This is a genomic window from Actinophytocola xanthii (assembly GCF_001921205.1).
GTDB classification, from domain to species: Bacteria; Actinomycetota; Actinomycetes; order Mycobacteriales; family Pseudonocardiaceae; genus Actinophytocola; species Actinophytocola xanthii.
Genome location: NZ_MSIE01000069.1, coordinates 1 through 40,638, shown reverse-complemented (window position 1 = coordinate 40,638; position 40,638 = coordinate 1). Strand labels below are relative to the sequence as shown.

Sequence of the window (40,638 nt, the reverse complement as noted above, 5' to 3'; positions counted from 1 at the left end):
CCTAGGGCGCGTCCGCACAGTCCCGGTCGATGGGCTTCGTGATCCAGGTCGTCGCTGGCAAGGCGGAGGGCAGGCCTCGTACCGGGTCGTACTCGGCCTGTCCGACAACGCCGCCAGCGGCGGGCTGGGCGCGAAGACCGCGACCGAGGGCTGTGCGGACGTGCCCTACCTAGTCCTCGGCGGGGGCGGGGAGGGGTGGCAGGCGGGCGGTCGCCGCTTCCAGTTCGGCGTAGGTGCGGGCGTCGAGGACAGTGTCGAGGAAAGTCTCGTACTCCCAGAGGGACACCGTGCCCTCGGCCATCGCGCGGTTCAGGCGGGTGACCACCAGCTGGCGGTCGACCGGTGCGATGAGGTCGTCGGCGCGATGGTCGGGTTTGGGGTCGCGGAGCGGCTCCTCGTCGGGGACGGGGAGGTCGACGACCAGCGCGGCCAGCTCCGCCGTCGTGCGCGCGGCGAGGACGGCCAGCATGCGGGTCGCGTAGTCGCCGGGGTCGAGGCGCTCGTCGAACAACGCGCGCTCGAGGTGTTTGGCTATCCGCGCCCGGTCGACATCGGCCGGCACGGGGTCGGCCACCTTCTCCGTCGGGCCGGCGGCCTTCTCGAGCAGCTTCATGACCGTGTCCACGGCGACGTCGCCGGCCTTCTTGCCGACCGTCGCCTCGAGCGTGTCGACGAGCTTCACGAGACCCTTCACGACGGCCCTGCTGAACTTGTCGCCCACGTCCCTGGGCTGCTCGGGGCCGCGCGGCAGACCGGCGTCATGCTCCTCGATCGCGCCGCCGGCGGCGGCCACGTAGAGGAGCGAGTCGAACGTCCCTCGGGTGATCAACCCCAGGGCGCGGGAGCGGTGCACCGACGCCACGAAAGCCACGCGAGCGAGCGGCTCGGCCAGCGCCGGGTGGCTTCGGTCCCGGCCGCGCAGGTGCGGCTCGACGTCGAGGAACAGCACGAGGAGGTCGACGGCGGTCCGGGCGTGGGTCGCGAACTGCGTACGCCAGGCCCGTCCCGCCCCGCTCACCCAGCCGAAGCCCTCGGCGGTCGTCAGGAGCGCGACGGCGAGCGCCCGGTCCGGCTCGCTCACCGGCTCCTCCGGCGGCGTCGTCTCCCAGCGAGGCCCCGGCAGCTCACCGACGAGGGACGGGAGCTCCTGCACCGGCACCGTGTACGCCGCGGTCCGGAACCGCTCGTACCGCGACCGGTCGAGGTGCCCCAGCGCCAACGCGTACTCCACGACCGCGAGTGCGCGCTCCCGCCTCGGTTTCTGCCGCGCCTGGGGGTTCCATGAGACTCCGCGCGGTGCTTCCACGACCGACATCATGCCGGCGGCCGGCGCCGGGTGTCCCCCCAGGGTGAGAGGTCCCGGCACCGGCCTGGTCGAGGGGTCAGGCGGCCTGCTTGCGGATGAGGTCCGCCGCCTTCTCCGCGATCGCGATCGTGGGGGCGTTGGTGTTGCCCCGCACCACGGTGGGCATGACCGAGGCGTCGGCGACGCGCAGGCCCTCCACGCCCCGCACCCGCAGCTCGGCGTCCACGACGCCGCCGATGGCGCACGTCCCCGCGGGGTGGAACACCGAGTGGGTGTACCGGCGGATGTAGTCCACGAGGTCCGCGTCGGAGTCCGATGCCGGCGGGCGGAACGGGGTGCCGGTGTAGCGGGCCAGCGCCGGCTGCCGCGAGATCTCCAGCCCCGTGCGCAGGGCCACCACCGCGTCGGCCAGGTCCTCCGGCTCGGCGAAGTAGTTGTGGATGATCCTCGGCTTCGTCGTGGGGTCGTCGGAGGCGAGCGTGACGCTCCCCCGGCTGCGCGGCGTGATCATCGACGGGCCGTAGGACAGGGCGTGGCCGGTCGGGATGCCCAGCCCGGAGTCCACGAACATCACCGGCGCGGACAGGTACTCCACGTCGGGGGCGGGGAGGTCCGGGCGGGTGCGGGCGAACCCGCCGACCTCGGGGCCGTTGCAGGTCAGAGGGCCCGTCCCGGACGACATGAACTGCTCGAGGTTCTCCGGCGCGGCGGCGGCCAGCATGCTGGTCGGCTCGTCGTGGGTGAAGATCAGCGGGATCAGGACGTGGTCCTGCAGGTTCTGCCCCACCTGCGGCAGGTCCACGACCACGGGCACCCCGAGCGGCGCCAGCATCGCGGCCGGGCCGACGCCGGAGTACATCAGCAGCTGCGGCGAGTTGTACGCCCCGCCCGCCAGGATGACCTCCCGCTCGGCGCGGATCGTAATCTCCTCGTCCAGGCGGTGGCCGACGACGCCGGTCGCCCAACCCTTGTCGATCAGCACCCGGTGCACCTGGAGGTTGGTCTCCACGGTCAGGTTCGGCCGCCCCATCGCCGGGTGCAGGAACGCGGTCGAGGAGCTCACCCGACGGCCGTCCTTCTGGGTCAGCTGGAAGTAGCCGAACCCGTCCTGCTCGGCACCGTTGAAGTCCTCGTTGGCGGGGTGGCCCGCCTCGAGCGCGGCCTCGACGAAGGCGGTGGACATGGGGTTGCGCGACCGGTTGTCCGACACCCGCATCGGGCCGCCGGCGCCGTGGTACTCCGACTCCCCGTGCTCGTTGTCCTCCGAGCGCTTGAACAGCGGCAGCAGCTCCTCGTAGCTCCAGCCGGGCTGGTCCCACGCGTCGTAGTCGAGCCGGTTGCCCCGGATGTAGATCTGCGTGTTGATCGAGCTGGTCCCGCCCAGCACCCGCCCCCGCGGCAGGTACACCCGCCGGCGGTCGAGGAACGCCTCGTCGTGGCTGTCGTAGTCCCAGTCCAGCGTCGTGCGGAACAGCTTGGCGAAGGCGGCGGGGACGTGGATGTTCTGCGAGGTGTCGGCCGGCCCGGCCTCGATGAGGCACACCGAGACGTCCGGGTCCTCGCTCAGCCGTGCGGCGAGCACACATCCCGCCGAGCCGGCGCCGACGATCACATAGTCGTACATCTGCTTCTCCTTGGGGGTTCGTGTCTCATCAGCTGCCGGTCCGGGCGGTCTCCGGCTCGGTCTCGACCTCGACGGCCTCGTCGGCGGGTGCGGTCCCACGGCCCCGGAGCAGCACGGCCGCGATGACCGCGAGCGCCACCCCGACGCCCGCGCTGGCGAGCCCCACCGCGTTGAGGCCGCTGGTGAACGCCTCCCGGGCGGCGGCGAGGACGGCCGGGCCGACGTCGCCGCCCAGGTCCCCGGCCACGGCCAGCGCACCGGCGAGGGTGTCCCCGACGGCGTCGGCCGTCGCCGCCGGCACGCCGTCGGGCATGGTCTCGGTGATCTCGCCGCGGTAGACGGCCGTCCCGACCGCGCCCAGGACGGCCACGCCCAGGGCGACGCCCAGCTCGCTGCACGCCTCCGACATGGACGCCGCCGAGCCCGCCTTCTCCGGCGGGGCAGCGCCGACCACCAGGTCGGTACCGAGCGAGGCCATCGGGCTGAAGCCCAGCCCGATCACCGTGACACCGCCGATCAGCAGCGGCAGCCCGTAGGTGGCGCCGACCAGGCTCAGCAGCAGGGCGCCGGCCACGAGGATCACCGCGCCGCCCAGCACCGTCCTACCCGGACCGATCTTCTGCGCCACCGCGGGTGCCAGCACGGCGCCGGTCACCGTGACCACTGTGGACGGCAGCAGCCACAGCGCGGCGCCGATCGGCGAGAGCCCCTCGACCAGCTGCAGGTACTGGTTGACGAACAGGCCGGTACCACCCATCACGACCGGAACGAGCAGCAGGATGCCCAGCGCCCCGGCGAACGAGGGGATGCGGAACAGGCGGACGTCGACCAGCGGGTCGGCCAGCGTGCGCTGCCGCAGCACGAACCCGACACCGACGGCCACGCCGACCGCGATCGACAGCAGGTGCGTCGCGTCCGCACCGTGGCGGGCGATCTCCTTGACACCCCAGATGACCGGCAGGATCGCGGCCATCGAGAGCGCCACGCTGAACAGGTCGATCCGCCCGGCATCGCGGTCGCGGTACTCCGGCAGCAGCAGCGGCGCGGTGACCAGCAGCAGTGCCATCACCGGCACGCCGAGCAGGAACACCGAGCCCCACCAGAACCACTGCAGCATCAGGCCGCCGATCACCGGGCCCAGCGCGGTGCCGGCCATGAAGCAGCTCATCCACACGCCGATGGCCATCCCGCGCTGCCGCTCGTCGGCGAACATGTTGCTGATCAGCGCGAGGGTCGACGGCGCGAGGGTGGCACCGGCGACGCCCAGCAGCGCGCGGGTCGCGATCAGCATCTCCGGGGAGGTGGAGAACGCGGCCAGCACGGAGGCGACGCCGAAGGCGGCACCGCCGATCATCAGCAGCCTGCGCCGGCCGATGCGGTCGCCGAGCGTGCCCATCGTGACCAGGAAGCCCGCGGTCATGAACGCGTAGATGTCCATGATCCACAAGGTCTGGGTACTGCTCGGCCCGAGGTCGGCACTCAGGTTCGGCAGCGCCAGGTAGAGCACCCCGAGGTCGATCGAGAGCAGCAACGTGGGCAGCGCCAACACCGCCAGCCCCAGCCACTCCCGGCGCCCGGCGAGCCGGGCTGTTCCGGCCGCGGGATTCGTACTCATCGAATGCTCCTCTCCTGGTGCACGTCAGGTCCTGGCCCGGTGTTCCGCGGTCAACCTCTCGAGCAGGGGGACCACCTCGTTGGGGCTGGGGACAGCGGCCTGCTCGACGCGCAGCCGCTCGGCGTTGCGCGCGAACGAGGGGTCGTCGAGCACCCGGACAAGCTGCTCGCGCAGCAACCCGGGGGTCAGGTGGTCGGAGTCGGTGACGTACACGCCGGCGCCGCGCGCCTCGAGACCGTTGCCCTGCGCGACCGGCCCCCACCACTTCTCGTGCCAGTAGGTGCCCGGCACGACCAGCTGCGGCACGCCGCTCGCCAACGCGGTGGCGAAGGTGCCGGTGCCGCCGTGGTGCACGACGGCCGAGCAGGTGGGCAGCAACGCCGACAGCGGGACGAACTCGACGGCGCGGACGTTGTCGGGGATGGCGCTCAGCGCGTCCAGCTGCTTGGGGCTGAACGTCGCGACGACCTCGGCGTCCAGGTCGGCGACGGCCTCGAGCAGGTCGTCGGCGGAGGCCTCGATGCCGTGCGACTCGCGGTGGGAGACGCCGAGGGTCAGACAGACCCGCCTGCGAGCGGGCGGCTCGCGGACCCAGTCGGGGACGGTCGCCGTGCCGTTGAACGGGATCTGGCGGACCGGGACGTAGTGCACGCCGGCGCCGGGGTGGTGGTGGACCCAGGCGGGAGCCGGGTCGATGGTCCACTGGCCGAGGACCATCTCCTCGTCGAAGTGCGCGCCGTGCCGCTCGAGGAAGGGACCGAGCCACGTCCGCATCGGGTCGTCCGGCGCGTTCGCGCCCTGCTCGGCGTGCGCCTGCCGCCACCCGGCACGGACCTGGGCCAGCGCGTCCACGCCCCAGGGCATCCGCGCGTGGGCGGCGCCGGTGACCCGCGCGGCCACCGGGCCGGCGAAGGCCAGGGTGTTCCAGATGACCAGGTCCGGCCGCCAGCGCCGGGCGTGCTCGACCAGGTCCTCGACGAACGAGTCCGAGGTGAGCAGCCGGAAGAACTCGGGCACGAGGTGGTCGAACACCCCGGCGGGGTCGCCCCACCCGTAGCCGCTCTGGACCGGCTTCTCCCAGCTCGCGGGGTCGCCGGCCGGGGCGACCGGGTCCTCGGCGGGCTCGGCCTCGGCGAGGTCGTCCTTGAGGCCGGGCATCGGTCGACCCACCGGGGCCGGCGTGAGCCCGACATCCGCGATGGCGTCGGCGAGGTCGGGCTGGGCGGCGAACTCCACCTGGTGCCCCGCGGTGCGCATGGCCCACGCCAGCGGGGCCATCAGGTAGACCTGCGATCTGTTGAGACACGTGACGAACAGGACGCGCATGAGTGTCCTTCCCGCGCGAACGGCGAATCTGTACCAGGCTATGAATCGCCAACCCGGGGAACATCTCCCAGAATGCGCTGGTTCATTTCCGGACACCGACGAACAGGCCGCGGCCGAGCGGACCGCCCTCGACGAACTCCACGGCAAAGCCGGCGTCCACGAATGCCTGTTCGTAGGTCTCCCGCGAGAACAGCGTGAGTCGGTAGTCCTCGCTGAAATGGTGCAGCCCGGCCTGGAGGTCGGCGACCGCGAAATGCACCCGCACGCGGGTGGCGCCGTTCTCCCGGACCGAGTGGGAGACGCGGGTGATCGTGCGGCCGTCCCGGTGCACCGCGTCGCCGGCCACCCACCGCTCGACCGCGTTCTCCGGAAACCACCACGGCTCGACCGCCACGACCCCGCCCGGCACCAGGTGCCGGGCGAAGCAGGCCAGCGTCGCGTTCAGCTCGGCCGGCGTCGCCACGTGCCCGATCGAGCTGAACATGCAGGTGACCGCGTCGAACCGGCGACCGAGGTCGAACCGGCGCATGTCCGCGTGGTGCAGCGGGACCCCGGGGAGGTTTCGCCGGGCGACGCGCAGCATCGCCTCGGACAGCTCGAGGCCCTCCACGTGGTCGAACAGCTCGCGCAGCCCTCGCAGGTGCTCGCCCGACCCGCAGGCCGAGTCGAGCAGCGACGACGCGTCCGGCTTCAGCTGCTCGACGAGCACGCGCAGCCTGGCCGCCTCGGTCGCGTAGCTCTTGCCGAGCCCCTCGTAGTAGGTGGCGTAGACCTCGGCGAGGTCGTCCTCGTACATCCGCCAGCTCCGCCTTTCCCGGGCCGCCTCGCCGGAAGGAAGAAGGCCGGCGTGGTGGACCGGCGCGAGGCTGGGCCAAGGATGGGACGGCACGACCGCCCGGGACATCTCCCGGGGTGCGGACTACCTAGGGCACGTCCTGGGGCGCGTCCTAGTCGTTCAGATAGCCGACCAGGAGGTCGGCCAGCTCCGTGGGACGGCTCAGCGTGACGCAGTGGCTGGAGCGGATCTCGTCGGGCTCGGTGATGCCCAGCCGCTCGGCGGCCACCCGGCGCATCATGGCCGGCGGGAGGAAGCGGTCCTCGGTGCACAGCACGAACCGGGTCGGCACGTCGGGCCACGCCGGCAGCGGCCAGGGCTGGTCGTCCGCGGCGCCGCCGGTGGGCCGTTCCCGGCGCATCGCCTCCTCGGCCAGCGGGCGGGGCACGTCGTGCAGGAACAGGACGTACGGGTCGTCGCTCCCGGTCACGCCGCCGTCCCGGGCCGCCTGTTCCTTGACCGCCTCGGCGTAGCCGGCGTTGGCGAACCACTCGTTGGGCGTCTCCCCCGGCCGCGGGACCAGGCTCTGGACCAGGACGAGCAGGTCCGCCGAGAGCCGCTCGGCGACCAGCGGCGCGACGAAGCCACCCGAGGAGTGGCTGACCACCACCACGTCCTGGTCACCGGGGCGGTCGCCGACCGCCCGCACCACGGCATCGGCGAACTCCGTCAGGCCCGCCGTCTCGTCCTCGGTCGGCAGGTCGGGCGCGACCGTGTCGTGGCCGCGGGACCGCAGCTGCTCCTCGACCAGGTGCCATGCCCAGCCACCGTCTCCCGAACCGTGGACCAACGCGAAAACAGCCATGCGCGACGATACCGCGGCGATGGGGGCCACCGGCGCGAAGAAATGCCGGCGCCAGGGGCAGCACTGTCGGAGATGACCGGCCGCGACACCGCGCCGACCATTGGTGACAATGCCGGAGAAAGGACACGGGATGTCAAAGGCGTCGTCGCTCGTCGCCCAGGCCAAGAAATGGGCAGGGCACTACGGTTCGTTCGCGAACGGAAAAGAAAGCGCCGTCCTCAGCGTGCCGCTGCGCATTCGCGGCACGTGGGAGCAGGGCGACGCCGACAGGTTCGCCGAGGTGTTCGTCGAGAACGGCAGCATGCTCGTCGGCGACGAGCAGCTGACCAGCCGCGAGGAGATCCGCGCGTACATGGCGTCGGCCTTCGAGGGGGCGTACCGGGGCAGCAGCCTCGTCGACGAGCCCCAGGAGATCCGCTTCCTCTCCGAGGACTCGGCGATCGTGATCACCGAGGGCGGCGTGCTCAAGGCCGGTGAGACAACGCTGCCCGCCGAGCGGAAGGTCCGCACGATGTGGATCACCGTGAAGCGCGACGGCGACTGGTACCTGCTGAACTACCAGTCCAGCCCGATCGCCGGCTAGGGCTCCTCGGCGGAGGACAACGCGACGCCCCCACCCGTTCCCGGGTGGGGGCGTCTTTCGCAGTGCGACGGGTCCGGGAATCTGGGAGCCTGAGCGCCATGCCCGAGGAAGAGTTCGACGCGTCCGGCGTGTTCGACGACGCGTACCTCTATTTCTTCGCCGACCGGCTGGAGGAGCACAGCGACGCCGACGTCGACCTGATCTGGGACCTGCTCGAGTTCGAGCCAGGAATGCGGGTTCTCGACCTGGCCTGCGGTCACGGCCGGATCGCCAACCGGCTCGCCCAGCGCGGCTGCCGCGTCACCGGGCTGGACACCACACCGGTGTTCCTGGAGCGGGCCCGCGCCGACGCCGACGCGCGCGGCGTCTCGGTCGAGTTCGTGCACGGCGACATGCGGGACCTGCCCTGGCCGGGCCGGTTCGACCGGATCGTCAACTGGCTATCCGCCTTCGGGTTCTTCGACGACTCCGACAACCGGAAGGTGCTGGTCCAGGCCGCGGCCGCGCTCGCACCCGGCGGCCGGTTCGTGATCGAGACGGTCAACTACCCGCGGCTGGTTCAGGACCGGGTCACCAGCGTCGTGACCGAGCGTGAGCGCGATCTGGTCGTCGACCGGCACCAGCTGGACCCGCTGACCGGGCGCAACCACATCAACCGGGTGGTGGTGCGTGACGGCCACACCCGGCGGGTGCGGTTCTTCAACCGCCTGGTCACGTTTCCCGAGCTGCGCGACTGGCTCGGAGCGGCCGGCTTCCCCGCGGTGGACGGCTACGGCGAGGACGGCCGGCCACTGACCGTCGAGCACCGCCGAATGATCGCCGTCGCCCATTAGGACCCGTCCGTTCGCCCGCATGCGCATGCGAAAACGAGAACGACCGGAACTCCGCGCGGAGTTCCGGTATCGTTCTGGATATGAGAGGCGGCGGTGCCACGGTAGAGGCGTGGCACCACCGCCTCCGCTAGCTCAGCGCTCAGCCGCCGGTGTTGCCACCGCACACGAGCGAGTTCGCGGGGCACACGCCGAAGTCGACGTCGCTGGCGCCGGAGGCGGACAGAGCCTCGTCGTTGGTGGCGGCCAGCAGCGTGGTGATGTCAACCATGACTACTCCTCTGGTCGAGCGGGAATGGAATTGGGTTCAGCAGCTGCGATTACCAGGATGGTGGTTTTCACACCGGGATACCCACCTCCAGAATGCGCTCCTCACCCGCACGGTAAAACGGCTCCTAACCCTTGATGGGGCTGCTCTGATGGGAGAACAGCCGCCACTCGCCGTCCTGGCGGGCGATGACCCAGGTGGCACGGATCTCGCGCTCCGGGGCGATCTCGGACTCCCCGTCGAGGATGATGCCGCCCTGGGTGATGACCATGGCGGCGTCCTCGGACAGGAAGTCCACCTGCAGAGGCCAGCCGGTGACGTGCGCGCCCCGGTACGGCCCCTGGAAGCCGGCGCCCATGTAGCTCCGGATCTCCTCCGCGCTGGTGAGCTGGTCGTCCTGCATGAGCAGGCTGCCGTTCTCGGCGAAGACCCCGGCGAAGGCGTCGGCGTCGTTGGCCAGCCAGGCCGCCTGGATGCGCTGCGGCACCGTCAGGACCGCCTTCTCCCGCTCGCTGGTGAACTCGCGGTAGAAGGAGTGGTCCTCCGGCACGCCGACGGCGGCGAGGATCTCCGACGCCGTGGGCGTCGACTGGGCGGGTGTGGACATGCTCGCGCTCCTCGGTAGGCGGCGGGTCACCAGCGCAGCGTGGCGCCGGCGCCTCGGGGACTGTTCTGGTAGCCGGCCAGGAACCACTCGCCGTCCCGCTTCACGGCCACCCACGTGGACCGGACCGCGAGCTCCGGGTCGATCTCGGTCTCGCCCTCGGCGAGGATGCCGCCGTGCGTGCGCAGCAGCGCCACCTCGTCGTTCACGAAGCGCACGTCGACGGGCTTGCCGGTCACACCCGAGCCCTTGAACGGCCCCGCGTAGGCGGCGGCCATGAACGCCCGGATCTCCTCGCGGCCCTTCTTGTACACGTCACCGGGCAGGATCAGCGTCCCGTCCTCGGTGAAGACGTCCGCCACGGCCTTGGCGTCGTTCTTCGCCCAGGCCGCGACCAGGCGCAGCGGTACGGACAGAACTTCCTTTTCCCGATCGCTCGTGAACGGCCCGTAGTAGTCGTCCAGTCGAGCCTTGGCATCATCAACAACGGACACGGTTTCTCCCTGCTTCGGTAGTACGGATCCACCCCATGCTCATCGACCGCGCACAGCGCGTCATCTCCGGAATTGCCGAATTGCCCGACCGCGCCGCGCCTTGTGCGCATTCGCGGAGATGCCGCGGGCGGAGCGGAATGGGATTGTCGGGTAGCCCGGAGGCGCCATTTCAAGGCGAACCACCGCGACGTCGAGGGAGTAACTGTGCAGACCACACCGACGAGTAGCGAGCTCGTACAGCGGGCGTCCGACATGGTGCCCCTGCTGCAGAAGTACGCGCCGTGGGCCGAGGAGAACCGGCGGCTGGCGGACGAGGCGCTCGAGGCGATGGCGGATGCCGGCTTGTTCAGGATGCGCGTACCGACGCGCTACGGCGGGTACGAGAGCGACGTCCGCACGGTGTCCGAGGTGGTCGCCGAGCTGGCCAGGGGCGACGGCTCCACGTCGTGGACGACGGCCGTGTGGATGATCAGCACCTGGATCGCCGGCATGTTCCCGGACGAGGTGCAGGACGAGATCTTCGCGACCCCCGACGTCCGGGTGTGCGGCATCCTCAGCCCCACCGCGACCGCCGTGCCGACCGACGGCGGCATCGTCGTCAACGGCAGATGGGCGTTCAACTCGGGCGTCCAGCAGAGCCACTGGAACACCAACGCCGTGATCCTGATCGACCCGGAGACCGGCCCCCAGCCGGTGATGACCGCGATCCCGATCGCCGACCTCGAGATCGTCGACGACTGGTACACCTCGGGCCTGCGCGGCTCCGGCAGCGTGAGCACCGTCGCCCGCGACGTGTTCGTCCCCCTGGCGCGGGTGCTGTCGATGGGACCGGTGCTGCGGGAGGAGTACTCCTCGGCACTCAACGCGGACTCGCCGGTCTACCGCGCGCCACTGCTGCCGACGGCGTGCTCGACGGTGAGCGGCACGGCGATGGGGCTCGCCCGGGCGGCCAAGGAGGCCTTCTTCGAGCGCCTGCCCGGCCGGAAGATCAGCTACACCGCCTACGAGAGCCAGCGCGACGCCCCACTGACCCACCTCCAGGTGGCCGAGGCCACGGTGAAGATCGACGAGGCCGAGTTCCACGCCCGCCGCGCCGCCGCCACCGTCGACGCCAAGGCCGAGGCCGGCGAGTCCTGGACGCTCGAGGAGCGGGCCCGGGTCCGGCTGGACATGGGCGCGACCTGCCAGCGCGCCAAGGAGGCCGTGGACATCCTCAACACCGCGAGCGGCGGGTCCTCGATCTACAGCCACGTGCCGATCCAGCGCATCGAGCGGGACGTGCAGACGCTCAACCTGCACGGCGTGATGCACCCCAACACGAACCTGGAGCTGTACGGCCGCGTCCTGTGTGGGCTGGAGCCCAACACCCACTACCTCTGAGGAAGACCACGACGAGATCGCGCCGCCCGGCCGGGCGGCGCGATCTCCTGTGTGTTCGGCCTGTGTGTTCGGCTGTGTGTTCGACTTCGTGGTCAGCGGGGTTCCACCTCGGCAGCTGCCGACGGCACCGGAACGCGACCCACGGCCGGGACCGCGGGCTCGTGGAGCAGCCGCTGGCCGAGGGCGACCACGAGGACGGCCGCGCCGGCGACAGCGACGGAGAACGCGAAGGCCCAGCGGTCGCCGTGGCTGTCCACCAGGCTGCCGGCCACCGCCGTCCCGGCGGACATGCCGAGCACCGCCGCGCTGGCGGTGTAGGCGAATCCCGTCGTCATCGAGCTGCGTGGGACCAGGGTGGCGATCAGCTGGCTGCTCGAGACCAGCACCGGGGAGATGCCGAGGCCGGCCACGACCGCGCACCCGATCATCACCGGCACCGACGCGGCCAGCAGCAGCGGGAGGAAGAGCACGAACAGGGCGGCGATCGCGAGCAGGACCAGCCGGGGCTGCGACAGGCGCCAGGACCGCGACCCGAACACGATGCCCGCGACCATGCTCGCCAGGCACATCAGCGCGAGCATCACCCCGGCCGCGCCGGGCGCGCCGAGCCGGTCGGCGAAGGCGATCATGGCCAGGTCGCTCGAGCCGAGCAGCGTGCCGATGCCGAAGTACAGCACGACGATCACCCGCATACCGGGGATGGCGAGGACCCGCCCGCCGGTCGCCGGGTCCGGCGGCCCGTGCGGCGGCTCGGTCCCGCGCAGGCCCGCCAGCACCAGCCCGCCGACCACCATCAGGACCAGCGCGCTCCACAGCCCGGCGCTGGGCAGCAGGTAGGTCGCCAGGAGCACGACCATCAGCGGGCCGATGATGTAGATGATCTCGTCGAGCACGGCCTCCAGGGCGTAGGCCCCGCGCAGCTGGGCCGCGTCGTCGAGCAGTGCGGCCCAGCGGGCGCGCACGAGCGAGCCGTAGGGCAGCGAGGTCACCCCGACCAGCGCCGCTCCGGTGAAGTAGGTCCAGACCGGGGCGCCCGCCGCGACCAGCGCGATCAACCCCAGCACGCCGACGACGTGCCCGAGCAGCGAGCCGCGGATCACCGGGCGCTGGCCGCCGCGGTCGGCGAGGCGGGCGAGCACCGGCTGGCCGACGGCGGTGGCGACGCCCAGCGTCGCCGACACCGCCCCGCCCAGCGCGTAGGAGTCGGTGGCCGCGGTGACCAGGAGCTGGCAGCCGAGCAGTCGCATGGACATGGGCATCCTGGCCAGGAAGCCCGACAAGACGAACGGCGTCGCCCCCGGGATCGTCAGCAGCGTCCGGTAGATCCCCATCGACATGGCCGTGTCTCCTTCACCCTCGTCCGACGCGTCATGCGCTGACCCGGCTCGCGGCGTAGTAGTCGCGGAGCATCTTGACCAGTGTGGGCTGTAGCCGTGCGGCGTCCAGCAGCTCGGGCGGCGGGGTGAACGTCGGGTCGATGTCGTCGGCCAGCTTGAGATAGGCCGGCCGCAGCTGCGCCTCGATGAGCGAGGGCCAGTTGATCGGCACCTTCCAGTCGCACTCGTAGCCGGTGGCCAGCTGGTGCACGACGGCGCCCTCCACGATCTCCTCGCGCGTCGCCGCCTGGATCGGGGCACGCACCGGGCGGAACGCGTCGAGCTCGAACTCGGGCTCCTCGCCGAGGATCCGCCTGGCCATCTCGCCGGCCAGCAGCGGGGACAGGTGCAGCCCGTCGCGGTAGGTCCCGGTCATCATCCACAGCCCGGACAGGCCCGCCTCGCCCAGCAGCGGGAACCCGTCCAGGGCGACCGGCCGGTTGCCGACCTGCACCCTGTGCAGCCCGCTGTTGTGCAGGTTGCGGCGCACCTGTGCCCCCGCGCAGTCGAGCAGGAAGTCCAGGTCGCGGATGACCGCGGTCTCCACCGGGTCGGTGGAGATGATGTTCGTGGCCCCGACGTAGACCTCGCCCTGGCCGCGCGGAACCACGTGCAGGCCGCAGGCGAACGCGCGGTTCGGGGTCCTGATCACGCTGCCGGGCGCCGTGCCGTCGCCGGTGCGGACCAGGGCTGACACGCCGTAGCCGCTGACCAGCGGGGGCACCGTCGCCGCCACGTCCGGCACGGTGGCGAGCAGGTCCTGCGAGCGCACGCCCGCCGCGAGCACCACGTGCTCGCCGCGGACCAGCGAGCCGGACTCGAGCACGACGCCGCGCGCCCGGCCGTGGGCGTAGTCCACCCGCGTCGCGAGCTCGGGCAGGACGGTTCCACCGGCGCGCACGAACGCGACGTGCAGCTGGTCGAGCAGGGCGGCGGCGTTCACCGCGTGCTCGTTGGGGATGTGGAACGCCTTGAGCGGCCGGGCGCCGGGATCGGGGTCGAGCCACTCGAGGTCGGCCGGGTCGACGTCGGAGAACGGCTCGTCGTGGCGGCGCAGCTCGGCCTGGATCGCGGCGTAGTTGACGTCGTCGATGCCGGGCACGCCGATCGTGTTGAGGATGACGACCGTGCCCTCGGCGGTGCGGACGTCCTCCCCACCGCTCTCCTCGGCCAGCTGGGCGGCCCAGGACGGCCACATCCGCGCGGCGTGCACGTCGAGGTTCAGCTTGAGCCGGCCGTACTCGCTGGCGACCAGGCTCTCGGTGATCTCGCCGAAGCAGCCCAGCATCGCCCCGGCCGCCGCGGAGGCCGCCCACGGCCGGTTCGGCCGCCCGACCATGGCGACCCGGTGTCCTCGCCGGGCGAGGGTCAGCGCGAGGGACTGGCCCAGGGCGCCGTTGCCGACGACGACCACGTCGTAGTTCTGGTCGCCCTGTCCGCTGCTGGTGATCGTCTCCACAGTTCGCTCCCTGGGTGGTGCCGTCGTGGTTGCTATGCCGCGCCCGCCGCCAGTGCCACGGCGGCGCGGGCGGCGACGAAGAACGGACGGGCCTGCTCGCGGAACTCGTCGAACGTGCGGAAGCCGCGGTCCAGTGCGTGGGTTCGGACCTCGTCGGTGCGCCACAGCGCGGCGAAGGCCGCGTCGACCAGGTGCACCGGCAGGTCGCCGTGGTGGAAGAACGGGTTCTTCGCCATCGCGTGGCGGTCCAGCTCGAGCAGCCGCGTGCACCCGGCGGCCAGCTCGGGCAGCTCGGCGGCCAGCTCCGGTGGCAGGTGCTCGTAGACCAGGCGGCCGGAGCGCAGCCGGAACGTGCGCACCAGGACCCGGGTGGCGAGCTCGGCGGCGTCGAGCCGCTCGGCCTCGCCCGGCGCCAGCACCCCGCGGCCCACCAGCTCCTCCACCGCGAGCCCGTCCAGCCAGGCCGGCGGCACGCCGGCGGCGAGCAGCTCCGGGTACTCCGGGGTGAGCCGGTCCAGGACGTAGCGGGTGTGCCGGCGCGGGAAGTCCGGCAGGAACAGCTGGGCGTAGGCGAGGACCTGGCGCTCGGTGGGCCCGGCCGGGTCGGCGGTGGCCGGGGTGTGCTGGAGGCGCCACTCGCGTGCGTAGGAGGTGTCCGGCACCGCGACCACGTCCGCGGGCGCGGCGGGCACCTGCCCGGCCAGCAGCGCGCGCACGGCGGCCTCGGCGTCGATCCGCTTGATGTCGCCGAGCCGGTCCGGGCGCAGCTCCTCGAGCACCAGCCGCATGGCGGCGGCCTGCCCGGCGTTCTCGGCGGCGGCGAGCAGCGCGGCGGCCGTGCGCAGGCCGAAGTGGACGCTCTCGGCGACCGCCAGGACCGCGGCCGAGTCCGGCTCGGCGAGCCGCCCGGCCGCCACCAGCCGGTCGGTGACGCTGACCAGGCTGACCAGGGCGTGGGTGAACGCCCGGTAGTCGACGTCGGCGTCGCCGTGCATGAGCGCGACGTCGGCCTCGGAGACCAGCCGGCCGTCGCGGTACCAGCCGAAGACGGTGCCCATCCCGGTCATGCCGTGGCCGACGAGGTCGGCGGCCCGCAAGGCGCCGATGCTCGCCGCGCCGACGAGGGTCGTCCCCGCGGCGTGGGCGGCGACGAGCTCCTTGTGCCGGATCGGCGCGGTGTGCTGGTACAGCCCGTCCACGACCAGCACGACGTCCTGGGGGCCCGGACGCAGCCGGTAGAGGTCGCCGTGGGCGATCGGCGGGTGGTGACACACGCCCGCCAGGCCCAGCACGGGCGAGCCGGACAGCGACGGCCCGGCGAAGACGTGGACGGTCATGACCGCTCCAGGTCGGCCGGCTCGGGCACGCGCGGCAGCTCCTCGTTGGCCTCGTGGTGCAGCTCCGGCAGGCCGGGGGCGACCACCTTGCAGACGGCGAATGGCTCGCCGGGCGGGGTGAGGTCGACCCGCAGCACGGGCCGGCGGGTCATCGCGCTCACCTGGTCGGTCAGCCAGTCCAGCAGGCGCTCGGTGGAGGCCGTGGTCCCGGCCACCGGCGTCGCCACGTCCGCCCAGGTGTGGGTGGGTTCGACGGCCGGTGGCGCGGCCGGCCGTCGAACCCCTCGGTACCCCACCGTGCCGAGGTCGTCGCGCAGGCCGCTGACCACCGACATGCGGCTCTGCACCGCTTCGGTCAGCGCCCGTTGCAGGGCGGGCTCGGGCAGCACGTGGCAGCCCGACCCGGCGTAGATGCTCGGCATGTCCGGCCGCCAGAGGAACACGGCGAAGGCCGACGTGCCCGGCACCGCGGAGCACTCGACGACCTCCACCCAGAACCCGTCGTCCTGGACGTGCTCGATCAGGTCGCGGCTCCAGCAGTCGGGCAGCGTGGTCAGGTCGATCACCCGGCGCTGCCGGATGGGTGTGCGGGCCATGCCGGCGCTGGAGTAGCGCTCGACGACCTCGAGCAGCGCGTGGACGGTCGCCTCGGCGAGGCTGTTGCCGGCGGCGAGCCCGTTGGAGGAGGCGAAGACCGTCCGCGGGCGCCAGGTGTCGTCGCAGATGCCGTCCAGGGCCACCGAGTGCAGCGGCACGGCCAGCCGCGCGCCGTCCCCCAGCGAGGTCGCCGGCACCCAGGGCATCGGGAAGCGGTCGGACACCACCGACTGCTCGGTGGGGGTCACCTCGGTGGTGCTGTAGGGCAGGTCCAGCTCGGCCGCGGTCGCGACGAAGGTGTCCGCGGGGTGGAACCGCTCGCAGAGGAAGATCTCGATGGCCTCCATCACCGCCGAGATCCGCGCGTTCAGCCGCGTCGTGCCCTTGCCCTGGCTGACGCACATCGTGTGGCCGAGCGGGCGGACGGCCATGTAGACCGGCATGCCGATGGTGTCCAGCCCGGTCAGCTCGGCCACCCGGGTGATGCCGTAGGCGGGCATACGCGGCGCCACCAGCTCCCAGGTGCGCTCGGGGGTGCGCTCGCGCAGTATGCCCGGCCCCGCCGCGGGTGCGGTCGGGGCGCTCACGACCGGCTCCGGCACAGGGTCAGCGCGGTCTCGCCGACCGCACTCGGGTCGGGCTCGGTGCAGTACTCCAGGACGAGGTCGCGGACCCACCGGGACTTCTCCGCCGGGGAGACGAGGTGGTGGCGCGCGGCCTGCTCGGTCGCCCCGATGCGCCGCTTCAACTCGCGCAGGGTGGCGCCGAGGACGTCCTGGACGGTCGGGGTCTGGACGACGACCGCGAGGTGCAGCGCGGTGCCGCCGACCGGGGCGACCCGGTAGGCCCAGCCGCGCGGGACGTAGAGCAGGTCGCCGGCCGCGGCCCGCAGCGGCGGCGCCGGGTCGGCCCCGTCCTCCTCCGCCGGCGGGACCGGCGTCCACTCGGCCTCGCCCTCGAGCTGGACGGCGAGCACGTGGCCCGCGGGCGCGGTGGCCGGGGCCGTGCTCGGCCCACCGGCCGGGGTGAGCAGGACCGAGGCGCTCACCCGCGCGTCGAAGGCGCCGCGCAGCCGGTCGACCAGCGGCCGCACCCGCGGGTGCCAGTCCTCGAGTTGGTCGAGCCGCAGGGTGGCGCCGGCGCGGAGCTGCTCCAGCAGCGCGCCGCGGTGCACGTACCCGCCCGGGGCGACGTTGAGCACCCGGCGGTTGGTGGTCAGCCCGGCGGCGGGCAGCGCGACGCCGTCGCGGAGCACGCTGAAGTAGGGCCAGCACAACAGTCCACAGTCGACTGTCTCGAGGATCTCCCGCTCGGTGAGGACGGGGGCCTGGTGGCCGGCGAGCACGGCGGGCTCACGGTTCCAGTTCTCCCGGGCGAGCGCGGCGAGGCGGTCGGCGAGCTGTCGCGGGGTGGTGCTCATGGGTTCACGACCCGTCCCTGGTGTTGATCGTGGTGAGGGCCCTGGCGAGCACTCCGTCGGTGTCCACCTCGTGCGCGAACTTCTCCAGCTCGGCGAGGACGGTCTCCACGGTCTCCGGCAGCGACAGCGTGCTGTGCTGGCGGAGCAGCGCGGACATCCGCTCGGTCCCGAGCCACTCGGCGACGAGGGCGCCCAGCAGCTCGTCGGGGCTCGGCTCGGCCATCAGGAAGGTGATGTGCAGCGAGGTCTCCCCGACCGCGCTGGCGGCGTGGCCGTAGGCGTAGGGCATGAACAGCACGTCCCCCGGCCGCAGGACGAACGAGTCGACCTCGCTGGCCGGGTCGACGTCGAGGGTCGGGTCGGGGGTGTCCCCGTCCTCGGACCAGTAGAGGTGCCACTCCTTGGCGCCCTCGAGCTGGACGACGATCGTGCGGGACCCGTCCCGGTGCGGCAGCAGCCCTCGCTTGCCCTCCGGGGTGAGGAACATGAGCGAGGTGACGTCGGTGGGGAAAGTCGTGGCGAGCTCCTCGACCTGCCGGCGGGTCGTCGGGTTCCAGTGCTGGACCTCGCTCATCCGCAGGGTCGCCCCGGCCGCGAGGTGCCTGCGCACGCCGTCGGGGTTGAGGAACCCGTCGACCTGCTGGCCGCGGATCCGCCGGCTGGTGGTCACCTCGGACAGCGGCGCCCGGACACCGTCCTGGAACAGCGTGAGGTACGGCCACCTGAGCAAGCTGGCGTCGATGAGGGCGTCGATCTCCGCGCTGGTGGGCAGTCCCTCGGTGGAGACCGCCTGGCGCAGCAGGACGGGCTCGCGCCCGTGGTAGGCGCGGCGCAGCTCACCCTGCTCGCTCAGCAGGGAGTGCAGTGGGGTCATCTCGTCTCACCCGCTCATGGGTCCGGAGTGGAGGAACGGGGGGTGATGCCGCAGTAGAGGTGCGGCATCACCACCCGGGTGGCGAACTCAGACGCCGGCGGGCGCACCCACGACGATCGAGTTCGCGACGGCCTCGCCGAGGTCGACGTCCATGGCGCCGGAGGCCGCCAGGGCCTCGTCCTCGGTCGCGGCAAGCAGCGTGGTGATCTCACCCATGGCCACTCCTCCAGTTCGGTTTCCGACATTGGTGTTTGCAGCTGCGACTACAGCGTTGTGCCTCCTCGGACCGGGCGGCCACTTCGAGGTTGCGCTGCGGGAGGCATCGGGAGAGATGCCCGGACCGGCTGTGCGGGAACAGAATCGGTCGTTGGCCCCCGGCGAGAGGAAGGGCCTGCCGATGCCCGCGCTGCCCACCTTCCGGCTCGAGGAGTACTTCTCGAGGTGGGAGTTCGTCGCCCCGTACCACCTGACCGCCTCCGACGCGGAGACGGTCTCGATGGCGGAGCTGCTGGCGATGGCCGGCGAGGAGGACCGCGCCCGGTGGGAGACCCTTCGGCTCGGCTACAGCGAGACCTTCGGCCTGCCCGCCCTGCGGGCGGCGATCGCCGAGACCTACGAGCGGGTGGACGCCGAGCAGGTGATCTGCTTCGCCGGCGCGGCCGAGGGCATCACCCTGGCGATGCAGGTCCTGCTCGACCGGGGCGACCACGCCGTGGTGGTCACGCCCAACTACCAGGCGGCCGAGACCGTGCCCCTGGCGATCTGCGAGGTCACCGGCGTCGCCCTGCGCGAGGACCAGGGCTGGGCACTCGACCTCGCGGAGGTCGAGCGTGCGCTGCGGCCGAACACCCGGCTGGTGTCGGTCAACTTCCCGAACAACCCCACCGGCACCGTGCCCGACCAGCGGACCTGGCGGCGGCTGGTGGAGCTGTGCGACGAGCGCGGGGTGCGCCTGTTCAGCGACGAGGTCTACCGCGGCGTCGAGCTGGACCCCCGCGACACCCTGCCCCAGGCGGCCGACCTCTCCTCCTCGGCCGTCTCGCTCAACGTGCTGTCGAAGGCCTACGGCCTGGGCGGGCTGCGGGTGGGCTGGATCGCCTGCCGCGACGGCGCGGTGCTCGAGCGGCTGGAGCGGGCCAAGCACTACTCGTCGATCTGCAACCCGGGCCCGAGCGAGGCGCTGGCCGTCATCGCGCTGCGGGCCCGGGAGCGGATCCTGGGCCGCAACCGACGGATCATCGCCGAGAACGTCCCCGTGGTGCGCGCGTTCCTCGACGCCCATCCCGACCTGTTCGCCTGGGAGCCGCCGCGGGGCGGCTGCGTGAGCTTCCCGCGCTACCTGGGTTCCGACGGCGTGGAGGCGATGTGCGCGGAGCTGGTGGAGCAGGCGGGCGTGCTGCTGCTGCCGGCGAGCATCTACCGCTCGGAGCTGACCGCGGTGCCCACCGACCGCTTCCGCATCGGTGTCGGCCGGGCGGACCCGGGCGAGGCGCTCGACCGCTGGGCGAGCTGGCTGGACGAGCGCCGATGAGGCCTCCTGCCGCGCCCACGACCACCAACAGCCACGATCCTGAGGAGGTGGACCAGTGAGCAAGCAGCTGCCGGTCGTCGGTCTGGCCGACATCACCGCCGTGGCGACGAGGAGCCTGGTGCTGGACGCGGTCCGGTGCGCCCTCGTCGCGCACGCCGAGGGCGCGACCGTGCTCCCGCCACCGGCGCACCTGGACTTCCCGGCCGGCGACTGCCACGTGAAGACGGGCTACGTGAAGGGCATGCCCCATTTCGCCGTCAAGGTGGCGACCGGCTTCCCCGGGCGCGGGCTCCCGGCCAACGACGGCCTCCTGCTCGTGATCGACGCGTCCACCGGGCGCCCGGTCGCCGCACTCGCCGACGAGGGGTGGCTCACCGCCTGGCGGACCGCAGCCGCCGGTGCGCTGGTCACCCACGCGCTCACCCCGGCCGGTGTGACCCAGGTGGGCGTCCTCGGCACCGGCCCCCAGGCCCGCCTCCAGGTCGAGTGGCTGCGCGAGCTGCGCCCAGTCACCCAGGTCGTGGTCTGGGGCCGCCGCCCCGCGGCCGCCGCGGAGGTCTGCGCCGACCTGCGCGCCGCCGGCGTGGCCGCCGAGCCGGGCGCCGCCGAGCGCGCCGCCTCCCAACCCTGCGTGATCGCCGCGACGCCGGCCACCGCGCCCCTCGCCCCGGCCTCCAGGTTCGCCCTGGCCAAGCACATCACGGCGATCGGCACCGACATGCCGGGGAAGAACGAGCTGCCCCCGGAGCTGTTCGCCCAAGCCACCCTCATCGCCACCGACGACCACGACCAGTGCCTCGACCACGGCGACTTCGGCAACGCGGTGCGCGCCGGTGAGGTCGCCGCCGACGCGGACGTCCCGGTCGGCACCGTGCTGGGCTGCACCCCGCGGAAACGGCTGGGCCGCGACGTCCTCTCCATCGCCGACCTCACCGGCATCGGCGCCGCGGACGCGGCGGTCGCCTCCGCCGTCACCACCGCCCTCTGGGCAGCGTGAGCAGGAACGCGACGCCGATGAGCGCCGCCGCGTAGAGCAGGCTGGTGCCGAAGAACGGCAGGATCGCCACGGTGCCCACGGTGACCAACAGGACACACAGGCGGATCCCCCGCCCGCTCAGCAGGCGCCGGGCGGCGAGGAACGTGGCCAGGAAGATCAGCAGGAACGCCGCCGAGGTCGCGGTGATCAACCTCGTCTCGGTGCTGCCGGTGAGCGCCAGCAGGCCGACCGGGACCGCGTAGCCCGGTACCAGGGCGAGCAGGGCGGCGTAGGGCACCGCGTCCCGCCCCGAGGTCCTGGCCAGCGCGGAGGGGAGCATCCCGTCCCTGGCCGCGGAGTAGACCACCCTCGAGGTGCCCATCACCCACGCGTTGCTGGCCAGCAGCAGCAGCACGATCGCGACCACGTTCCCGACCAGCGCGACCTCGCGGCCGCTGGCCACCTGCAGCAGGGTGGCGAACGCGGTGATCTGGCTGCCCTCGGTCGCGCCGGCCGGCAGCACCAGCACGACCGTGACCGACATCGCGAGGTAGAGCGCGCCCACCGCGAGCACCGCCCAGAGGATCGCCCTCGGGTAGGTCCGGCGCGGCTCGACGACCTCCTCGGCGACCGGCGCCGCGTTCTCCCAGCCGATGAACCCGAAGAAGCAGATGATCAGCGCCTGGCCGGCGGCGAGCCAGCCGTGCGGGGCGACCGGCTGGAGGTTGGCCGGGTCGGCGTGCGGCAGCGAGATGACCATCACGACCACCAGGAAGCCGACCAGGGCGCCGAGCACCAGGCCCTGGACCCGGCCGCTCACCTTCACTCCGAGCAGGTTGAACAGGATCGACCCGACCATCAGCAGGAAGCCGACCCCGGCGACCGCCAGGGTGTCCGGCTCGGGGTCCCAGCTGCCGAGCAGGTAGCGCGCCGCCGCGAGGCCGAGTACCGGGTTGGCCACGAGCAGGGTCAGCATCAGGAACGAGGAGGTCCACCTGGCCGCTCTGCCCCCGAACGCGTACTCGATGAACTCCGCGATGCCGCGGCTGGTCGGGTGGCGGATCGAGAGCCGGGCGAAGACCAGCCCCAACGGGTAGGAGTAGATGACCAGCACGACCCAGGCCACGAGCGACAGCGGCCCCGCCTCGGCGGCGGCGTGCCCGGGCAGGATGAGGATCCCGGTCCCGATCACCGAGGTGACGTAGTGCACGACGAGCCCGGGCACGCGGATCGACCGCCGCAGCTCGGTGGGCGCGGGCGTGCCCGCCGTCGGCGCCGAGGTCGGCTGGCTCATCGGAGCGCCTCGCCGATCTCGTGCAGGAGCAGCTCCACCATCGGCCCGCTGGCCGCCCGCCCGACGAGCCCGATGCGGAACGCCTCGTGCTCGGCGTAGGGGGTCAGTCCGCCGGCCACCATGATCCCGGCGTTGCGCCCGAGGTGCTCGCGGATCCGGTCGGCCCGTGGGTCCCTGGCCACCACGACCAGGCTCGCCGCGCACTCCTCCGGCGCGGACACGGCGAGCCCGAGCCGCCGCAGCCCTTCCCGGCACTCCGCGGCCAGCGCCGCGCGCCGGGCGAGGAAGGCCTGTGCCCCCACCGCGTGGATGCGGGCGACGCTGCTGGCCAGCACGTGCACCAGGTTGGTCGGCATGGTCACCGGCGTCGGCTCCCAGTCCGGGCTCTCCCGCGCGGCCCTGTCCCAGGTCAGCAAATCGAAGAACCAGGTGGGCGGCCGGCAGGAGCGGCTGTGGACCCGGTCGCGGCCGCGGTCGGTGAGCGCGACCACGCCCAGGCCCGGGGCGCCGCCGAGCCCCTTCTGCGACGCGGTCACCAGGGCGTCGAGGCCCATCCCGGTCATGTCGATGTGCTCGCCGCCCGCCGCCGCGACGGCGTCGACGAGGATCACCGCGCCCTGCGCGTGGGCCAGCTCGGCCAGCTGCCGCACCGGGTGGCGTACCGCGGTCGCGGTCTCCACGTGGGTGACCAGCACACCGTCGCTGCCCGGCAGCACCTCGGCCACCCGCCGCGGGTCGACCGGCAGCCCGGGCTCGCACGGGACGGTCGCCACGACCAGGCCGTGGGCGCGGGCCATGGCCGCGAGGCGGGCGCCGAAGTAGCCGGACTCGACGACGACCACCCGCTGCCCCGGCTCGAACAGGTTGGACATGGCCGCGTCGAGCGCCGCCGAGCCGGAGCCGGGGATCAGGTAGGTGTGCCGCGAGCCGAGCAGCGCGCTGAGGTCGGCGAGCGCCTGCCGCAGCCGCGGCACCCAGTGTGCGCCGTAGTGCGGCTGGATCGGCCGGCCCAGGATCTCCTCGTCGTCGGGGTCCAGCCGGCAGGGGCCGGGGATCATCAGGTGCTCGTGGGCGGCCCAGGCCGAGGTGACCGTGCTCATGGCGTTCCCTTCCCCTTGCCCGGCTCAGGCGGCCGGGCTGGCGGCCGGTGCCGGGGACAGCCGCGCCGCCACGGCGGTGAGCAGCTCCCAGAGCCGCTCGACGTCCTCGTGCGTGGTGTGGATGTTCCCGATCGACACCCGGATCACATAGCCCTCCTCGACCACGGCGTGCGACACGAACGCCGAGCCGGAGGCGTTGACCTCCTCGACGACCGCCGCGTTGAGCGCGTCGACCTCCGCGCGGCGCCCCCGCAGCGCGGCCGGCTCGAAGCGCAGGCAGACCAGCGGGTAGAGCGAGGTCACCGGGCAGTGCCAGTCGGGGTGGCGCTCGACGCTGGCCCGCAGCCACCGCGCCTGGCCGACGCTGTTCTCCAGCCGCCGGGCGAGCCCGGCGCGGCCGAACGACCGGATCACCCACCACAGCTTGAGCGCCCGGAAGCTTCGCCCCAGCTGCGGTGAGAGGTCCATGAAGTCCACCGTGTCCGCGTCCTGGTGGGAGGTCAGGTACTCGGGCACCAGCCGGAAGGTGCGGGCCAGCGCGCCGCGGCGCCGGCAGTGCAGCACGGTCGCCTCCATCGGCACGTACAGGCACTTGTGCGGGTTCACCACCAGCGAGTCCGCCGGCGAGAGGTCCTCAACCGCGTCGGTGAGCGAGGGCGCGAGGCGCCAGAAGCCGCCGAACGCGGCGTCGACGTGCAGCCAGACGCCGTGCCGGGCGCACACCTCGGCGACCGGCGCGACCGGGTCCGCTGCGCCGACGGAGGTGGTGCCGACGGTGGCGACGACCGCGACCGGCACCGCGCCCGCGGCGAGGTCCCGCCGGATCGCCTCCTCGAGTACCTCGGGGCGCAACCGGTAGTGCTCGTCGACGGGCAGGCGCACCACGTTGGCCTGGCCGATGCCCAGCGTGATCGCCGCCTTGTCCACCGAGCTGTGCGCCTGCTCGGAGGTGTAGACCCGCAGCGTCGCGCCGGCCGGGACGCCGTTGACCCGCACGTCGTCGCCGAGCGCGGCGTCCCGGGCGGCGGCCAGGGCGTAGAGGGTGGCCAGGGACGCGCCGTTGACCAGGACGCTGTCGGCGCCGGCCGGGTAGCCGACCAGCTCGGCGACCCAGTCCAGCACGACGCGTTCGAGCGCGGAGGCGGCCGGCCCGCTCTTCCACAGCATGGCGTTGACGTTCATCGCGGCGGTCAGCGTCTCGGCCAGGACACCCGGGAAGCTCGCGCTGTTGGCGAAGTAGGCGTGGAACGACGGGTGGTTCCAGTGCACGACGTGCGGCAGCACCCGGTCGCGGGTGTCGGCCAGGACGCGGGCGAAGTCCTCCCCCGCCTCGGGCAGCGGCGCCCGCAGCGCGTCCATCAGCTCGGCGCTGGTCCGCGGCACGGTCACCGGCACCTCCCGCACCGACTCGAAGTGCTCCCGGACCATCGCGAGGAGCTCGCGCCCGTGCCGCTCGAACTCCGCCGGCGCCCAGTCGCCGACCCGCTCAGACATTCGCCGCCTCGTCCTCGAACAGCTCGGTGACCTCGCCGTCGTGGGCCACCGTGCGGTCCTCCCAGTCCCAGCCGCCGGACACGGTGAGCGTCGTTCCCGAGACGTAGTCGGCGCGGTCGGAGACCAGGAACGCCACCGCCTCGGCGATGTCGCGACCGGTCCCGAGCCGGCCCGCCGGCACCCGCCTGGCCATCCAGGCGGCCTGCTCGGGCGGGAGGTGGCCGTTGTCGATCAGGCCGGGCGCCACGCAGTTCACGGTGATGCCGTGGCGGGCCTCCTCGGCCGCGAGCGACCGGGTGAGCACGGCGACGCCGGTCTTGGCCACCGCGTAGGCGGCGATGTTCGGCGCGCCACGCACGAGGACGGTCGGGCTGAGGCCGAGGTTGACCACGCGCCCGTACCGCCGCTCCCGCATGGTCGGAAGCACCGCCCTGGTCACGTAGAACGTGGAGTTCAGGTTGCTGTCCATGATGGAGTCCCAGCGACGCGCGGAGGTGGCGGCGACCGGGCTCAGCGTGAACTCCCCGACGTTGTTGACGAGCACGGTGGCACCGACGCCGAAGTGCTCGGCCGTGGCCCGCACCAGGTGCTGGGCCTGCTCGGGATCGCACACGTCGGCCCGCAGCGCGACGGCCTGCCCGCCGGCCGAGCACAATCGGTCCACAAGGGACTCTGCGCTCGCGGCGTCGGAGCGGTAGTTCACCGCCACGTGCATGCCGTCGGCCACCAGCCGCTCGCAGAGGGCGGCCCCGATGCCCCTGGCACCCCCGGTCACCAGTGCCACACGCATCGCCGGCTCACTCCTCGCCGTGGTTGTGGTCGTGCTCGTGGTCGTGGTCGTGCTCGTGCGGGACCTCGGTGAGGTAGACGATCTCGCGCGGGACCGAGCAGTAGCGGGCCTGGAAGTCGTCGATCAGCGGGCCCTCGCCGGCGGTGAGCGCCTCGGCCTCCTCGCGGCTGCGCCACGGGTACAGCACGTCCACCCGGGTCGGCTCGTCGTCGTGCTGCAGGAACGTGGCATGGCCGAGGAAGGCCGGGTGCTCGTGCGCGGGTGGGCCGACCAGGTCGTCCATTCGCTGCATGAGCTCGGGGATGCGGTCGGTGAACTCGGGCTTGATGCGCCAGGTCTCGAGGACGTGAATCATTGCTCTCCTGCCTCCGTTGTTTCTCCTGTGGACGACGACTCGGCGCCGGCCTGATCTCTGGCCTGGAAGTACTCGTTGAGCAGCGAGGTGCCCTCGGGGACGAACCGCGTACACACGAAGACATGGTCGCGCCGGTTGCGGGACTGGGCGGCCAGCAGCCGGCCGGCCGCCGCGTGCACGAGGTCGGGCAGGCCGCCGTGGCGGCGCAACTCCTTGGTCCGCCTGCGCAGCTCGCGCAGTCGGTCGATCATCTGCTCGTGCTCGCGGTTGAGGGTCCCGGAGAACCCGGGGCTGGTGAACGGCGGCGCCATCGAGGGCCGGATCACCTGCTCGTAGAGCGCCCGCGGGAAGTCCGCCGCGTAGTGCATCGTGGCCGTCGCCGCGTCGTAGAGCACCCGCAGCTCGTCGAACGTCTCGGCCAGCTCGCCCCACCGGGCGCCCCGGAGGGCGTTCGCCGCGGAGTCGAGCAGCGTGTTCATCGCCGCGAGATGCAGGTGGAACAGCTGGTGGCCGAGCTTCCACCGCAGGACCGCCTTGTCCAGGCCCGGTACCGCCAGCATGGCCCGGTCCAGTGCGGTCACGCCGCCGCCTCCGGTGCCTGCCCGGGGCGCTCGTACCGGCTGTGCCAGCGCTCCAGCGTGTGGAGCAGCACGACGACGCAGCCGGCGAGGATGTCGTAGCGGTCCTGCGCGGACAGGTCGGTCGACTCGAGGTCGGCCAGGACCCGGCGCTGGACGTCCAGACAGGACCGTGACCAGGACAGGAAATCCGACTGTTCCCGGACGAGCCGGAAGTACCCGTCGTACTCGGCTCGGCTCGACGCCCCGGACACCGCGTCCGGCATGCGGCCGTCTGCCGGCAGCGACACCGGCCGGACCAGGCCGAAGTCCGGTGACACCTCGTTGTTGTCTCCCATCGGCTTCTCCCCCGACATCACGTCGATCCCTCCAGGTGGCGGCGAACCACGTCGCTCGCGTTGCGGCCGGGCACTCCGAACACCCCACCTCCGGGGCGGGTCCCCGCCGCACAGAGGTACAGGCCCGGCACCGGCGTGTGGTAGTCGGCGTAGCCTGGGACCGGGCGACCGGCGAACAGGTCCAGCGGCGACATCGCACCGTGGTACAGGTTCCCGCCGGGCAGGCCGAGCTCGCGCTCGAGGTCCAGCGGGGTGTAGACCCGCCGTGCGGTCACGGCGTCTCCCAGGCCCGGCAGATAAGGCTCCACATAGGACATAACATCGTCCGCGAAGGACTCGCGCAGGTCGTCCCAGGTCGTGCCGACCAGGGTGTACGGCACGTACTGCACGTACATGCTCATCACGTGCTTGCCCGGTGGGGCGAGGTCGGGGTCGAGGATGCTCGGGATCGTGCACTCGACGTGCGGCCGTGCCGGCGGGCGCCCCTGCCTGGCCTCGGCGTGGACGAGATCGAGGTGGTCCATGCTCGGCAGGATCTGCAGGGTGCCCCGGTAGTGCGGCCCCCAGCCGGTGAAGCCGCGCACCCCGGGCAGGCGGTCCAGCGCGAGGTGGATCTTCGCGGCTACACCCTCGTAGTCCCGGCCGAGGACCGCGCCGCGGTAGGCCGCGGGGACCGCGCCGGGGTCGAGCAGGCGTAAGAAGGTCGTCTTCGGGTCCGCCGCGGAGACCACCACCCTGGCGCGCAGGGCTCGTCCGTCGGCGAGCTCGACGCCGTCCGCGCCCTCGGGGCCGACGCTGATCCGGCTCACCGGGACGCCGGTCAGCACGTCCGCGCCGTACTCGGCGCACACCGCCGCCAGCGCCTGGGTGATGCCGCCCATGCCGCCCTTGACCTGGCCCCAGGACGGACGGCCCGCCTCGGTCGAGCCCAGCTGGTGGTACAGCATGAGGTAGGCCGTACCCGGCATCGACGGTCCGGCGTCGAAGCCGACCGTGCCGTCGGTGCACAGCGTCACCTTGAGCTCGTCGGACTCGAACCACTCGTCGAGCAGGCCGCGGGCGCTGCCGAACAGGGCGGTGACGAGCCGGGCGAGATCGGCGTCGGGCAGGTCCACCGTGTCGCGCAGCGCGGCCTTCAGCGCGGGGATGTCGTCGAACAGCGGCGTGCGCGCCTCGCCGACGAAGTACCGCTCGACGATCCGCGCGATGCGGCGCATGGTGTCGCCGTAGTCGGTGTAGCTCGCGGCGTCGCGGGCGGAGAAGCGGGCGATCTCGGCGGCCGAGGCCGCCGGGTCGGCGCTGAGCGTCATCGTCCGGCCGTCCGGGAACAACGCGGTCACCGACGGGTCGCGCGGGATGATCTCCAGGCCGTGCTTGGCCAGGCTGAGGTCGTCGATGATCTCCTGCCGGAACAGGGTCGTCACCAGGCTGGCGGTGGAGAACCGGTAGCCGGGAAACAGCTCGTCGGTGACGCACGCGCCGCCGACCTTGTCCCGCCGCTCGACGACGGCGACCCGGTGGCCGGCCTGGGCGAGGTAGGCGGCACACACCAGGCCGTTGTGCCCCGCGCCGACGACGAGCGCGTCGTAGGTCTCTTCTCCCTGGGCTTCGTGCACGATCGAGGGTCTCCGTTCCAGAGGTTCCTCGGCTGCACCGCAGCCGCGCGGAGGAGGACGTCCGCGGACACATCGTCTTACCGGCGGGAACCGGCACGCATCTTCCCGGTTGCGCTCGCGTGGACCGCGTCGCTGCGCCCTACCGGGGCAGCAGCCGCGGCTCGGTGCTCTCCCGCTCGAGCCGCCCCGCGAGCCAGGCCCGGTACCCGCCGGCCGACGGGGAGGCCCGCGGGTAGTCCTCACCCAACTCGCTGACGTAGCGACGGAACGAGGCACCGTCCGGGTCGAACCCCAGCGCGTACCGCGCCCCGCCGCCGCTCGCGACCGGCTCGGTGAACAGCCACGGCGCGAGGTAGGTCGCCGGCCCGGCGCTCACCCGCGCCGCGGCGTCCCAACCGGCCACGACCAGCAGGGGCGCGTCTCCCGCACCCGCCGGCACGACGGCGAGGCCGTGCCGGTCCGCCGCGGAACGGACGGCCCGTGCGGCGGCGGTCCCCCGCGGGCTGGCGTCGGCGGCCACGGCGAGACGCCAATGTCCCTCGGCGGCGAGGGTGTCGACGGTGTGGCGCAGCGTCGCGAGGTCGCGGGGGTCCAACGCCTGGGAGGGACAGCGCGGTGAGGCCACCGGCCCGCCGGTGGCGAGCACGGCACCGAGCAGGGCGCTCGCACACTCCGGCCCGTCCGGTGGCTCGACCGGGCCGGTCTCGGTGCCGGTGCCGGTGTCGGTGGCGAGAGAGGCGACGCCGCCCCGGTACCGCACCCACAGCTCGGCCCGCCCCGCCGGCAGCTCCACCGCACGCCAGCCGCCGGTCGTGCCGGCGCGTTCCGTGGCCGGGCGCAGGTCGGTCCGCGCCGCGCCCACCTCGGCGTCCGGCGCGGCGACGTGCACGAGGTTCCAGCCGGGCAGGTTGGGCACCACGAGCACCTCGACCCGCCGGCCGCCCACCTCCACCGCCGCCGACCTCGCCACCCCCGGTACCGGTTCCTCCGGCCGCAGCACACTCGCCTGGGCGACCCCGGCCACCAGAGCCGTGGCGAGCACCGCCGCCCCCGTGCGCAGGCCCGCCCCCTGCCACCGGCCGCGCGGCCGGGCGACCACGAACCACCCGAGGGCGACCAGGCAGAGCAGCACCCCGGTGTGCAACAGGGTCAACGTCCGTTCAGGACCGGTGGCCCCGAACCAGGCGCCGAACAGGGGAACCGCCGCGAGCGCGGCCAGCGGCAGGAACACCCACGGGGCGAACCGCCGCACCCGGGCGACAGCGGGCGCGAACCGCGGTTCGCGGGACAGGGCCAGGTACAGCGGGGCGGCGAGCGCGGCGAGCAGCAGCGGCACCACCTGCTCGGGCAGGGCCAGCCCGCCGGCCAGCAACAGCTGAAGCGTCGCCGCCGCGCAACCGGCGCCGACCACGCCGGCGGTGGTGGAGCGGCTCGGTTCGGCGAGGAACCCGCGCAGCAGCACGAAGCCGGCCACCACCGGTACCGCGGCGAGCAGTGCCACCCGCAGGACGAGCGGCCCCATGCTCACCCCCAGCTCGAGGTGGCCGTGCTCCCCGCCGGCGGCCAGCAGGAGGGCCATGGCTCAGGCGGCCGCCGGACGCGGCGTGCACGAGCACCGCATCAGCGCGCGCTCCTCCGGTCGGGGCCGCAGGTGCAGGACCATCGCGACCACCATGGGTGCGAAGACGATCGCGTTGTAGAACAGGTGCAGCTCGACGCGCGGGAACACGAGCTGGGCGATGCTGGTCGGCGCGGCCTTGCCCATCAGGTTCGCGCCGGTGACCGCCTGCAGCAGCAACAGCAGATGCTCGAAGTGGTGCCACACCTGGATCCACATCGCGATGTTCCACCACGTCCTGGAGCGCCCGACGAAACCGTGCCGGAGCATCACGAACGCCACGAGCATCACCACGGCGAACCCGTAGTGCAGCCACTCCGAGGTGACCAGTGCGGGGAAGACGAGGCCGAGCGCACCGCCGGCCTGTGGCCGGGGCCAGCCGAGCACGTAGATCTGGTAGGCCTGGGCCAGGTGCTCCACCCAGTGGGCGACCACCACGAACAGGAACACCATCAGCGCCGCCTTGTGGTGGCGGGTGTTCAGCAGCCCGTCGGGTCCGGTCCAGCGCTTCGTCGTCGTTCCCACCGGCCGTACAGCGGTCATCACCACTCCTCGGTGTCGCGAGGGCACGTCCGCACGGCCCTCGATCGCGGTCTTCGCGTCCAGCTCGCCGGATGACGAAGCCCATCGACCGGGACTGTGCGGACGCGCCCTGGCCAGCGCAGGGCGTCCTGGTCGATGCTCTCAGCTGGCGGTGACCGGTCACAGCGCCGACCGGAGGATTCTCCCGGCGCGCACACTGCTCTCGGTAGTCCAAAGGACAGTCAGGTCCCGGGTAGCACCGGCACGGGCAGCCGGGGCAGCTGGAACATCGACACGAAGCGGTCGAGTGCGTCGGGCGCGCCGGCAACGGAGACCCGCCCGCTGGCAAGCGCCTCGGCGGCCGTCACGTCACCGGTCAGCAGCGACTTGAACAGCGGCCCCGCGTCGATCACCGCGTCGGCACCGGACAGCGGTCCCGGGGCGACAGCGACGCGTCCGTCGTCGACCCGGACATGCACGACCAGCGACCCGACGTGCAGCTCGTAGCCCGCGGACACGTCAACCGCCCGTTCGGGCAGGAACGTCGCGCGGAGCGCGACGACCAGCGAGTCCTCTGTGATGACGTCCTCGGGCCGGGGCGCGGCCAGCGCCATCGCCCCCCACCGGCCGAGCGCCAGCACCACGTCCTCGAGCGCGCGGCCGTACTCGGTCAGCTCGTAGCGTTCCTGCGCCTGCCCGGCACGCGGGCCGACCGTGCGCACGATACCGCTGTAGGTCATCTCCTTGAGCCGCATGGACAGCAGGGCCGTCGAGATGCGCGGCAGTCCCTGGTGCAGCTCGGCCCTCGTCTTGGCACTTACCAAAAGGTCGCGGACAATAAGCAGGCCCCAGCGTTCGCCCACCATTTCGATGGCCCGGGAAAGACCGCAATACTGCCCGTAGCTCGAGCGAGTGACCTTCAGCAGCTCGGAGATCACGGAATCAAGGCGGCCCGGATCGGACCCGTTCGTCGTGAGCCGAAACCGGTCACCCGAGATCGTCACACCGTCCTCGTCCATGACGACCTTCCACGTGGGCTCAGTCATTCCAGCGTCCATTCTGCTCGGCCAACTACGGCATCGGCGGGTACGTGCTACCGCACGTCACGCGGTGAGGATCGGCCTCATGGCTCCATGGTCTGCCGGTGGCCCACACCGCCGCATCTCCGGGGATGCTTCGCGCCCGACGACTCCACGACGGCCGGGCCGAACCGCCGGCTGCGCATCTTCTATCCTCCGTTCGCAGCATTCCCGCCGGAATGAGGTCGGGGTATGAGAGACTCGGCAACGCCGGAATAACCAAAGTGAACGTGAAGAGGTGCCGTCAGAGGTGTGGTCCGCGTCGGAAGGTCGGGAAGCTCCCGAACAGGCGATGAACGGCCCACGACGGGGGAGAGCAATTGGCCTTGCGACTACTCGGCCCACTGGAGTTGTCGGCCGACGGACGTGAGCGCGACCTGGGAGGTGCGCGCCAGCGAATCGTGCTCGCGATGCTCGCCCTCAACGCCAACCGGGTCACCCCGACGGACCACCTGATCGACGCGGTGTGGAACACCTCGCCGCCGACCACCGCGCGCGCCCAGATCCAGATCTGCATCTCCGCGCTGCGCCGGGTCATCGGGGACTCGGACGGCCCGCTCCGGATCCACACCCGCGCTCCCGGCTACCTGCTGGAGATCCCGGAGACCGAGCTCGACTCGGCGCAGTTCACCAGGCTCGTCGCCTCGGCCCGCCAGCTCGTCAACGCCGACCGGCTCTCCGAGGCCGTCGCGGCGCTGCGGGCGGCGCTCGGCCTGTGGCGCGGACCGGCCCTGGCCGGGCTGAACAGCGACCTGCTCCAGCGGGAGGCCGCCAAGCTCGAGGACGAGCGGGTGGCCGCCACCATGGAGCGGCTCCGGCTCGACCTGGCGCTGGGCCGGCACGAGGAGATCGTCGGCGAGCTCATCGCGCTGGTCGAGGAGCACCCCCTGCGCGAGCAGCTGTACGAGCTGCTGATGCTCGCGCTCTACCGCTCGGGCCGCCAGGCCGAGGCCCTCGAGGTCCACCGGCGGGCGCGCAGCACCCTGGTCGAGGAGCTGGGCATCGAGCCGGGGCCCAGCGTGCGTCAGCTGGAGGGCGCCATCCTCAACCGCGACCCGGAGCTCGACCTCGGCTCCTCGGCGCCCACCGCCCCGACCTCCCCCACGACGCCGACGACGACACCGAGCGTCGCCGACGCGGCGGCTCCGGCCGCCACCGGCGGCGGGACCCCCACCAACGAGCCGCAGTCGGCCGTGCCGCGCCGGCTGCCCGCGAGCATCGCCGACTTCACCGGCCGGCAGGCGCAGCTGGAGGAGATCAAGCGCGCGCTCGGCGAGTACGAGGAGGAGTCGAACCACTTCGGCACGCGCATCGTCGCGATCTCCGGCAAGGGTGGGGTCGGCAAGTCCACCCTCGCCCTGCGGGCGGCCCACGAGCTGCGTGAGGTCTACCCGGACGGGCACCTCTACGGTGATCTCGAGGCATCGGCCGGGGAGAACCGGGTACGCGGGATGCTCGGCCGGTTCCTGCGCGCGCTGGGGGTCGAGGGGTCGGCGCTCCCGCACGACGACGAGGAACGGGCCGACCTGTACCGCAGCCGGATGGCCAACAAGCGGGTGCTCGTCGTGCTGGACGGCGTGAGCGACGAGGACGAGGTCATCCCGCTGCTGCCCGCAGGGCAGGGCTGCGCGGTGATCGTGACCAGCCGGGCTCCGCTGAGCGGGCTGCCCGGCGCCTACGCCGTGTTCATCGACGTCCTGGACGTCGACGCCTCGCTGGAGATGCTCACCAAGATCATCGGCTCGCAGCGCCTCGAGCAGGAGCGTGAGGCCGCCGTCGAGCTGATCACGCTGTGCGGCGGCCTGCCACTGGCCATCCGAATCGCCGGCGCCCGCCTGGCCTCGCGGCCGCACTGGCGGCTGGACGTGCTGGTCGCGCGGCTGCGCGACTCGGTGCACCGGTTGGACGAGCTGTCCTATCGAGGGCTTGCCCTGCGTTCCAGCATCGACCTCAGCTACCACACGCTCTCCCCCCTCGAGTCGCGCCTGTTCCGTCGGTTCGCCCTGGTCAGCGCGCCCGACTTCCGGCCGTGGACCTCCGCCGCGCTGCTCGACATGGACGAGTTCGACGCCGCCGAGGTGATGGAGAGCCTGGTGGAGGCGCAGCTGCTGGACGCCGTGCAGTACCCCGACGAAAGCCTGCGCTACCGGTTCCACGACCTGATCCGGGTCTACGCGACCGAGCGGCTGCAGGCCGAGGAGCCGGCGGCCGACCAGACCGCCGCGGTCACCCGGCTGCTCGGCGCGTGGCTCGCCGGCGCGGAACGGGCGCACTACAAGGAGTACGGCGGGCACTACACGACACTGCACGGCTCCGCGCCGCGCTGGCGGGCCGCCGGCGAGCTCGACGAGATCGAGGACCCGATGGACTGGCTGGAGACCGAGCGCCGCTCGCTGGTCGCCGCCGTCCATCTGGCCGCCGACCACCGGATGACCGAGTTCTGCTGGGACCTCGCGCTCACCCTGGTCACCCTGTTCGAGGTCAAGGGCCACTTCGACGACTGGCGCGAGACCACCAGGCGGGCACTGGGCGCCTGCGAGCAGGCGGGCAACGAGCGCGGTCGTGCCGCGATGCTCTACTCGCTGGGCACGATGCACATGGCCCAGAAGCGCCTGGTGGAGGCCGGGGAGTACTTCGAGCGCGCCCTCGCGGCCTTCGAGGGGGTCGGCGACGTGCACGGCAGCGCCCTCGTGCTGCGCAACGCGGGCACCGTGGACCGGTTGCGCAACCGGGACGAGGAGATGCTGGCCAAGTACCGGGGCGCGCTGGACCGGATGCGTGCGGTGGGCGACCGGATCGGCGAGGCCCACGTCCTGCAGAACCTGGCCCAGGCGCGGATCGACGAGGGGAACGCCGAGCAGGCGCACGAGCTGCTGACCGCCGCGCTGGAGCGCTGCCGCGAGGCCACCTACCTGCGCGGCGAGGCGCAGGTGCTCAACCGCTTCGCCGAGCTCCACCTCTCGACCGACCGGGTGGAGGAGGCCCATCAGGCGCTCAACCGGGTCCTGCTGATCGTCCGCGACATCGGCGACCACATCGGCGAGGCGCACGCGCTCTACCGGCTGGGCGTGGTCCGCCAGCGCACGGGTCGGCTGGACAACGCCGAGATCACCCTGCAGCACGCCCTGTCGGTCGCGACGAGAGCGGGGCAGCGGATGGTGGAGGGCAGGGCGCACTACGCCCTGGGCGAGATCGCCCTTGCCCGGGGCAGGGCGACGGCCGGTGCCGACCACATCGACGCCGCGGTGGCGACGTTCGCCGAGCTCGGCTCGACGGTCTGGCACGCGAAGGCGCTCATCCTGCGTGCCGACATCGCCCAGGGCCGCGGCGACGCCGGCCGGGCCGGCCGGGACGTCGAGCAGGCCGTACGCCTGCTGGACAACGTCGGTTCGGCCGAGGCGGCCCGACTGCGGGCCGAGCTGGAGCGGGACCGCAGAACACCGCTGGCAAGCAACTCGGCCGGGAGCGACGATCGCGGTCCCGGCTGAGCGCGGTATTCGGAATTCACGGCCAATCCGTTCAGTCCATCGAGTTGGTCCCGGCCGAGCAGGCGGGCTGGTCCCAGCTGCAGTCGGCGACCGAGTTCGCGGCCGGAACGGTAACGACGACACCCACGATTCCGATGAACAGACCGGCGACGGAAACGGTGATCTTGCGAATAGCAGACATGGTTCGGGCCTCCGAGGTTTCGTTTGGTTTATTGCGGGTAATACCGGTTGAGAACGAGTCAACGACGGCCCGCCTTCGTTTGACCCTCGGCGGCCTTATCGGCCGCTATTGGCCGGCGATAGCGCGCCGATAGGCCCCCGGTAGCCGGTTGCGTGACAGTTGCCCCCATGGCCCGCGCAGGCGAGATGGGGGCAGGGATGACGGAGACGATCCTTCGGCTCCACACCGACGAGGTGTGGCGTGCACTGGACGCGATCGACGCCGTCTCCGTGCTGGCCGAGGACCTGATCGGGCGGACCGTCGCCCGCGTCGACCACCACTCCCGTCCGCTGGGCGCGCTCCTGCCGTGGACCGGTCCCCGACCGGCGGACGCGCAGGTCGTCGACCTCGTGGTGCTCGAGCACCCGCCCGGTACCGAGACCTGCCTGGTCCCCGCGGAGAGCCTGCGCCTGGCCGGCTCGGCGGCGCTCGCCGCGCTGGCGGCCCGCGCGCTGCTGGTCCCTGGTGGGATCACGGTGGCGGTCGTGGGGACGCCAGGCCCCTCGCAGCCGCAGCTGTCCGTCATCGCCCGGCACGTACCGGACATCAGCCACGTCGCGCTGTGCCTGACCGGCATCGCCCGGACCACCCAGCTCGAGCCCGAGCTGCTCGACCAGCTCCAGCTCAGCGGGATCGGGCTGTCGGTGGTCGACACCGCCAGCGACGCGGTCTTCGGCGCCAACCTCGTCCTCGTCGCCGGCGACACGCCCCGGGCCGACCTCGCCGAGCTGCGGCTCGGCCGGCTGGCCAGGGGTGCGGTGCTGATCAACGCGACCGGCCGCGACCTCCCGGCCACGCTGGTCGACCGCGCGGACCAGGTCGTCGTCGACGACCTGGCCCTGCTCTCGACCAACGGTCACCGCTACGTGGTCGCGGCGCACCGGGCGGCCCTCGCCGCCCACCACGCCCCTCGGATCGCCGCCGACCTGGGCCAGCTGCTGACCGGCCGGGACGCGGCGGACCGGCAGGCGGACGCGGTCGTGCTGGTGGAGCTGCTGGGGGTGTGGGAGCTCAACCCGCGGCTCGCCGTCCGCATCTACCAGGCAGCCCAGCGCAGTGGTCTGGGCAGCCCGATCCACACGAACGGGAAGTAAGCGACATGTCCGAGCTCGGAGCCCGCGACCGCGCCAACCCGCCGACCTGCGGCAGCCGGCGGCACGACGACGCCGAGGCACCGGTACCGGCGGTACCCGGCATGCGGCTCTGCGGCGGTTGCCGCGAGAGCCTGGAGGACACGCTCATCGAGCTGCCCGAACTGTACGAGAACTGCGCCTACGCGCTCGCCCCCCGCTCCGGCGGGCTGCGCGAGCGGGTCAGCGGGCACCGGCCGGACGGGATCGTCCTGCACGAGGCCGCGTTGACCGCCCGCGCGGACATCCTCGGGGTCCTCGCCTCCTGGTGCGCGCTGGTGACCGCGGAGCGCGGCGTCCCGGGGCCCGGCGAGCTGGCCGTGCGCCGGCTGACCGGTTTCCTGGCCGTCCACCTGCACTGGCTGACCAGGCACCCGGCCGCACCCGAGCTGGCCGACGAGCTGGACGAGCTGAGCGCGGCGGCCACCGAGGCACTGCGCCACTCCGGAACCGCGATTCGCAAGGTCGTCGGCGAGTGCTCCATCGCGGGGTGCGAGCTGGTCGTCTATGCCGAGACCGAGCGGGACAACGCGAGCCCGTTCGGCGTGAGCTGCGAGAACGGCCACGAGTGGGCACCGGAGAGCTGGCTGTCGCTGTGGCGGCCGGAGGCACCGGCACGGACGGAGGGCTCGGAATGAGGTCCGCGACCGGACCCCGCCGCACGGTCCCCACCCAGCTCGCGGCCCTCGCCGCCGGCGTCACCGAGGCGACCGTCCGCAAGTGGGCGAGCCGGGGCAAGCTGACCCGCTACGGGCGTCCCGGGCGCGCCGAGTACGACCTCGACGAGCTGCGGTCGCTGGTCGTCGACGGCCGCAGGAAAACGGTGGAATAAACACCGAGGAATACCCGTCCTCACGCCTGGCGCGGACCCCGTCCGCGCTTTCGGCATGTGCCGTCGATAATTCCTGGCATAATTCCTGACGCAGAGCTGGAGCAACCTCGACATGTTCTCGAAGAACGCTTGACATAGATACGAAGAACTGTCACGCTTTTCTTACCACTCGCCTGCCCGAATTCAGTTGCGAGGCAGCGGAGGAGAACCGAGGCCCACCCCACGTCGGGTGGGCCTCGTCGCATCCCCCACCTTCGAGGAACGGAATCCACCATGCGTATCGAGATCAAGGTTCTCGGACCCCTCGAGGTCTCCGTCGGCGGAGTCTCGGTCGTGCCGAGCGCCAGCAAGCCCAGCCAGATGCTGGCGATGCTCGCGTTGAACGCCGGTCAGGTCGTCACGATGGACGCGCTGACCGAGGAGGTCTGGGACTACCGGCCTCCGCGCAGCGGCGTGCCCACCCTCCATACCTACATCCTGAAGTTACGACGCAAGCTGCAGCACGCCCTCGCCAACCAGGGCGAGGTGGACTCGAAGGACATCCTGATCACCCGCCGCTGCGGGTACCTGCTCAACGTCGATCCCGACTGCGTGGACGCGGTCCGCTACGACCGCCTGTCGGCGACGGGGCGCCAGGCGGTCAACGAGGGCGACCACGAGACGGCCTCCAGGATGCTCGGCTCGGCGCTGAACCTGTGGCACGGCCCGGCCCTGACCGACGTGCAAACCGGGCCCCAGCTGGCCATCGAGGCCATGCGACTGGAGGAGAACCGCCTGGGCGACCTGCACCTGCGCATCGAGGCCGACCTCCGGCTCGGGCGCCACCACCAGCTGCTCGGCGAGCTGGCCATGCTGTGCGCGCGCCACCCGATGATGGAGAACTTCTGCGTCCAGCACATGATCGCCCTGTGCCGCGCCGGCCGGCACAGCCAGGCACTCGAGGTCTTCCTGCGGCTGCGGGCGACCATGGTCGAGCAGCTGGGCGTGGAGCCCTCCGCCCGTGTGCGTCATCTGCACCACGCGATCCTGTCCGGCCAGTCGGTCGTCGACGACCCGAACTTCGTCGTCAACAGCTGAACTGGACCCGCGCATGAGGGCTGGTGCGGGCGGCGGTCAACGCCGCCCAGGAGACGAGCTCGACGAGGTCGGCGTCCGCCGGGTGGCCGGCGCGGTAGGCCGCGACCAGGTCGGCGTCGACCTGGTAGGACGCCTTGGCGACGAGCAGCGCGAGCCGCGCGGCCGGGCGGTCGGGCGCGGGGACCACCTCCACGAGGTCCTCCACCCACGACCGGGAGAGCCCGGGTGGCGTGCCGTCCCAGTCGCGGACCTCGGCCACGACGAGCTCACGGACGGCGGGCGGCACCGCGTCGGTCGCGTCGACGGCGGCCACGGCCCGCGCGAACGCGTCGGCGATGCGCGGATCCGCCGCGGCCCAGCCGAGGTCGGCGGGCGGATCGGCGGGCGGCAGGAGCGCGAGCGCCTCGCCGGCACGCCCACCGCGTAGCGCCGGTCCGCGCATGACCCGCCCGACGAACGCGGCGGCGCGGCCCCGAGCCGCGCGCGGTACCCGGGGCGGCAGCGGCGACTCGCCGAGGAACACGTTCACCACGCGGTTCAGGTACTGGAACGCCACCGCGACGCCGATCAGCTGGGGGGCGTCGCTCTGGGCGAACGGGCGCGGCCCCGCGGCCGCACCGGCACGGGTGGTGCTCTCCCGGGCCCACCGGGACAGGGCGGCCAGGTCCCCCTGCTCGGCGGCGACCCCGCTCACCAACCCACCCAGGGTCGCGGTGTGCACCTCGACGCAGTACGGGCAGGTGTTGGCGGCCGACACGCCCGTCGCGACGGCCTCCTTGGCCGCCCGGCTCACCGTGGTGGTGACCACCAGCGACTCGCTCAACACCGTCCACGCCGCGGCGAGGGCGCCCGGCGCCGGCGAGTGCAGCGCGACCGGCGGGGCCAGCATGCCGAAGCGGCGTTCAAGCTGCCGGTACACCCGCGCGGTCAGCCCTTCGGCGGCGCGGGGGTGCACCGGGGTGACGTACCGAACCTGGTTGAGCGAGGACCGCAGCGCGGTGCGGATCACCCTGCCGGCCATGCGCACTCCCTGCCTCGTGGCGATGTCGTGCCCCAACCGTAGGGCGACGGCGAGAGGCGGTGTTCTCGCAGAGTGCGCGCGTCGAGCCGCTCGGCCACCCGACGAGGATCACTCCAGCAGCCGGGCGAGCCCCGCGTACCCGACCTGCTCCAGGCGGCGGCCGGACATCGCGTAGTAGTCGGCGCCGGCCCGGATGCCGTGGCCCTCGACCATCCGGTTCATGAAGTTGAACAGCGCGCACACCATCACGGCGTGGTGCAGCGCCAGCTCGTCCCACCCGGCGGCGAACACCGCGTCCGCGTCGGCCTGGGTGAGCCCCGCCGGGTCGCGGGTGAGCCTGGCGACGTAGCGCAGGACCGGCCGCATCCGCTCGTCGACCGGCGCGGCGTCGAGGTCCGCGACGGCCGCGGGCACGGCGCCCTCGGCGATCCCGCAGGCCTGCGCGGTGACCGTGTGCACCCCGTGGCAGTAGTCGCAGGCGTTCAGGCCGGAGACGTAGGCGGCGATCAGCTCGCGCTCGCCGGGGGTGAACGGCGACGGGCCGCGCATCACGACCTCGTGGTAGTCCAGCAGCGGACGGGAGGTCTCGGGGAACGCCCGGAACACGTCGGTCAGCACCGCGTCCTCGGGTAGGGAGCTCAGATACGACACGCCTCGTCCTCCGCCGCTCGATCGATCTCGTTGCGCCGCAACCAACACACGGTCAGGTACACCCGTTCCGCGTGACCTGCCGGGCCGGTTCGCCGCTCGGCGGCCGCCACCACCCGCTCCGCCGCCGACCACTGCTGGCGCAGCGCCGCCGACCGGGTTCCCCCGCCGGCGTCGGCCGCGGCCAGCGCGGGCCGG

The 40,638-nt window shown here is 72.7% G+C and carries 41 protein-coding genes; 10 read left to right on the top strand and 31 right to left on the bottom strand.

Annotation, left to right across the window (positions count from 1 at the left end):
* Positions 1–169: 169 nt before the first annotated feature.
* From BU204_RS30760 to BU204_RS30735, 6 genes are all read right to left on the bottom strand, one after another.
* Positions 170–1,231: a DUF1707 SHOCT-like domain-containing protein gene (locus BU204_RS30760; RefSeq protein ID WP_075129292.1), complete on the bottom strand. Its 1,062-nt coding sequence runs from the start codon at positions 1,229–1,231 to the stop codon at positions 170–172.
* 151 nt (positions 1,232–1,382) lie between these two features.
* Positions 1,383–2,930: a GMC family oxidoreductase gene (locus tag BU204_RS30755; protein ID WP_075129291.1), complete on the bottom strand. Its 1,548-nt coding sequence runs from the start codon at positions 2,928–2,930 to the stop codon at positions 1,383–1,385.
* 28 nt (positions 2,931–2,958) lie between these two features.
* Positions 2,959–4,545 (bottom strand): MFS transporter, encoded by a 1,587-nt coding sequence (locus BU204_RS30750; RefSeq protein ID WP_075129290.1) that lies wholly within the window; start codon positions 4,543–4,545, stop codon positions 2,959–2,961.
* 24 nt (positions 4,546–4,569) lie between these two features.
* A complete protein-coding gene (locus tag BU204_RS30745; RefSeq protein ID WP_075129289.1) occupies positions 4,570–5,871 on the bottom strand; it encodes an activator-dependent family glycosyltransferase in 1,302 nt (433 codons plus the stop codon).
* An 82-nt stretch (positions 5,872–5,953) separates the two neighbouring features.
* A complete protein-coding gene (locus BU204_RS30740; RefSeq protein WP_075129288.1) occupies positions 5,954–6,667 on the bottom strand; it encodes a class I SAM-dependent methyltransferase in 714 nt (237 codons plus the stop codon).
* 151 nt (positions 6,668–6,818) lie between these two features.
* Entirely contained in the window at positions 6,819–7,511 is a 693-nt protein-coding gene (locus BU204_RS30735; RefSeq protein ID WP_075129287.1) for an alpha/beta fold hydrolase, read from the bottom strand.
* Positions 7,512–7,641: 130 nt separating this feature from the next.
* Here BU204_RS30735 and BU204_RS30730 point away from each other — a divergent pair, with 130 nt between their 5' ends.
* Both BU204_RS30730 and BU204_RS30725 read left to right on the top strand, forming a co-directional pair.
* Entirely contained in the window at positions 7,642–8,094 is a 453-nt protein-coding gene (locus BU204_RS30730) for an SgcJ/EcaC family oxidoreductase (RefSeq protein ID WP_143229874.1), read from the top strand.
* 98 nt (positions 8,095–8,192) lie between these two features.
* On the top strand, positions 8,193–8,927 hold the full coding sequence (locus BU204_RS30725) for an SAM-dependent methyltransferase (protein WP_075129285.1): 735 nt from the start codon (positions 8,193–8,195) through the stop codon (positions 8,925–8,927).
* Positions 8,928–9,066: 139 nt separating this feature from the next.
* Here the strand turns inward: BU204_RS30725 and BU204_RS42050 are convergent, their stop codons facing one another.
* The 3 genes from BU204_RS42050 to BU204_RS30715 form a co-directional block, all read right to left on the bottom strand.
* Positions 9,067–9,195, bottom strand: coding sequence for a hypothetical protein (locus BU204_RS42050; protein ID WP_269844672.1), 129 nt, complete (start codon positions 9,193–9,195; stop codon positions 9,067–9,069).
* Between the two features lie 124 nt (positions 9,196–9,319).
* On the bottom strand, positions 9,320–9,799 hold the full coding sequence (locus BU204_RS30720; RefSeq protein WP_075129284.1) for an SgcJ/EcaC family oxidoreductase: 480 nt from the start codon (positions 9,797–9,799) through the stop codon (positions 9,320–9,322).
* A gap of 26 nt (positions 9,800–9,825) precedes the next feature.
* On the bottom strand, positions 9,826–10,290 hold the full coding sequence (locus BU204_RS30715; RefSeq protein WP_075129283.1) for an SgcJ/EcaC family oxidoreductase: 465 nt from the start codon (positions 10,288–10,290) through the stop codon (positions 9,826–9,828).
* A gap of 204 nt (positions 10,291–10,494) precedes the next feature.
* On the opposite strand from BU204_RS30715, the gene BU204_RS30710 reads away from it, so the two are divergent.
* A complete protein-coding gene (locus BU204_RS30710) occupies positions 10,495–11,670 on the top strand; it encodes an acyl-CoA dehydrogenase family protein (protein ID WP_332888600.1) in 1,176 nt (391 codons plus the stop codon).
* A gap of 92 nt (positions 11,671–11,762) precedes the next feature.
* Here BU204_RS30710 and BU204_RS30705 read toward each other — a convergent pair whose 3' ends face one another.
* From BU204_RS30705 to BU204_RS42045, 7 genes are all read right to left on the bottom strand, one after another.
* Positions 11,763–13,007: an MFS transporter gene (locus tag BU204_RS30705; protein ID WP_083661786.1), complete on the bottom strand. Its 1,245-nt coding sequence runs from the start codon at positions 13,005–13,007 to the stop codon at positions 11,763–11,765.
* Positions 13,008–13,038: 31 nt separating this feature from the next.
* On the bottom strand, positions 13,039–14,505 hold the full coding sequence (locus BU204_RS30700) for an NAD(P)/FAD-dependent oxidoreductase (protein WP_198943049.1): 1,467 nt from the start codon (positions 14,503–14,505) through the stop codon (positions 13,039–13,041).
* A 32-nt stretch (positions 14,506–14,537) separates the two neighbouring features.
* Positions 14,538–15,842 carry a TfuA-like protein gene (locus BU204_RS30695; protein ID WP_075129281.1) on the bottom strand — a complete coding sequence of 435 codons (1,305 nt, stop codon included), beginning with the start codon at positions 15,840–15,842 and terminating at the stop codon, positions 14,538–14,540.
* Positions 15,839–17,026 (bottom strand): YcaO-like family protein, encoded by a 1,188-nt coding sequence (locus BU204_RS30690; RefSeq protein WP_075129297.1) that lies wholly within the window; start codon positions 17,024–17,026, stop codon positions 15,839–15,841. Before BU204_RS30690 ends, BU204_RS30695 begins: the two co-directional genes overlap by 4 nt.
* Positions 17,023–17,859 carry a JmjC domain-containing protein gene (locus BU204_RS30685; RefSeq protein WP_075129280.1) on the bottom strand — a complete coding sequence of 279 codons (837 nt, stop codon included), beginning with the start codon at positions 17,857–17,859 and terminating at the stop codon, positions 17,023–17,025. The genes BU204_RS30690 and BU204_RS30685 overlap by 4 nt, the downstream gene beginning before the upstream one ends.
* A gap of 4 nt (positions 17,860–17,863) precedes the next feature.
* Positions 17,864–18,733, bottom strand: a complete 870-nt coding sequence (locus tag BU204_RS30680; protein ID WP_075129279.1) for a JmjC domain-containing protein — start codon at positions 18,731–18,733, stop codon at positions 17,864–17,866.
* 87 nt (positions 18,734–18,820) lie between these two features.
* A complete protein-coding gene (locus tag BU204_RS42045; RefSeq protein WP_269844671.1) occupies positions 18,821–18,949 on the bottom strand; it encodes a hypothetical protein in 129 nt (42 codons plus the stop codon).
* 151 nt (positions 18,950–19,100) lie between these two features.
* Between BU204_RS42045 and BU204_RS30675 the strand changes: the two genes are divergently transcribed.
* Together BU204_RS30675 and BU204_RS30670 are read left to right on the top strand one after the other, a co-directional pair.
* Positions 19,101–20,264: an aminotransferase class I/II-fold pyridoxal phosphate-dependent enzyme gene (locus tag BU204_RS30675; RefSeq protein ID WP_233160774.1), complete on the top strand. Its 1,164-nt coding sequence runs from the start codon at positions 19,101–19,103 to the stop codon at positions 20,262–20,264.
* A gap of 55 nt (positions 20,265–20,319) precedes the next feature.
* A complete protein-coding gene (locus tag BU204_RS30670; RefSeq protein WP_198943048.1) occupies positions 20,320–21,261 on the top strand; it encodes a Rossmann-fold NAD(P)-binding domain-containing protein in 942 nt (313 codons plus the stop codon).
* On the opposite strand, the gene BU204_RS30665 is transcribed toward BU204_RS30670, so the two are convergent.
* From BU204_RS30665 to BU204_RS30615, 11 genes are all read right to left on the bottom strand, one after another.
* Positions 21,236–22,534 (bottom strand): APC family permease, encoded by a 1,299-nt coding sequence (locus BU204_RS30665; protein WP_075129277.1) that lies wholly within the window; start codon positions 22,532–22,534, stop codon positions 21,236–21,238. The two genes, BU204_RS30670 and BU204_RS30665, sit on opposite strands and share 26 nt — an antisense overlap.
* Positions 22,531–23,634 (bottom strand): pyridoxal-phosphate-dependent aminotransferase family protein, encoded by a 1,104-nt coding sequence (locus BU204_RS30660; protein ID WP_075129276.1) that lies wholly within the window; start codon positions 23,632–23,634, stop codon positions 22,531–22,533. The genes BU204_RS30665 and BU204_RS30660 overlap by 4 nt, the downstream gene beginning before the upstream one ends.
* 24 nt (positions 23,635–23,658) lie before the next feature.
* Positions 23,659–25,128 (bottom strand): pyridoxal phosphate-dependent decarboxylase family protein, encoded by a 1,470-nt coding sequence (locus tag BU204_RS30655; RefSeq protein ID WP_075129275.1) that lies wholly within the window; start codon positions 25,126–25,128, stop codon positions 23,659–23,661.
* Positions 25,121–25,918: an SDR family NAD(P)-dependent oxidoreductase gene (locus BU204_RS30650; protein ID WP_075129274.1), complete on the bottom strand. Its 798-nt coding sequence runs from the start codon at positions 25,916–25,918 to the stop codon at positions 25,121–25,123. The genes BU204_RS30655 and BU204_RS30650 overlap by 8 nt, the downstream gene beginning before the upstream one ends.
* A 7-nt stretch (positions 25,919–25,925) precedes the next feature.
* Positions 25,926–26,273, bottom strand: a complete 348-nt coding sequence (locus BU204_RS30645; RefSeq protein WP_075129273.1) for a hypothetical protein — start codon at positions 26,271–26,273, stop codon at positions 25,926–25,928.
* Positions 26,270–26,854: a hypothetical protein gene (locus BU204_RS30640; protein ID WP_075129272.1), complete on the bottom strand. Its 585-nt coding sequence runs from the start codon at positions 26,852–26,854 to the stop codon at positions 26,270–26,272. The genes BU204_RS30645 and BU204_RS30640 overlap by 4 nt, the downstream gene beginning before the upstream one ends.
* Positions 26,851–27,189: a hypothetical protein gene (locus BU204_RS30635; RefSeq protein ID WP_143229873.1), complete on the bottom strand. Its 339-nt coding sequence runs from the start codon at positions 27,187–27,189 to the stop codon at positions 26,851–26,853. The genes BU204_RS30640 and BU204_RS30635 overlap by 4 nt, the downstream gene beginning before the upstream one ends.
* A 17-nt stretch (positions 27,190–27,206) precedes the next feature.
* Positions 27,207–28,805, bottom strand: coding sequence for a phytoene desaturase family protein (locus BU204_RS30630; RefSeq protein ID WP_075129270.1), 1,599 nt, complete (start codon positions 28,803–28,805; stop codon positions 27,207–27,209).
* A gap of 139 nt (positions 28,806–28,944) precedes the next feature.
* A complete protein-coding gene (locus BU204_RS42040) occupies positions 28,945–30,384 on the bottom strand; it encodes a DUF6239 family natural product biosynthesis protein (RefSeq protein ID WP_075129269.1) in 1,440 nt (479 codons plus the stop codon).
* A gap of 3 nt (positions 30,385–30,387) precedes the next feature.
* Positions 30,388–30,966: a hypothetical protein gene (locus BU204_RS30620; protein WP_198943047.1), complete on the bottom strand. Its 579-nt coding sequence runs from the start codon at positions 30,964–30,966 to the stop codon at positions 30,388–30,390.
* A 221-nt stretch (positions 30,967–31,187) separates the two neighbouring features.
* Complete coding sequence (locus tag BU204_RS30615) at positions 31,188–31,991, bottom strand: winged helix-turn-helix transcriptional regulator (RefSeq protein WP_233160772.1); 804 nt, start codon at positions 31,989–31,991, stop codon at positions 31,188–31,190.
* Between the two features lie 353 nt (positions 31,992–32,344).
* On the opposite strand from BU204_RS30615, the gene BU204_RS30610 reads away from it, so the two are divergent.
* Positions 32,345–35,512 (top strand): AfsR/SARP family transcriptional regulator, encoded by a 3,168-nt coding sequence (locus tag BU204_RS30610; RefSeq protein WP_143229872.1) that lies wholly within the window; start codon positions 32,345–32,347, stop codon positions 35,510–35,512.
* A gap of 31 nt (positions 35,513–35,543) precedes the next feature.
* Here BU204_RS30610 and BU204_RS40330 read toward each other — a convergent pair whose 3' ends face one another.
* A complete protein-coding gene (locus BU204_RS40330; RefSeq protein ID WP_158073533.1) occupies positions 35,544–35,693 on the bottom strand; it encodes a hypothetical protein in 150 nt (49 codons plus the stop codon).
* 197 nt (positions 35,694–35,890) lie between these two features.
* Here BU204_RS40330 and BU204_RS30605 point away from each other — a divergent pair, with 197 nt between their 5' ends.
* The 4 genes from BU204_RS30605 (at position 35,891) to BU204_RS30590 (ending at position 38,771) form a co-directional block, all read left to right on the top strand.
* Positions 35,891–36,826, top strand: a complete 936-nt coding sequence (locus BU204_RS30605) for a hypothetical protein (RefSeq protein WP_075129267.1) — start codon at positions 35,891–35,893, stop codon at positions 36,824–36,826.
* Positions 36,827–36,831: 5 nt separating this feature from the next.
* Positions 36,832–37,500: a hypothetical protein gene (locus tag BU204_RS30600; RefSeq protein ID WP_075129266.1), complete on the top strand. Its 669-nt coding sequence runs from the start codon at positions 36,832–36,834 to the stop codon at positions 37,498–37,500.
* A complete protein-coding gene (locus BU204_RS30595) occupies positions 37,497–37,694 on the top strand; it encodes a MerR family transcriptional regulator (RefSeq protein ID WP_075129265.1) in 198 nt (65 codons plus the stop codon). The genes BU204_RS30600 and BU204_RS30595 overlap by 4 nt, the downstream gene beginning before the upstream one ends.
* Positions 37,695–37,967: 273 nt before the next feature.
* The gene (locus BU204_RS30590) at positions 37,968–38,771 is read left to right on the top strand and encodes an AfsR/SARP family transcriptional regulator (protein WP_083661782.1); all 804 of its coding nucleotides are present in this window, start codon (positions 37,968–37,970) and stop codon (positions 38,769–38,771) included.
* Here BU204_RS30590 and BU204_RS30585 read toward each other — a convergent pair.
* The 3 genes from BU204_RS30585 to BU204_RS40325 form a co-directional block, all read right to left on the bottom strand.
* Positions 38,761–39,792, bottom strand: coding sequence for a carboxymuconolactone decarboxylase family protein (locus tag BU204_RS30585; RefSeq protein WP_075129264.1), 1,032 nt, complete (start codon positions 39,790–39,792; stop codon positions 38,761–38,763). The genes BU204_RS30590 and BU204_RS30585 overlap by 11 nt on opposite strands.
* 108 nt (positions 39,793–39,900) lie before the next feature.
* Complete coding sequence (locus tag BU204_RS30580; RefSeq protein WP_075129263.1) at positions 39,901–40,443, bottom strand: carboxymuconolactone decarboxylase family protein; 543 nt, start codon at positions 40,441–40,443, stop codon at positions 39,901–39,903.
* Positions 40,431–40,638, bottom strand: a 208-nt coding sequence (locus tag BU204_RS40325) for a DUF6187 family protein (RefSeq protein WP_233160770.1), incomplete at its 5' end; no start/stop codon positions are given. The genes BU204_RS40325 and BU204_RS30580, both read right to left, overlap by 13 nt.

Coding starts and splice junctions, on each gene's coding strand:
- BU204_RS30755 (WP_075129291.1), bottom strand. CDS start 2,930: ATGTACGACTATGTGATCGTCGGCGCCGGCTCGGCGGGATGTGTGCTC.
- BU204_RS30750 (WP_075129290.1), bottom strand. CDS start 4,545: ATGAGTACGAATCCCGCGGCCGGAACAGCCCGGCTCGCCGGGCGCCGG.
- BU204_RS30745 (WP_075129289.1), bottom strand. CDS start 5,871: ATGCGCGTCCTGTTCGTCACGTGTCTCAACAGATCGCAGGTCTACCTG.
- BU204_RS30740 (WP_075129288.1), bottom strand. CDS start 6,667: ATGTACGAGGACGACCTCGCCGAGGTCTACGCCACCTACTACGAGGGG.
- BU204_RS30735 (WP_075129287.1), bottom strand. CDS start 7,511: ATGGCTGTTTTCGCGTTGGTCCACGGTTCGGGAGACGGTGGCTGGGCA.
- BU204_RS30730 (WP_143229874.1), top strand. CDS start 7,642: ATGTCAAAGGCGTCGTCGCTCGTCGCCCAGGCCAAGAAATGGGCAGGG.
- BU204_RS30725 (WP_075129285.1), top strand. CDS start 8,193: ATGCCCGAGGAAGAGTTCGACGCGTCCGGCGTGTTCGACGACGCGTAC.
- BU204_RS42050 (WP_269844672.1), bottom strand. CDS start 9,195: ATGGTTGACATCACCACGCTGCTGGCCGCCACCAACGACGAGGCTCTG.
- BU204_RS30720 (WP_075129284.1), bottom strand. CDS start 9,799: ATGTCCACACCCGCCCAGTCGACGCCCACGGCGTCGGAGATCCTCGCC.
- BU204_RS30705 (WP_083661786.1), bottom strand. CDS start 13,007: ATGTCGATGGGGATCTACCGGACGCTGCTGACGATCCCGGGGGCGACG.
- BU204_RS30695 (WP_075129281.1), bottom strand. CDS start 15,842: ATGACCGTCCACGTCTTCGCCGGGCCGTCGCTGTCCGGCTCGCCCGTG.
- BU204_RS30685 (WP_075129280.1), bottom strand. CDS start 17,859: ATGAGCACCACCCCGCGACAGCTCGCCGACCGCCTCGCCGCGCTCGCC.
- BU204_RS30680 (WP_075129279.1), bottom strand. CDS start 18,733: ATGACCCCACTGCACTCCCTGCTGAGCGAGCAGGGTGAGCTGCGCCGC.
- BU204_RS42045 (WP_269844671.1), bottom strand. CDS start 18,949: ATGGGTGAGATCACCACGCTGCTTGCCGCGACCGAGGACGAGGCCCTG.
- BU204_RS30665 (WP_075129277.1), bottom strand. CDS start 22,534: ATGAGCCAGCCGACCTCGGCGCCGACGGCGGGCACGCCCGCGCCCACC.
- BU204_RS30660 (WP_075129276.1), bottom strand. CDS start 23,634: ATGAGCACGGTCACCTCGGCCTGGGCCGCCCACGAGCACCTGATGATC.
- BU204_RS30655 (WP_075129275.1), bottom strand. CDS start 25,128: ATGTCTGAGCGGGTCGGCGACTGGGCGCCGGCGGAGTTCGAGCGGCAC.
- BU204_RS30650 (WP_075129274.1), bottom strand. CDS start 25,918: ATGCGTGTGGCACTGGTGACCGGGGGTGCCAGGGGCATCGGGGCCGCC.
- BU204_RS30645 (WP_075129273.1), bottom strand. CDS start 26,273: ATGATTCACGTCCTCGAGACCTGGCGCATCAAGCCCGAGTTCACCGAC.
- BU204_RS30635 (WP_143229873.1), bottom strand. CDS start 27,189: ATGGGAGACAACAACGAGGTGTCACCGGACTTCGGCCTGGTCCGGCCG.
- BU204_RS42040 (WP_075129269.1), bottom strand. CDS start 30,384: ATGGCCCTCCTGCTGGCCGCCGGCGGGGAGCACGGCCACCTCGAGCTG.
- BU204_RS30620 (WP_198943047.1), bottom strand. CDS start 30,966: ATGACCGCTGTACGGCCGGTGGGAACGACGACGAAGCGCTGGACCGGA.
- BU204_RS30615 (WP_233160772.1), bottom strand. CDS start 31,991: ATGACTGAGCCCACGTGGAAGGTCGTCATGGACGAGGACGGTGTGACG.
- BU204_RS40330 (WP_158073533.1), bottom strand. CDS start 35,693: ATGTCTGCTATTCGCAAGATCACCGTTTCCGTCGCCGGTCTGTTCATC.
- BU204_RS30605 (WP_075129267.1), top strand. CDS start 35,891: ATGACGGAGACGATCCTTCGGCTCCACACCGACGAGGTGTGGCGTGCA.
- BU204_RS30600 (WP_075129266.1), top strand. CDS start 36,832: ATGTCCGAGCTCGGAGCCCGCGACCGCGCCAACCCGCCGACCTGCGGC.
- BU204_RS30595 (WP_075129265.1), top strand. CDS start 37,497: ATGAGGTCCGCGACCGGACCCCGCCGCACGGTCCCCACCCAGCTCGCG.
- BU204_RS30590 (WP_083661782.1), top strand. CDS start 37,968: ATGCGTATCGAGATCAAGGTTCTCGGACCCCTCGAGGTCTCCGTCGGC.
- BU204_RS30585 (WP_075129264.1), bottom strand. CDS start 39,792: ATGGCCGGCAGGGTGATCCGCACCGCGCTGCGGTCCTCGCTCAACCAG.